Source organism: Terrimonas sp. (assembly GCF_003075435.1).
In the GTDB taxonomy this organism is placed as follows: Bacteria; Bacteroidota; Bacteroidia; order Chitinophagales; family Chitinophagaceae; genus Agriterribacter.
In genome coordinates this window covers 1-57,671 of sequence record NZ_QCZJ01000001.1, presented here as the reverse complement: position 1 = coordinate 57,671, position 57,671 = coordinate 1, and the positions used below count along the sequence as shown (strand labels likewise).

Annotated in this window: 43 protein-coding genes and 1 tRNA gene (1 of these 44 running past the window's edge); 21 read left to right on the top strand and 23 right to left on the bottom strand. The window is 39.5% G+C overall.

Features of this window, described 5'->3' with window-relative positions; all coding sequences use genetic code 11:
• The 3 genes from DC498_RS00220 to DC498_RS00210 all read left to right on the top strand — a co-directional run.
• A protein-coding gene (locus tag DC498_RS00220; protein WP_116872110.1) for a PVC-type heme-binding CxxCH protein crosses the window boundary here: on the top strand, window positions 1–3,285 show its 3' portion. It extends 510 nt beyond the left edge of the window; the window shows 3,285 of its 3,795 coding nt (coding positions 511–3,795); its start codon lies off the left edge, out of view; the stop codon is at window positions 3,283–3,285.
• Between the two features lie 348 nt (window positions 3,286–3,633).
• Entirely contained in the window at window positions 3,634–5,343 is a 1,710-nt protein-coding gene (locus DC498_RS00215) for a hypothetical protein (protein WP_240627796.1), read from the top strand.
• A 121-nt stretch (window positions 5,344–5,464) separates the two neighbouring features.
• Window positions 5,465–7,312 carry a sensor histidine kinase gene (locus DC498_RS00210; RefSeq protein WP_116872109.1) on the top strand — a complete coding sequence of 616 codons (1,848 nt, stop codon included), beginning with the start codon at window positions 5,465–5,467 and terminating at the stop codon, window positions 7,310–7,312.
• On the opposite strand, the gene DC498_RS00205 is transcribed toward DC498_RS00210, so the two are convergent.
• A complete protein-coding gene (locus tag DC498_RS00205; RefSeq protein ID WP_116872108.1) occupies window positions 7,309–7,944 on the bottom strand; it encodes a response regulator transcription factor in 636 nt (211 codons plus the stop codon). The two genes, DC498_RS00210 and DC498_RS00205, sit on opposite strands and share 4 nt — an antisense overlap.
• An 807-nt stretch (window positions 7,945–8,751) precedes the next feature.
• Between DC498_RS00205 and DC498_RS00200 the strand changes: the two genes are divergently transcribed.
• The 3 genes from DC498_RS00200 to DC498_RS00190 all read left to right on the top strand — a co-directional run bounded on the left by DC498_RS00200 (window position 8,752) and on the right by DC498_RS00190 (window position 11,863).
• Window positions 8,752–9,930, top strand: coding sequence for a hypothetical protein (locus tag DC498_RS00200; RefSeq protein WP_116872107.1), 1,179 nt, complete (start codon window positions 8,752–8,754; stop codon window positions 9,928–9,930).
• Between the two features lie 56 nt (window positions 9,931–9,986).
• The gene (locus DC498_RS00195; protein ID WP_116872106.1) at window positions 9,987–10,880 is read left to right on the top strand and encodes a Ca2+-dependent phosphoinositide-specific phospholipase C; all 894 of its coding nucleotides are present in this window, start codon (window positions 9,987–9,989) and stop codon (window positions 10,878–10,880) included.
• Between the two features lie 587 nt (window positions 10,881–11,467).
• On the top strand, window positions 11,468–11,863 hold the full coding sequence (locus tag DC498_RS00190; protein WP_116872105.1) for a GreA/GreB family elongation factor: 396 nt from the start codon (window positions 11,468–11,470) through the stop codon (window positions 11,861–11,863).
• Between the two features lie 148 nt (window positions 11,864–12,011).
• Here the strand turns inward: DC498_RS00190 and DC498_RS00185 are convergent, their stop codons facing one another.
• Together DC498_RS00185 and serA are read right to left on the bottom strand one after the other, a co-directional pair.
• Complete coding sequence (locus DC498_RS00185) at window positions 12,012–12,740, bottom strand: cellulase (protein WP_206197488.1); 729 nt, start codon at window positions 12,738–12,740, stop codon at window positions 12,012–12,014.
• A 95-nt stretch (window positions 12,741–12,835) separates the two neighbouring features.
• A complete protein-coding gene (gene serA, locus DC498_RS00180; protein ID WP_116872103.1) occupies window positions 12,836–14,074 on the bottom strand; it encodes a phosphoglycerate dehydrogenase in 1,239 nt (412 codons plus the stop codon).
• A gap of 68 nt (window positions 14,075–14,142) precedes the next feature.
• Between serA and DC498_RS00175 the strand changes: the two genes are divergently transcribed.
• The 3 genes from DC498_RS00175 (at window position 14,143) to DC498_RS00165 (ending at window position 18,735) form a co-directional block, all read left to right on the top strand.
• Window positions 14,143–15,318: a serine hydrolase domain-containing protein gene (locus tag DC498_RS00175; RefSeq protein WP_116872102.1), complete on the top strand. Its 1,176-nt coding sequence runs from the start codon at window positions 14,143–14,145 to the stop codon at window positions 15,316–15,318.
• Window positions 15,319–15,573: 255 nt separating this feature from the next.
• Window positions 15,574–16,563, top strand: a complete 990-nt coding sequence (locus tag DC498_RS00170) for a pyruvate dehydrogenase complex E1 component subunit beta (RefSeq protein ID WP_116872101.1) — start codon at window positions 15,574–15,576, stop codon at window positions 16,561–16,563.
• 96 nt (window positions 16,564–16,659) lie between these two features.
• Window positions 16,660–18,735, top strand: coding sequence for a TonB-dependent receptor (locus tag DC498_RS00165; protein WP_133176718.1), 2,076 nt, complete (start codon window positions 16,660–16,662; stop codon window positions 18,733–18,735).
• 3 nt (window positions 18,736–18,738) lie between these two features.
• Here DC498_RS00165 and DC498_RS26030 read toward each other — a convergent pair whose 3' ends face one another.
• The 3 genes from DC498_RS26030 to DC498_RS00155 all read right to left on the bottom strand — a co-directional run bounded on the left by DC498_RS26030 (window position 18,739) and on the right by DC498_RS00155 (window position 21,525).
• Window positions 18,739–18,885 (bottom strand): hypothetical protein, encoded by a 147-nt coding sequence (locus DC498_RS26030; protein WP_165813701.1) that lies wholly within the window; start codon window positions 18,883–18,885, stop codon window positions 18,739–18,741.
• A gap of 250 nt (window positions 18,886–19,135) precedes the next feature.
• Window positions 19,136–21,262: a carboxy terminal-processing peptidase gene (locus DC498_RS00160; RefSeq protein ID WP_116872552.1), complete on the bottom strand. Its 2,127-nt coding sequence runs from the start codon at window positions 21,260–21,262 to the stop codon at window positions 19,136–19,138.
• Window positions 21,263–21,451: 189 nt separating this feature from the next.
• Window positions 21,452–21,525, bottom strand: a tRNA-His gene (locus DC498_RS00155).
• Between the two features lie 218 nt (window positions 21,526–21,743).
• On the opposite strand from DC498_RS00155, the gene DC498_RS00150 reads away from it, so the two are divergent.
• Window positions 21,744–24,359 (top strand): TonB-dependent receptor domain-containing protein, encoded by a 2,616-nt coding sequence (locus DC498_RS00150; protein ID WP_116872099.1) that lies wholly within the window; start codon window positions 21,744–21,746, stop codon window positions 24,357–24,359.
• A gap of 186 nt (window positions 24,360–24,545) precedes the next feature.
• Here DC498_RS00150 and ygiD read toward each other — a convergent pair whose 3' ends face one another.
• The 6 genes from ygiD to DC498_RS00120 form a co-directional block, all read right to left on the bottom strand.
• Window positions 24,546–25,433, bottom strand: coding sequence for a 4,5-DOPA dioxygenase extradiol (gene ygiD, locus DC498_RS00145; RefSeq protein WP_240627795.1), 888 nt, complete (start codon window positions 25,431–25,433; stop codon window positions 24,546–24,548).
• 21 nt (window positions 25,434–25,454) lie between these two features.
• Complete coding sequence (locus DC498_RS00140) at window positions 25,455–26,105, bottom strand: NAD(P)-dependent oxidoreductase (RefSeq protein WP_116872098.1); 651 nt, start codon at window positions 26,103–26,105, stop codon at window positions 25,455–25,457.
• A 23-nt stretch (window positions 26,106–26,128) separates the two neighbouring features.
• Window positions 26,129–26,701 (bottom strand): YceI family protein, encoded by a 573-nt coding sequence (locus DC498_RS00135; protein WP_116872097.1) that lies wholly within the window; start codon window positions 26,699–26,701, stop codon window positions 26,129–26,131.
• 44 nt (window positions 26,702–26,745) lie between these two features.
• Entirely contained in the window at window positions 26,746–27,408 is a 663-nt protein-coding gene (locus DC498_RS00130; protein WP_116872096.1) for an NADPH-dependent F420 reductase, read from the bottom strand.
• Window positions 27,409–27,513: 105 nt separating this feature from the next.
• Complete coding sequence (locus DC498_RS00125; protein ID WP_116872095.1) at window positions 27,514–28,095, bottom strand: Crp/Fnr family transcriptional regulator; 582 nt, start codon at window positions 28,093–28,095, stop codon at window positions 27,514–27,516.
• Between the two features lie 68 nt (window positions 28,096–28,163).
• Window positions 28,164–28,823, bottom strand: a complete 660-nt coding sequence (locus DC498_RS00120) for a protein-L-isoaspartate(D-aspartate) O-methyltransferase (protein ID WP_116872094.1) — start codon at window positions 28,821–28,823, stop codon at window positions 28,164–28,166.
• A 79-nt stretch (window positions 28,824–28,902) separates the two neighbouring features.
• On the opposite strand from DC498_RS00120, the gene DC498_RS00115 reads away from it, so the two are divergent.
• A complete protein-coding gene (locus tag DC498_RS00115; protein ID WP_116872093.1) occupies window positions 28,903–29,925 on the top strand; it encodes a WD40/YVTN/BNR-like repeat-containing protein in 1,023 nt (340 codons plus the stop codon).
• A gap of 152 nt (window positions 29,926–30,077) precedes the next feature.
• A complete protein-coding gene (locus tag DC498_RS00110; RefSeq protein WP_116872092.1) occupies window positions 30,078–31,322 on the top strand; it encodes an MFS transporter in 1,245 nt (414 codons plus the stop codon).
• Window positions 31,323–31,364: 42 nt separating this feature from the next.
• On the opposite strand, the gene DC498_RS00105 is transcribed toward DC498_RS00110, so the two are convergent.
• From DC498_RS00105 to DC498_RS00095, 3 genes are read right to left on the bottom strand one after another with little or no spacing between them, the layout of a single operon-like run.
• Window positions 31,365–32,801 carry a TolC family protein gene (locus DC498_RS00105; RefSeq protein ID WP_116872091.1) on the bottom strand — a complete coding sequence of 479 codons (1,437 nt, stop codon included), beginning with the start codon at window positions 32,799–32,801 and terminating at the stop codon, window positions 31,365–31,367.
• Window positions 32,801–35,962: an efflux RND transporter permease subunit gene (locus DC498_RS00100; RefSeq protein ID WP_116872090.1), complete on the bottom strand. Its 3,162-nt coding sequence runs from the start codon at window positions 35,960–35,962 to the stop codon at window positions 32,801–32,803. Before DC498_RS00100 ends, DC498_RS00105 begins: the two co-directional genes overlap by 1 nt.
• A gap of 27 nt (window positions 35,963–35,989) precedes the next feature.
• On the bottom strand, window positions 35,990–37,072 hold the full coding sequence (locus DC498_RS00095) for an efflux RND transporter periplasmic adaptor subunit (protein WP_116872089.1): 1,083 nt from the start codon (window positions 37,070–37,072) through the stop codon (window positions 35,990–35,992).
• A gap of 925 nt (window positions 37,073–37,997) precedes the next feature.
• On the opposite strand from DC498_RS00095, the gene arr reads away from it, so the two are divergent.
• Window positions 37,998–38,390, top strand: coding sequence for an NAD(+)--rifampin ADP-ribosyltransferase (gene arr / locus DC498_RS26695; protein WP_370443889.1), 393 nt, complete (start codon window positions 37,998–38,000; stop codon window positions 38,388–38,390).
• Window positions 38,391–38,643: 253 nt separating this feature from the next.
• Window positions 38,644–39,102, top strand: coding sequence for a hypothetical protein (locus tag DC498_RS00080; protein ID WP_133176717.1), 459 nt, complete (start codon window positions 38,644–38,646; stop codon window positions 39,100–39,102).
• Window positions 39,103–39,231: 129 nt separating this feature from the next.
• On the opposite strand, the gene DC498_RS00075 is transcribed toward DC498_RS00080, so the two are convergent.
• Window positions 39,232–40,386 (bottom strand): MFS transporter, encoded by a 1,155-nt coding sequence (locus DC498_RS00075; RefSeq protein ID WP_116872085.1) that lies wholly within the window; start codon window positions 40,384–40,386, stop codon window positions 39,232–39,234.
• Between the two features lie 139 nt (window positions 40,387–40,525).
• On the opposite strand from DC498_RS00075, the gene DC498_RS00070 reads away from it, so the two are divergent.
• The 3 genes from DC498_RS00070 to DC498_RS00060 all read left to right on the top strand — a co-directional run bounded on the left by DC498_RS00070 (window position 40,526) and on the right by DC498_RS00060 (window position 44,467).
• Window positions 40,526–41,995: an NAD(P)(+) transhydrogenase (Re/Si-specific) subunit beta gene (locus DC498_RS00070; protein WP_116872084.1), complete on the top strand. Its 1,470-nt coding sequence runs from the start codon at window positions 40,526–40,528 to the stop codon at window positions 41,993–41,995.
• A gap of 32 nt (window positions 41,996–42,027) precedes the next feature.
• Window positions 42,028–43,416, top strand: coding sequence for a methyltransferase RsmF C-terminal domain-like protein (locus DC498_RS00065; RefSeq protein ID WP_116872083.1), 1,389 nt, complete (start codon window positions 42,028–42,030; stop codon window positions 43,414–43,416).
• A 70-nt stretch (window positions 43,417–43,486) separates the two neighbouring features.
• Complete coding sequence (locus DC498_RS00060) at window positions 43,487–44,467, top strand: LysM peptidoglycan-binding domain-containing protein (RefSeq protein WP_116872082.1); 981 nt, start codon at window positions 43,487–43,489, stop codon at window positions 44,465–44,467.
• A gap of 17 nt (window positions 44,468–44,484) precedes the next feature.
• Here the strand turns inward: DC498_RS00060 and DC498_RS00055 are convergent, their stop codons facing one another.
• Complete coding sequence (locus DC498_RS00055; RefSeq protein WP_116872081.1) at window positions 44,485–46,377, bottom strand: hypothetical protein; 1,893 nt, start codon at window positions 46,375–46,377, stop codon at window positions 44,485–44,487.
• A gap of 130 nt (window positions 46,378–46,507) precedes the next feature.
• Here DC498_RS00055 and DC498_RS00050 point away from each other — a divergent pair, with 130 nt between their 5' ends.
• Window positions 46,508–47,152 carry a YceI family protein gene (locus DC498_RS00050; RefSeq protein WP_116872080.1) on the top strand — a complete coding sequence of 215 codons (645 nt, stop codon included), beginning with the start codon at window positions 46,508–46,510 and terminating at the stop codon, window positions 47,150–47,152.
• A gap of 56 nt (window positions 47,153–47,208) precedes the next feature.
• Here DC498_RS00050 and DC498_RS00045 read toward each other — a convergent pair whose 3' ends face one another.
• Both DC498_RS00045 and DC498_RS00040 read right to left on the bottom strand, forming a co-directional pair.
• Complete coding sequence (locus tag DC498_RS00045; protein ID WP_116872079.1) at window positions 47,209–48,195, bottom strand: Gfo/Idh/MocA family protein; 987 nt, start codon at window positions 48,193–48,195, stop codon at window positions 47,209–47,211.
• A complete protein-coding gene (locus DC498_RS00040; protein WP_116872078.1) occupies window positions 48,192–48,869 on the bottom strand; it encodes an NAD(P)H-binding protein in 678 nt (225 codons plus the stop codon). The genes DC498_RS00045 and DC498_RS00040 overlap by 4 nt, the downstream gene beginning before the upstream one ends.
• 32 nt (window positions 48,870–48,901) lie before the next feature.
• On the opposite strand from DC498_RS00040, the gene murB reads away from it, so the two are divergent.
• A complete protein-coding gene (gene murB / locus DC498_RS00035; protein ID WP_116872077.1) occupies window positions 48,902–49,930 on the top strand; it encodes a UDP-N-acetylmuramate dehydrogenase in 1,029 nt (342 codons plus the stop codon).
• Window positions 49,931–50,031: 101 nt separating this feature from the next.
• The gene (locus tag DC498_RS00030; RefSeq protein ID WP_116872076.1) at window positions 50,032–50,292 is read left to right on the top strand and encodes a hypothetical protein; all 261 of its coding nucleotides are present in this window, start codon (window positions 50,032–50,034) and stop codon (window positions 50,290–50,292) included.
• Window positions 50,293–50,567: 275 nt separating this feature from the next.
• On the opposite strand, the gene DC498_RS00025 is transcribed toward DC498_RS00030, so the two are convergent.
• From DC498_RS00025 to DC498_RS00015, 3 genes are all read right to left on the bottom strand, one after another.
• Window positions 50,568–52,118 (bottom strand): magnesium chelatase, encoded by a 1,551-nt coding sequence (locus tag DC498_RS00025; protein ID WP_116872075.1) that lies wholly within the window; start codon window positions 52,116–52,118, stop codon window positions 50,568–50,570.
• Between the two features lie 111 nt (window positions 52,119–52,229).
• Complete coding sequence (locus DC498_RS00020) at window positions 52,230–53,327, bottom strand: vWA domain-containing protein (protein WP_116872074.1); 1,098 nt, start codon at window positions 53,325–53,327, stop codon at window positions 52,230–52,232.
• A 130-nt stretch (window positions 53,328–53,457) separates the two neighbouring features.
• Entirely contained in the window at window positions 53,458–54,108 is a 651-nt protein-coding gene (locus DC498_RS00015) for a metal-dependent transcriptional regulator (RefSeq protein WP_116872073.1), read from the bottom strand.
• A gap of 409 nt (window positions 54,109–54,517) precedes the next feature.
• Here DC498_RS00015 and DC498_RS00010 point away from each other — a divergent pair, with 409 nt between their 5' ends.
• Window positions 54,518–56,773, top strand: coding sequence for a TonB-dependent receptor (locus DC498_RS00010; protein WP_116872072.1), 2,256 nt, complete (start codon window positions 54,518–54,520; stop codon window positions 56,771–56,773).
• Window positions 56,774–57,279: 506 nt separating this feature from the next.
• Here DC498_RS00010 and DC498_RS00005 read toward each other — a convergent pair.
• Window positions 57,280–57,459, bottom strand: coding sequence for a hypothetical protein (locus tag DC498_RS00005; RefSeq protein ID WP_116872071.1), 180 nt, complete (start codon window positions 57,457–57,459; stop codon window positions 57,280–57,282).
• Between the last annotated feature and the right edge of the window lie 212 nt (window positions 57,460–57,671).

The following is a 57,671-nucleotide window of genomic DNA, read 5'->3' as shown; positions in this document are numbered from 1 at the left end:
ACCGATGTTACCATTGGCAAATATGATTATGGCGGATTGTTTTTACGCATGCCCTGGACAGAAGGTATGAAAGCGGAAGTAATTAACGCCGCCAGGCAAAAAAATGAAAAAGCTGAAGGACAACGCGCCATGTGGGTTGATGTAGGAATGCAGGTTGAAGGCAGAAATGATTTTGCTCATACTGCTATATTCGATCACCCGGATAACAGGGGCTACCCGCAACACTGGCGTGTAGACGGGCAGTTTGGTGTTGGACCTGCTACTGCAAGAGACAGCAGTATTATTATTAAAAATGGCGAAACTGAAACCTATAAGCATCGCCTGATGATATATACCGGGTCGTTTAACGACAGGGATGTATCGGATGCATGGGGAAAATATACCGGTAAAACTTCTTTATATTCTACCACAGAATTATGGCAGATGGCGCAGCAGGAAGCGCTGAGCGCAAAATTCTTAACGCCTGATGAAGCGGTGGAAGCTATGACATTGAATGACGGTAATAAAGTAAACATATGGGCCGCAGAACCGATGATGACGCAGCCGATGGCGTTTTGCTGGGATGATCGCGGACGGTTATGGATAGCTGAAAACAAAGATTATGAATCAAGAGGCTCAGGGTTTTCAAATGCCGGTGATAGCAGGATCATTATCCTGGAAGATACCAATCATGACGGGAAAGCAGATACACGGAAAGTTTTTATGGAAGGCATTGCCTTTCCTTCTGCTTTAGCCGTTGGCTTTGATGGTGTGTTTGTCGGCGCTCCGCCAAACCTGCTTTTTATTCCGGACAAAAACCATGATGATGTGGCTGATAAAGATATTGAAGTGAGACTAACGGGATGGGGTATACGCGACCGGCATGAAACATTGAACAGCTTTCACTGGGGCCCTGACGGCTGGCTGTATGGCTGCCAGGGATTTGCAACACCATCTAAAGTAAGAAAACCAAAAGGAAAAGGGAAAATATACAGGCATAAAGATCCATTTCCTGAAAATATACTGGAAGGCGATGGTGTAGATATCAATGGCGGTGTATGGCGCTATCATCCTACAAAAGATAAATTTGAAGTGGTGGCACATGGTTTCAGTAATCCCTGGGGAATTGATTATGATGCAAAAGGACAGTTGTTTATCAGTGCCTGTGTAATTCCACACATGTGGCATGTAATACCAGGCGGTATATATCACCGCCAGGGCGGACAGCATTTTAATCCTTTCGTATATGACGACATAAAAACCATCACCGATCATAGTCACCGTTCTGCACATGGCGGAGCGAGAATATACCAGTCTGATGCATTTCCGGCGGTTGACAAAGGGCGGATATTTATGTGTAATATTCATGAACATGCGGTATTGTCTGATATATTGGAAAGAAAAGGATCAGGATTTGTGGCCCATCATGGCGAAGATTTTATGATGGCTAATAATGGACAATGGGTGGGCTTTAGTATGGAGGTTGGGCCAGATGGCGGTATATATGCACTGGACTGGCATGATGCTGATATATGCGGGCAAACAGTGAAGAATTCAGAAACAGGAAGGATATTCAGGATAATGCCTGCAAAATCAGCAGCAGAAAACTGGAATGGGAGATACAGTGATCTTTCAAGGCTAACAGATGTGCAGTTAGCGCAATTGCAAACAAGCATGAGCGACTGGCATGCACGCAGAGCCCGTGTTATTCTGCAGGGAAGAGCGGTGAACAAAGCATTGGAAAGAACGGCTTATGATAAATTGGCTGAACTGTATACTTCGTCATCAAATGCAGATCATCGCCTGCGCGCCATGTGGGCACTCTATGTTACCAAAAGTTTAACCGCCGATATGCTGGTAAAGGCATTGGACGATAAAGATGAATATATCAGGGCCTGGGCGATACAGATATTGTATGAAGATGCAGATGTGCCTGCATCAGCATCTGCAAAGATGATCGCGATGGCACAAAAAGATGCATCACCTATTGTGCGTTTATATCTTGCTTCGGCAATACAGCGTGTTGATATAGAAACAGGCTGGAAACTTGCAGAAGCGCTAACAAAACATGCGGAAGACCAGGCAGATCACAATCTTCCTAAAATGATATGGTTTGGTTTTGAAAAGATAGTGAAAGAAGACACAAAGCGGGCGCTGAATATTGCCGTTAATTCAAATATTCCGCTGATCACCACTTTTACCGCACGCAGAATTGTAGACGCGAATGCGATTGAGGATTTGGTAACGGCGATAAATACACAACCTGCTTCGGTTAATTATTTGCTGGAAGGCATGCTTGCCGGCATGGAAGGGCGCGTTGATTTAAAATCACCTTCTAACTGGAAAAATGCATATACCACTCTAAAAGGTAAAAACAATAAATCATCGCAGCTTGCAGATGATATAAACGCGTTATTTGGAGATGCTGAAGCCGCCAAGATTTCGCTTGCAGTTTTAAGTGATAAAAAGAATGCCGCTGAACAACGCATTAAAGCTTTAAAGGCTTTATCTGCCCAGCAGAGAAAAGAGCTGATACCATTGCTGGAAGGATTACTGAATGAACCACAGATGAAAACAGAGGCGATACGTGCAATAGCAGCGTTTAATAATACCGGGCTTGGCAATATGCTCTTGTCAAAATACCATAATTTGAATGAAGAAGAAAAAGCGCAGGCGGTGAATACGCTTTCATCGCGTCCTGCCTATGGATGGATATTGGCACAGGCGATTAAAAAGAATACGATACCACGCAAAGACATTTCGGCAAATGTTGCGAGACAGTTGCGCAGGGTGGTTGGCAGCGGCTTTGTGGAAATATGGGGACCGATTGATGATAAGCCTGCCAACAGCAAAGAATATGAAAAATATAAATCACTGGTAACAGGTCAGCATGCAAAAAAGCCTGATGTCAATAATGGGCAAGTAGTATTTTCAAAAACCTGCGCTACCTGTCATACCCTTTTTGGAAACGGAGGAAAGATTGGTCCTGATCTGACAGGCAGCAACCGCTCTAATATTGATTACCTGCTTGCCAATATATTAGACCCCAGCGGCGATATACAGGATGCCTATAAAATGCTTGTGATAACTACAAGAGATGGCAGAACATTTTCCGGGAATCTTGTTTCAGAAAACGACAGGCAGATTACCATGCGTGTGGTTGGACAGGATGATGTAGTATTAAACAAATCAGCTATTCAGTCCAGGGAAGTAATGAATACATCTATGATGCCGCAGGGGTTACTGAATAATTTAAGTGATCAGGAAGTGGCTGACTTACTGGGGTATTTGATGAAGGGAAAATAATAAAATAACCTTATCTGCAAGGTATCAGATATGGATGGAAAAGTGATTTCCGGCGATATATACCGGTGATTATTCCCGGAAAAGAGTAATCTGTCGGCTAAACAAGTCTATCCGTCGAAAAACAGTAAATCGCTATTGCAATACCACGGGATATTAATATCTTCGCCCCGGTTTTTCATAGGATATTGGATTTAAAACGGGGCGGATTTCTATCCACCCTTTTTGTTTTTAGGCTATCTGAAGTTGTAAAATCGCTTAAATAACACATATTTGTAATAAGGGCTCTATTTTAGATATACTATTTATATTTACTCGTGCACACTTACCTTTGATTACATTGATCTCCATATGCTGAAAAAACACATCTTTTCTTTACAACATATTTTGTTTGCGGCTTTCTTATTGTGGAATTATGATGCATTCAGCCAGTCAGACCGGATTCCGCTTGGGAATAAACAATACCAGTTGTTAGACAGGCTTGATATCAAGTTGCAAAATGATTCTGTGCTTTCTTTTTCTGCTATAAAGCCTTATAGCAGAAAGCTGTATACTGAAAGAGCAGAATATATTGATTCACTAGACAAAGCAGGTGTAATATCGGATCAGTTGTCTGATGTTGACCGTTACAATATCAGGAGTGTGCTGATGAACAATGCGGAATGGACAAAAGCTTTTGGCGATTCTTTCAGCGTGCGTAAGCCTATCCTTAATACATTCTTTAAAACTCCTGCCCATTTATACGAAACCTATAGCAAGGATTTTATACTGATCATTGACCCGGTTTTAAACCTGCAGATGGGTAAATCATCAGAGTTTGATAAAACATTGTTTACAAATACGAGAGGTATAACCCTGCGCGGTAATATTGGAAAAAAACTGGGTTTCTACACTTATATAACAGAAAACCAGGAAAGAGATCCCCTGTATGTACAACAATATGTAAATAAACATCTGGGAGTACCTAACGCGGGTTATTTTAAATTTCTATCCGGTGGTGGTTACGATTATTTTGATGCAAGAGGAGGTATAGATTTCGCGGCGTCCAAATTCATTAATCTTCGTTTTGGATATGATAAGCTTTTTTTAGGTAACGGATACCGGAGTTTAATGTTGAGCGATTTTAGTAACAATTACCTGTTCCTGCAAATGGACGTGCAGTTACGCAAGTTTGCATACAAGAGTGTATATGCTGAATTGATTGCACCATTTAGTCCTATTCCCAACAGGGATACCGTTAGATACAAAAATTATATGGCATTTCACCATCTTAGCCTGCAGTTGGCAAAATGGTTAAATGTTGGTGTATACGAAAATGTGATATATAACGGAAGAAACGGTATAGAGCTGAGTTATTTAAATCCTATCATGTTTTACAGGGCTATGGAAATGCAGTTGGGAAGCGGCAATTCAAAGGCAACCATTGGTATTGATGTTAAGTCAAACCTGCTCAAAACACTTCAGTTGTATGGTAATCTTGTTATAGGAGAGTTTGTGTTTAAGGATCTTAAAAATTACGGCAGTGGTAGTTGGTTAAATAAACAGGCGTTGCAGGTTGGCGGCAAGTATATTGATGTACTTGGCGTTAAAAATCTTGATCTGCAGGCTGAGGTTAATATAATCAGGCCGTTTATGTATGCGCATAAAGACAGCAGTACCGCATTTACACATTATAACACTGAATTGGCCCATCCTTTAGGAGCAAACTTCAGGGAATATATTGCTGTTTTAAAATACCAGCCATTCAACAAATTATACCTTACCGGTAAATTAATGTACAACTATAAAGGGCTTGATTCAGCCGGTGTAAATATGGGCGGCGATATTTTCCGGAGTTATGATACCCGTCCGCGTGATTACGGTTTTTTTATTGGTACAGGAGTTCCTGTAAAATCCCTGCTTGCATCTTTTTCAGCTTCATATGAATTGTTACAAAATTTATTTATAGATGTGAGTGTTGCCAATCGCAGCTATAACGTACAGGAACAACCGAAGCAGAGCGAATTCTTTTTTTCTACCGGGCTAAGATGGAATATCGGGAAGCGGGAGTTTGAGTTTTAGGTAGTAACAGGATATGTTATTTTACATCAGGTGATACCAATATTTATGTGAACCTGGATATTAATCCGTGTTTAAAATTGCTGTGGCAATCAGTTAATTGTAATGCAGAAATAATACGGGTATGGGTATTTCCAAAGCTTCCATTCTTATTGCATTGTTATATTGTACTGTAACTGTTTCTTTTGCACAGCAGCAAAACTTATTCAATGATAGTATCTATAGCTTTTCCTCCGATTTACCACCTGCGGCTATTCATATAATTCCTGATCAGTATCATTATACTTCTTATGACGGGCGAAAAATAAATTTTGGGCTTGTTACCCGCAACAAGTGGTGTTATGTTGTAATCAAGATAGCAGGGATTTCCCAAAGAGAGCAATATGTATTGTCTGTAGACAATACCAGCATTGATACCGTATTATTTTTTCAACTCACTAAAACCGGCCTAAAAGAAGAGAAATACAGCGGCGGTAACCTGACGCCTTATAATACTGCAAGAAAATATGTATGGCATACCATGCCCGTTAATATAGGCGACGTTGCAACTTATTACCTGGCAGTTTTCCAGGATCAGGGGAAAAATATAAATGTCGGTTATAAAATAATGACTGTGGATGAGCTCGATAAGCGCTATTCCGGTTTTGACAGGTTAATATGGTTTTACCTGGGTGTTGTTTTTCTTATTATAGTGGCAGTAATGTATGGATGGTTCATCTTCCGGAATAAAGCACTGGGGTATTATGTGCTGTATATTATCTGTATTACAGCATGGATATTATCGCATTACGGGTATTTATATCCTATGCTTTATCATAACCTGCCTGTGCTTAATGGTATAATAAAACCATTATCCATATGCTGGGGATTGCTTTCTTTCTGCTATCTTTTGCGTGCATTGTTTAAACGGGATATAAAGAGCGATAAGTTTGGCGGAAGCATTCTGAAATATATTACCCGGCCTGGTGTACTATTAACTGCAACCTTTGCTATTTATATTTTTATACCAAAGTGGGGGTATGCCCCGGCAATATTCAACCTGGTGTGGCATACTTATTTTATCATATCTTTTTTGGGTATATTGCTTGTATTGAAACGGCTGCTTGAAAAAAGCGCTGCAGCACGGTTATTTGCGCTGGCAATGGGTATAATGGTGCTGATGTCTGTTCAGCAGGTATTGTCTAACTCCGGGGTTTTCCATAATACTTTTTTAAACGATCACGGCATGCTGCTTGCAAGCATGGCCGAAATGATGGTACTTACCTGCGCTACCTTTTTGAATATCTGGGAAGACAGGAGGCGTACAGCCCGGCATATTGTACAACTGGAAGAAGAACACTCCAAAACGCTGGAGCAATTAGTGACCGTACAGGATAATGAACGGCGCAGGATTGCCGGAGAATTGCATGACAGCATAGGCCCAATGCTGGCAGCGCTAAAAATAAATTTTCGATTGATAACATCAAAAGCAAATAACGGATTACCGGCACAACTGGTGGATAGAACCGAAGATATCCTGGATGGTTCTATGGCAGAGATAAGAAATATTTCGCACCAATTGATGCCAAAGGGATTATCCTCTGAAGGGCTGATCGTTTCTCTTTCCAGGTATTTCAGCGACCTTCAGGAGGTGTATAAAATACCTGTTCAATTCCATCACAGCATTACAACTTCTGTGCATAAGGATGTGCAGTTAAATGTATACAGGATCATGTGCGAGCTGGTATTAAACGCGGCCAAGCATAGTAAGGCTTCCTGTATTTCCGCTGCCATTGAAACAACGGGCGGAGCGGTAATGGTAACGGTAAAAGATGATGGCAGAGGGTTTGATCCATCAGGTATAAAAGAAGAAACACTGGGCTTAAGCAATATTGGAAGCCGCGTGAATTATTTAAAAGGTAACCTTAACATTGAATCCGCTGCCGGTAAAGGAGCGTGTATTACAATAGCAATTCCTAAGAAAAATGATTAGAGTTTTATCAGCCCCATGCTGTTGGCTTTTAATAACAAGCCGATACGGTTTTTTACATTGAATTTTTCAAACAGCCTGGCGCGGTAGGAGTCTACAGTTGATTCGCTTAAAAACATTTTTTCCGCTATTTCCATGTAGCTTAGATCGGTGCACATGTATTGCAGCAGTTCCTTTTCCCTGTCTTTCAAAACAGGAACAGGCTCGCTGTTTTTATGAGCTATAAAATTACCGATTTGCTTGGTAACATGCGGTGTATAATAGTAGCCGTATTTCACAATGCTTTGCAGGGCGTTTTGCAATTCTTCCGCGCTTACGTTTTTCAACAAATAGCCTTTAACGCCGTATTGCAGCATTTTAATAACGCTGTTATCATCATTTTCCATGGTTAGAGCTAAAACATGTACGGGTAAATTTTGTTGAAATATCCATTCCGCTACCTCAATGCCGTTTTTGCCGGGCATATTAATATCAAGCAATAATATATCTGGCAGGTCATTTTCCTGCAACATTTTTATAGCCTGATCTCCATTCTGCACCGTCCATATAACCTTACACGCATCAAAAGCATTGATGAGCGATTCCAGCGAATCGCAGAATATTTTATGGTCATCTGCAATGGCTACGGTAGTCATTTATTTCTGTAGTAAATGTTAAAGGTACTGAAGATTGCCAAGGGGAAAGCATGAAAGGTTTCATGGTTTTTCCTGATGGAATTTGAGGATTATTCCTGCAAGGAGATTTGAAGCAGGTGAGTAGTTTTGAAATAACAAAGCAATGATATAAAAATTGAAGGAGTTCAATGGACACTCCTTTCAAAAAACAATATCTTATAAAATTCCTCCCGCCGTAGCCGCAACGTAGCTGTTAAAAGCAGGAAGATTCCTGAAGTTATTACGTAACAGTCCCTTTTATTCACCCGATTGAACCCAAAGGCATAAGTATGAAATAGCCAATAACAAAGATTATGTGTTTAGGCTTGACAATAGTAGCAATTTGACAAAAAAAATGGGAACCAATATAGGCGTAACGTAGCGTTATGGTTTCTTTGGCTTGGCTGTTGACTAGTTAAACGCTAAAATTTCTACTGCCTATTATCTGTTGGGAAATTTCCAGTGGGAGGGAATAACAGGTTCCAAAAAAATGCTGTATAAGTATTTTCGGTGAAGGGAGTACGTTGTAGGTGGCAATGTAGTGATTAAAAAGTTATAGAATGAGCTGGGCTGTTAAAAAATAAGACCGAGATAAAGATTAGTTTGATAAACATCTCTGGAATCAGGCGCTGTTAAATAATTACAATCGACTATAGTTGTTTAAACTCGGATAAATAACGTAAATCGGAGAGTTGCCTGCTATGTTGTAGGAAACACCCCTCCCTATTTAGGGTTAAAACACCTCTTTCACGAAATGCTTTTTATTAACTTCAAAATGAATATTAAACAATGAAAAAAATAATTTTAATTGTTCTTGTAATTTCAACAAATTACACTTTCGCACAAAATTGCGAACTCATTGCCAAATATGGTGTATATGATACTCGGACAACAAATTCATCCAGAGAAAGAGCCATTTCCTATTTGAAGCTGTTCAAAAGAGATGTAAATATGACATATCAAGAAGCAAAGGATTATAGTGCTTCAATAGGGATACCAATTGAAGGAGTTCTAGTTGAACTAGGGCTTGATGCCAGTGAGTCATCTTACAAGAAATTTGTTGAATCTGTTCTTAATATGACTACCTACGATGAATTCTTTATAGAGAAAATACAAATTGTAAGCAAAACAGTTAATAAGGATATTATTCAGATACTTGCCGAATGTTACAGGCAAGATGGCATACATGCGAGGATAGAAAATACAGATGATGATAATATTTCGTATCTGATAGTTTATTACAAAAAAACCGGCAATAGCCCTGGCGCAAAACTAAGATTATCATGGAACGCTAAAAGAGAAGACATGACATTGAATGGCAGTCAGTACAATAAAAGATATGATTTTATTATCAAAACAGATGAAGTTATTCGTTTTGCAATTAGTAGGAATAAAAACATTTCAATACCTTTTGTTTTAAATCTAAATGGTGGAGAAACTGTTACTATTCATACTGGTAATTTAGCAATTTATAAAACAAAGCCACAGGTTACAACCCCAACTTCAACTTTGAAATTTCATGAACTAAAGCGTCAAAACCTAGAGAGGACACCCCAAGCAACTAAAGTAGGTGATGGAGATGAAGAACTTAAGAGATTCTCTTCGACTCATCTTTTTGGCAGCTTTTCTTTAGGACTTGAAAGCGAATCATCACTTGTTGGGGTGCTTTCTGCAACTATTAAGGAAGAACAAGGAGACTGGACAGAATTTAGATTAAGTAAAACATACAAAATCTTTACAGCACCAGAAGAATATAGAATTATTGGATTCAAAATAAAAGATGAATCTAGTTTTACCTCATCCTTTGACAAATATCAATCGAACTGGACAATGACCGAACATGTAGCCAGCGGCCCATTAGATGCCTTAGATTGGTCTGGTGATACCGGTAGAAATCAAGATCAAATAGAAGGATGTTGGATTATTCCACATTTAAAGAGTATAATAATAATAATGGAAAAAAAATAGAAATAAAAACTACAGATTGGGAATGACCACATTCCCAATCATTTTAAATTGGTTTTATGAGTAAATATTTCATCATACTTTCTATTTTTATTTCTTCTTTTAGGGCAAGTTCGCAGCAAATAGAATACAACAAAAACTATTCTTTAGCTTGTCATAATTGTTATCTTCCTAACCTAGCAAATAAAATAGAAGATGTTTTTTCATATACTACTTCAATTGAGATAGATATTTGGGATAACGAAGTTGCCTCTGGTTTGTTGGGCACAATTTTAGGGAGTAATAAAATGAATAAAGATTGGTATGTAAAACACGAACCCCATAAAAAAGGCAATTTAAACTGTTGTGGCGGCACTTTTCAAAGTTGTTTAAGTAGGATTAAACTTTGGAGCGATGAAAATCCAAATCATAATGTGATTACAATATTTATTGATAAAAAAGAAAACTGGAGCGATAATAATGAGACTAGGAAACCCAGTGATTTGGATGACTTAATTTTGAGAACCTTTACCAAAGAAAAAATATTTACCCCTTTTATGCTGTTAAAAGAAAAAACGAACTTAAAAGAAGCTTTATTAGTTAGTAAATGGCCAACCCTAGATTCACTAAAAGGTAAATTTATTTTCGTTATAACAAATGGCACAGAGATAACGTCAAGAAATCCTTTGGATGAGTATCTTTCTTCTCAAAAACAAAACTCTATCTGCTTTGTTGCACCTGAAATTCATACTGAAAACGAAATTGCAAATCCTCTTAATATTTCTCAAACAAACTCATCAAATGTTATATTCTATAACTTGAAGTATAATTCCAAACTATTGGCAAATAAGTTGAACTCATTAAATTATTTAAGTAGGGTTTATGGCTCACCCGAGACAATAGACACATATAATGAGTTGGTTAAAGGGAAAGTAAATTTTATTGCAATTGACAATTATAAACTTGCCAAATAGAAACACAGCAGGCAACATTGGTATCCTATGTACCAATAAACCATTGAGAAGTGATATGTAAAGTTATTAATTATTTTTCCATATTAATTATTTCTCCCCGGTGGATTTTAGCGGTGTGTGTAAAATAATGCGTTGCTCAGCGACAATATACTATCAAGAGGTTTTTAACGCATTATTTTATGCACATCATAAACTAAATGCATTTGATCATTTATAGTGAAATGTTAATCTCAAAAATTAAAGGTCTTATCTACTTTTGCCCAGCACCTCAAAATTATTAATTAGCCCTTAATGCACGTCCTGCCTGCACACCCCATAATATTTCGTATCTTTGCTCCAATGTACAGGTATAGATTTAATCATATCACTTATCATTCTGATTCTTCACTTTCGTTAAACCGCATTGTTCCTTTTGCGGGTAAGCGCCTGTATGCTTTTTCAAATCCCAAAGACTTTAATAAGTAAGCCCCGGCAACTGCCTTAAGTTCCGGGGGATATAAATGTATGCTTTGCCTGGCGGCAAAGTGGATTGGTATGTTGTTAGCACATGCCGTAATTATTTTTATTGATATTAATTAAAGTTCATAATGGAAAACAAATTTATATTATTACACGAAGACAAGGAATTACTTACAAAAGCGTTGGAAACTGACAGGCAGTTCACTCTATTGAGCGATGCAGAAAAAACCGGCATCAAAAACAGGCTTGCCAATGCAGAACTGGTAACAACAGCAGACTTTCCCAATAATGTTTCCCGGCTGTATGATGTTATAACGCTCCGGAATGTTCATTTGCGACAGAACATCCAGTACAAGATCGTTCCACCTGATGAAAGAGATGACTGGAAGGGCAAAATATCGGCGATCTCCCCGTTTGGTATCCTGCTGATGGGTGTTACTAAGGGACAGGCTATCGTATTGCAAACCAGCAAAAAGAAAAAGCATTACGTAGTAATGGAAGTCCGCAACGCGATGTATATATAAAGTCCGCCACGGATGCACGAATGTATGGTCAATTAAAAGGCCTCATTCGTGTATTTGGTGGCTTTGTTGTATGCAAAAATCATTCTGTCGCGTAGGTCAGGGAACCTGTGCCCAATCATTACCTATTTAAAAAACACCAGTAGCTCGCCTATTCCAGATGCCTCTTTGCCCACATTTCAATCAATTCATTGTGATCAGAATGCCATGCTTTTTTATATAGCTCACGAACTACGTTCAGCCATTGTTGTTTACGGTCATCTTTGCTGCCAATATCTTCTGTGCCTCCATTAGCTTTATAATCTTCACGGGTGGTACTGCTGATGCGTGCATACTGACCGGTTTGTGGTTTTATATCTTCATTGGTACTGCGCAAATAAAAATCGAGCTGCTCCGGGGTACAGGTTTTATCCTTTGGCCACATCGTACTGTCTTTAATATACACCGTTACGCCGTCTTTAAAAACATAAGGCTCCTGGAAATCTTTGGTGTACTGATCTTCATATACTACACCCTTTACCGGGAACTGTGCGTTGGACTGCCCGTCAATCCATTTCAACAACCGGTAGGTATAAGCCGTATCCAGACTGTGTTTTGCAACCCAGCAGGCATTGGCTACCCAAATAGCCAGCTTTTCAGGAGAAGGATTTAAGAGATATACTTTTCCTGTTTTGGGCTTGCCGGTATAAAGGTCATTACCCGTTTGATATGTATATAATTTCACCGGGAAGCCTTCCCAGCCGGGGATAGTATCTGTTTCAAGCACAAACTGCTGAACCATGTACGCATGGCTCAGCACGATCTTTGCTTTTTGCACCAAAGCGTCAAAACTATCCCTGAAATAAGCATCAGGGATAGTTGGTGTTTGTGCTTTCAGCATGACTGAGCATGTTACCATCAATAACAAAACGGGAATATTTCGCATAAGCCTGGAGGGTTCAAAGAGGCAGCTGTTTCTGGTATAACTGCGACAGCTTAATACAACATCCTCACCTTAATCGTTTCCTTAATATCCTTCAGCAATTCCATTGCTTCTTTTGAAAGATGCTTATCAACATCAAGCACAACATAACCTATTTCATCATTGGTTTTAAGGTATTGTCCCAAAATGTTGATGTGGTGAGATGATAATTGCGTATTGATCTGCGAAAGTACACCCGGCACGTTTTTGTGAATATGTAAGATGCGGTGCGCACCTTCCTGCAGTGGCAAAGCCAGTTCAGGCACGGTGTGTGAGCCTGTTGTAATACCTGTTTCAAGAAAATTGATCAGCTTCATACTTACATCTTCGCCAATATTAGCCTGGGCTTCTTCTGTTGAACCTCCGATATGTGGCGTTAATATAACATTCGGGAGATTTTGAAGAGGTGTTGTAAATGTATCGCCATTTTTTTCTGGCTCAACAGGGTATACATCAATAGCTGCGCCGGAAAGCTGACTACTTTTTAAAGCAGCGCTTAATGCATTCAGGTCAACCACTTCGCCCCTCGCATAATTAATAAGTATACTTCCTTGTTTAAAATGTTTTATAACAGCTGCAGAGATGAGGTTTTTGGTTTGTGCTGTTTCTGGCACGTGAAGGGTTATGATATCCGCTTCAGACACTACTTCTTTAATACTTTTTCTTGCTTGGGCATTACCAAGCGGTAATCTTGTAACAACATCATAAAAGATCACTTTCATGCCAAAAGCTTCAGCCAGCACACTTACCTGTGCACCTATATTGCCATATCCTATAATGCCCAGTGTTTTGCCGCGAAGCTCATAGCTGCCTTTTGCGTCTTTCATCCATTTGCCTTCGTGGGCAGCTTTGTTCTTATCCGGAATACGGCGTATGAGCATAACCGATAGTCCTATTACCAATTCAGCAACTGATCTTGTATTTGAATAAGGAGCATTAAAAACGGAAATCCCTTGTTCGGTTGCTTTATTTAAATTTACCTGGTTTACACCTATACAGAAACAGCCTATAGCCTGTAATTTGGAAGCAGCACTGAGAACAGCCGGCGTTATTTGCGATTTGGAACGAATACCCAGCATATGTACATCCTTCACGGCTTTGATCAATTCTTCTTCGGGTAATGCACCTGTTATTTTTTTGATGGAAGTGTATCCGGCTTGTTTAAAATTCTGAACGGCAAGGTCGCTTATGTTTTCGAGCAGTAAAATGTTAATTTTTTCTTTTGGATAACTGGTCCGCTTTTTGTCAGTCATATTTTTATTTAAAATTGGCGCAAAAATACTAACTTATTGCCTTTTTACGTTTTTTTGACATAAATCCAATGAGAAGCTGTTCATTTATCCATATTATTATTTTTTCTTTCCTTATATCCGGGTGCTATTATACTACTATTGATAAGAAAAAGCCGGTAACGGCGGAGCCACCAGCCGACGCTTTAAATATTTCGGTTGATTCCAGTATTTCTAAAGCGGAATTGGCAAGATATTATAGTGCTGCCCAGGAGTTTTATGAAAATACGCTCGAAAAAAGCCACTTCAACGGAGAGTTCCTGGTAGCTAAAAAAGGTGAAATCATTTTTGAAAAATATAGCGGCTATGGTCATTCAGACCAAAAAGACCCGCTTACGGAAAATAGTGCGCTTCATCTTGCATCTGTATCCAAAACCTTTACGGCAATGGCTACTCTAAAGTTGTGGGAAGAAGGGAAACTCCAGATTAATGATGAGGTGTCTGCTTATCTCACCGGTTTTCCTTACAAAGGTGTAACAATAAAAACCTTGCTTAATCATAGAAGCGGTTTGCCAAATTACGTGCATGTGATGGAGCAACTGGGCTGGAATAAAAAGAAAATTGTAACCAACCAGGATGTCCTGCAATTTTTGATTGAAAAGAAGAAAAACCTGCAGGTTGGTGCGCCGGATCGTTCATTCCATTATTGTAATACCAACTATGCACTGCTCGCATTGATCATTGAAAAGGTAAGTGGTGTACTTTATCCTCAATTCATTTACGAAAACTTTTTTGCCCCGCTTGGCATGACGAACAGTTATGTATTTACCATGTCTGATTCTGCCAGGTCTTTACCATCTTATAACTATAAAAATAAGCAGGAAGCATTTACCTTTTTAGATGCAGTATATGGGGATAAGAATATATATAGTACTGTTCGCGACCTGCTGAAATGGGAAACAGCACTTAGCTATGGCAATATGTTTAAGCAGGCTACACTCGATTCAGCTTATAAAGGGTATAGTTACGAAAAGAAGGGCATTAAAAATTATGGATTAGGCTGGCGTATGCTGGAATATCCCAATAACGACAAAATCATCTTTCATAATGGATGGTGGCATGGCAATAACACTGTATTTGCCCGCCTGATCAAAGATTCAGCTACCATAATTATTCTTGGTAATAAATACAATCGCAATATTTACCAGGCTAAAAAGCTTTTTACAGCTTTTGGTGATTACGAAACCGAGGAGGAAACAGAAGAGTAAGCTCACCCTTTTATCCCTCTCCATACGATGGCGAGGGATGATGCTGAAGGGCAAATCCATTCTTTAGATTCTTCCACATCATCAATATTAATCAACCGGACTAAATGTTTTCCGATTACTATATTACTGTGTTTTCACATTTCTACATTTCCACACTTCCACATTCTCACATTTCCAGATTTTCCACATTTCTCTTGTTTTTGGTTATCTGCCACAGTTCCAATATTTTTGCTCTCCTCAAACCAGAAATACAGCATGGCAAATCGTGTAATACAATTTCGTGAAGCGCTTCGTGAAGCAATGAGTGAAGAAATGCGTCGTGATGAACGTGTTTACCTGATGGGAGAAGAAGTGGCAGAATATAATGGCGCTTATAAAGTGAGCCAGGGAATGTTAGATGAATTTGGACCCAAAAGAGTTATTGATACACCCATTTCAGAATTAGGCTTTACGGCAGTAGCTGTAGGATCTGCTCAAAATGGTCTGCGCCCTATAGTGGAGTATATGACATGGAACTTTGCGGTGCTGCCACTCGACCAAATTCTCAATACCGCTTCTAAAATGCTGGCAATGAGCGGGGGACAGGTTGGTTGCCCTATTGTATTCCGTGGGCCAAACGGCTCTGCGGGTCAGCTAGGCGCTCAGCACTCTACTGCTTTTGAAAGCTTATATGCTAATATACCTGGTCTTAAAGTGATTTCCGTTTCTAATCCATACGATGCAAAAGGGCTTTTAAAAAGCGCTATCCGCGATGATGACCCGGTTATTTTTATGGAAAGTGAGGTGATGTATGGTGATAAAGGTGAGGTTCCTGAAGAAGAATATCTTATCCCGATAGGTAAGGCCGATATCAAACGGGCCGGCAGCGATGTGACCATTGTATCGTTCAATAAAATGATGAAGGTGGCTTTGGGTGCTGCTGAAGAACTGGCAAAAGAAAATATCAATGCTGAAGTTATTGATTTGCGTACTATCCGCCCGCTCGACTGGCATACTGTACTGGAATCTGTAAAGAAAACCAACAGGCTGGTAATTGTAGAAGAACAATGGCCGTTCGCCTCTGTTTCTTCTGAGCTGGCTTACACGATCCAGAAAGAAGGGTTTGATTACCTTGATGCGCCTGTGCGCAGAATTACCAGTGCGGATGCGCCAATGCACTATGCGCCAAACCTTGTGGCAGCATATTTGCCCGATGTGCCGAGAACCGTAAAGCTGGTAAAGGAAGTGATGTATTTGAAAAAATAAAAATTCATTATCAGGTACCGCCTGATTGCTAAAATATTGTTTCTTCCCGGAGTAAAACACTTCGGGATTTTTTTTGAATATCTTTATTCCTCATTAATGAAGACTAATCTCTTTATATTATTCCTGCTGGTTTCTTCAAATGCATTTGCGCAAAGCGCAGTATCAGATACCATTCCTGCCCTTTCAGAAATAGTGATACAGGGGTTTGAAACAAACCGCAAACTCCTTGAAACACCTGTATCGGCAGGCGTTATTACTTCAAGGGATCTGCAGAAATTTTCAACCGTTTCTATGCTGCCTGCCATTAATATGACGCCAGGGGTAAGAATGGAAGAGCGCTCCCCGGGCAGTTACCGCCTGAGCATACGCGGCAGCCTGTTGCGTTCTCCTTTTGGGGTGCGTAATATTAAGGTGTACTGGAATGATATTCCTTTTACTGATGCCGGAGGCAATACTTATTTCAATCTTATTGATCAGAATACGATTGGTCAAATTGAGATTTTGAAAGGACCGGGCAGCAGCATGTATGGCGCAAATACCGGTGGTGTAATCATCTTACATAGTAACGAAAATCAGTTTGATGCAGATAAACATGATGCTGATTCTCATCAATTGCAAGCCCAGGTGAGCGGAGGTTCTTATGGTTTGTTTGGAGAAAATCTGCAATGGAAATATACCGGTAAAAAAATCAGCTCCTCATTTACACAGAGCCATATACAGGCAGACGGATACCGGGAGAACAGCCGGTTAAGAAGAGACGTAGTGCAATGGAATGGAGCAGCACAATTATCCGGAAAAGATAAATTATCCTGGATATTGATGTATGCAGACATGTATTACCAAACTCCTGGCGGATTAACGCTTCAGCAAATGAATGATAACCCCAGGCAGGCAAGACCATCAACGCCTGTGATTGCCGGAGCCAAAGAGCAAAAAGCAGCTATTTATAATAAAACACCATTTACAGGATTAAGTAATCAGCATGTTTTTAATGAACATTGGAGTAATACCACATCAGTTACCTTTTCCTATACTGATTTCAAAAACCCGTTTATCCTGAATTATGAAAAACGGTATGAAACCAATGTGGGTGTCCGTACAAAGTTTAGCTATCATAAGGTGTTGGGTATTCATGATATTAAAATAACTACCGGTGCAGAGTGGCAGTATAATTATTCTGTGATCAATAATTATGACAATAAAGGGGGAGTGGCAGATGCCGTGCAGTATAAAGATAAGATAGGCGCCAGACAGGTTTATCCTTTTATACAAGGCGGGTGGCAGATAGGAGAGAAGGTTCAGTTGCAGGCAGGCGCAAGTACCAATTTCTTTACTTATCATTATCAGCGCCTGACGGATGTGGATGATGCAAAAAAGAAAAAAGTATTGAATGAACAATTATTGCCACGGTTTGCGGCATTATACCGCATCACCAAAAATCTTTCGCTGTATTCTTCTGTAAGCAAAGGTTTTTCTCCGCCTTCAATTGCAGAAGTAAGACCTTCTGAAGGAAGTATCTATACCAATCTTAAACCTGAATATGGCTGGAATTATGAGCTTGGTTTCAGAGGAAAAACGGCTGACAGCAGGTTGCAGTTTGATATAGTGGCTTACCAGTTTAAGCTGCAGGATGCTTTAGTGCGCAGAACGGATAATAACGGCGCGGAGTATTTTGTAAATGCCGGGGGAACGGATCAAAAAGGATTGGAATTTTCTGCCGGTTATACGGTTATTCAGCGCAATGAAGGATTTGTACGTTCCCTGCAACTATCGGGCAGTGCAACACTGAATGATTTCAGGTTTACCCATTACCAGGTAAATGGTAAAGATTATTCCGGCAATGCTTTAACCGGGGTGGCAAAGCATATATATAGTGGTGGTATAGATATGAGAACAGCGCCGGGCTTGTATCTGTTTTCTTCTTTTGTGTATACATCAAAACTACCCCTGCTGGATGATAATACTGTTTTTGCTTCGCCTTACAGATTGCTTTCAGCAAGATTGGGTTGGCTTAAAAAGATTAATGCATTGTCTTTTAACCTTTTTGCAGGTATAGACAATGCATTAAATCAGTTGTATAGCCTCGGAAACGATATAAATGCTGCAGGAAACAGATTTTACAACCCTGCTCCCGGGCGTAATTATTACGGAGGTATAGCAATTAACTTTTAACCTTTAGAACATTGTTGCCAGGGAAGATACACCTATTGCAAAAGCATAGCATATTCCCATACAAAATGCTGCCAGCAAGCCTAATTTGGCTACTAATTTCCAGGTAGGGATTTCAACTGTCTGATGAGCTCTTAAAGCTTGAGTTTTCATGGATTAAAATTTTAGTATTTACAAGGATATTATTACAACGTAAAATTAAACAGCATTGGTATATTATGCAACTCGTTGAAAGTAAAAAAGCAGGCGCTTACCCTAATTTAGCATTTGCTAAAGTATTTTTTTTGAAAAAATCAGAATAATATCACCGCAAACAGGGCCGTGGCGAATATTTATAAGCTATAAATTATAAAAGCTGCTTTTTAAGGCAGCTTTTATACGGAGAATATTTGGAATCTATTGATTACTTCGACTTTGCAATAGCATTCTGGCTTATAATATTATTCATGATATTTACTGTTTCATTCAGGTAGATATCAGTTTTAAGTCCTTTAAGCCATAATTTCTGACGTTCCAGCTTAGCCGTATCAGAACCAACCTTTGCAACATCCTGTTCTATCAGTTCCACAGGATTTTCTTTTTCTGTTTTCATGAGAGATTCAATTTGTTTGGCAATGGTCTTGATCTCTTTCTGCTCTTCCTGGTATTTTTTAAGGTTAAGGGTATATACACCATCGTTCAATTTTGACAGTAGCTCCGTGTTCTTTTTTATTTCATTAAACACATTGTTGTTGCTTATTCTTTCTTCTTCAACTTTGCTGATAGATTGCACTGATGAGCTTGTGCTCCAGGGCGTATATTTAGCTTTTGTGATTTCATCCCATTTCAATGCATCCGGGTTATCCTTTTCGCGCAGTTTAAAATACTCATACTGGTCCGGAATTACAATATCAGGCGTTACTCCTTTTAATTGTGTGGATCCGCCATTGATCCTGTAAAACTTCTGTAGTGTAAGTTTTACTGTTCCCAGGTTTGCATCATCTCCTGCCCCGGGCAGTAAACTTCTTCCGCCATCCAAACCTATATTTCTTTGCACGGTGCCTTTTCCGTAGGTAGAAGTGCTGCCTATTATGATCCCCCTGTGATAATCCTGGATGGCAGCCGCGAAGATCTCAGAAGCCGAAGCGCTGAATTCATTTACCATCACCGCCAACGGACCTTCATACAACACTCCTTTATCCTTATCTTTTAAAACAGATGGATTGCCATCCCTGTCTTTTACCTGAACAATAGGACCTTCATCAATAAACAATCCTACCATTTGTACCACATCAAATAATGAACCGCCTCCATTATTACGCAGATCCATGATAATACCGTCAATATTTTCAGCTTTCAGCTTTTTAATTTCATTGGCTACATCCTCCGCACATCTTGCACCATTAGGTTGCTCCCAGTCTGCATAAAATTCGGGAAGATATATATACCCGATCTTACGGCTTCCTTCATTAACGATAGCACTTCTGGCAAATGTTTCTTCAAGCTTTATTTCATCCCTTACAAGCGTAACCACCTTTGTGCTGCCATCAGATTTTTTAAGGGTGAGCTTTACTACAGTGCCTTTTTTACCGCGAATTATTTTTACCGCATCTTCTGTATCGTAACCGGTCATATCCTGTGGTTCTTCATCTGCCTGTCCTACTTTGCTAATAATATCTCCCACCTGAACTTCTCCTGATTTCCATGCAGGGCTGCCGGTAACCAATGTCATGATTTTAATATTCCCGTCTTCCTGACGCAGGGAAGCACCTATACCATAAAACCTGCCGCTCATTTGTTCATCAAAAGATCTTTTTTCTAGCGGTGGAAAAAATGTGGTATGCGGATCCATACAGGAAGTAATGGTATTGGCCAGATAGTTAAACCTGTCTTCCTCCGTAAACCTGGTCTTTAAGCGTTCCGCTATCCGGTCTGTAGCCTGAAGTACTTTTTCTCTCGCTTCTTTTTCCATATCGGCATCTGTCCGTACCTTTTCTTTAGATGCTTTATTTTTTTCATTAGTGGCAATAAGATCAGCATAACGAACCAGTGCCTGGTATTTTAATCTTTTACGCCAGATTTCATTACGTTCTTTCTCGTTAGCAGGGAAACTTGACTTCTCTTTATCATCTACTAAAGTTTCATTAGCAGTAAAATCAAATGGCTTTGTAAGCATCTCTTTATAAGAAGAGAGATATTCCTGGAGGCGTTTTTTGTATACCTCCTCTATCGCGTAAAACGATTGAAGAGGCGCTCCATGAATTTCATCGTCAATTTTATCTTCATATTTTTTTAGCTGGTCAATATCTGACTGAAGAAATAATTGTTTTTCCGGATCAATGGCTTCGAGGTATTTTTTAAATACTTCTTTTGAGAAACCATCATCGATCTTTTTAGGGCTGTAATGTCCCTGTTCAAGCATCATTCCAACCTGTCTGAGTATCTTTTCATATTTCGTAGGCGGATTACCAAGTCCATTTGTTTGAAACGCTACGAAGACTCCTGCTATAACAATCACCAGCAGGAAAGGCAAAGTTTTTTTATTAAACATAAGCTTCAACACTTTTTGCATACTCAAAAATAACGGAAATAATACGGTATTGTTGCCGGAAATGCAAATCCCTTAGCTAAGGATTTGTAAATATTCACGAACGGCAATATCATGAATACTAATTCCCTGTAACAATATATGAATGGAAGAGGGAAATAAAAAAGCGGTATAAAATACCGCTTTAAGCCGGGTGGCTAACCGGGCTCGAACCGGCGACCCTCAGAACCACAATCTGATGCTCTAACCAACTGAGCTACAGCCACCATTATGAGGCTGCAAAAATAGATGAAAAACTGATTGAGGCAAAATTTCAATAAAGCTTTATTTATCCTTTTATATTCATTCACCAGGAACACATAAAGCGGGGTTAAACCGCTATTTTACCTGAATGAAAATAATGTTGTATAAATGCCTGAATACCTTTAACGTTCATTAACTTAAATAGCTTTGAAACCTCCATTTGTATTTGCAATTTTGCAGGATGAAAAAATATTTACTACTTTCTTTTTTTGTGCTGAGTGCTTTTGCCGTATTATCTCAAAACAGGCCAATGGGAGCCAGACAGGGGGGCGGAGGAATGAACGCAGGAAGGTTTTATGGTAAGATTGTGGATGTAGCGAATAATAAGGGTATTGATGCGGCGTCAGTTCAGTTGATGCAATCAAGGAGGGATTCTGCTACCGGCAAACAAAGAGATGTGTCTGTAGCCGGTCAGTTAACTACTTCAAAAGGAAATTTTAGTCTTGAAAACTTACCTGTAAGAGGAACATTCAGGCTTTTGATCACGGCAATAGGATATACACCCATAGATACAACTGTAGGATTTAGTCTCCAGGGAGGAGCCAGCTCCGCAGATGCACTTGATAAAGATCTGGGTAATATTAAAATGACCGCTGATGTACAGCAGTTAAGCGAAGTAAAAGTTGTTGCTTCCAAACCCATGTTCCAGATGGGAGTAGACAGGAAAATATTTAATGTAGATAAGAATATTGTAACTACGGGGCAAACCGCTACGGAAATAATGAAGAACGTGCCCGGCGTAAATGTTGATATTGACGGAAATGTAACGTTGAGAAATGCGTCTCCAACCATTTTTGTAGATGGCAGACCAACTACCATGACGCTTGATCAGCTTCCCGCCGATGCTATTGAAAGCGTGGAGATCATAACAAATCCTTCTGCCAGGTTTGATGCTTCCGGCGGTACTGCGGGCATTCTTAATGTTATACTGAAAAAAAATCGCAAAGCAGGCTATAATGGTAATATAAGAGCAGGTATAGATTCCCGCGCAAGGGTAAATCTTGGCGGAGATATCAACATTAAACAAGGCAAGGTGAATTTTTTTGCAGGGCTTAATTTTAACCAACGTAAAAGTATAAGCGAAGGCAATACCTATCGTGAAAATATATATGCTGATAAATCAGAAAATACTATTCTTAATCAGTCGAGCAACAGCACTAATAAAGGTCAGTTTATATTTGGCCGGGTTGGGTTTGATTACTTCATGGATAACCGCAATACGCTGACGGTATCCTTTACTTCACCACATGGGCAATTCAATTCAGCCCAGGATGATAATATTCATATAGATACGCTTTCCACTCCTGTGAAAACTCAAAATGCCATCAGGCAGACCAATACGAAAAGAAAGTTCGACAGCTACGAACCTGCTATCGGGTTTAAACATTTATTTCCAAAATCAGGAAGGGAACTAACGGCGGATATTAATTTTAATGCGAATAAAAATTCTAATACAGGCAGCTACATAACCACTTATTATGACGATAATGGAGCTAAGCTGCCGAATCCCGGGCTACAATTACTGAATGGTTCAGGCACCAGCAAAAACTGGACAGTACAAACAGATTTTGTAACGCCTGTTTCAAAAGGTAAGCTGGAAACAGGTATGCGTGCCGCCATCAGAAATACAAAAACTATTTCTGAAAACTCATCTTACGATTATAATATCGGGCAATATATTGTAATTCCGTCTGCCAGCACAAACTATAAGTATAACGACCAGGTATATGCGGCATATTCAACCTATTCCAATAAAATGGGCGAATCATTTACTTACCAGTTGGGTTTGCGCGTAGAAAGCTCAAATTATAAAGGAACATTAATAAGTACTGGAGAACAGTTTTCAAACAAATACCCGTTGCAATTTTTCCCAAGTTTATTTCTTACCAAAAGCTTTAAGCCAGGTCAGGATCTGCAACTCAATTATTCCCGCAGAATCAACCGTCCTAACTTTTGGCAATTAATTCCTTTTTACGACGTGTCTGACCTGTTGAATATAAGTGTAGGCAACCCGGGGTTAAAACCAGAGTTCACCAATTCTTTTGAACTTAACTATACACAATCGCTGGGTGGAGGTCATAGCCTGCTTACTTCTGCTTACTTTAAACAAACCAACAACCTTATTACACAATATCAAAGCCGCCAGTATAATGTGCCGTTGCCCGATGGAAAACTTGATTCGGCTATGGTAATATCTTATATCAATGCTAACTCCAGTCGCTCTTACGGGCTTGAGCTTACGTCTAAAAACCCGCTTGCCAAATGGGCGGATGTTACTACCAACCTTAATTTTTATAATGCAAGAATTGATAACAGTGGTTTAGATTCTGCATTGGGAGTAAACGACAGGTGGGCTTTTTTTGGAAAGATGAATTTCAATTTTAAGCTGCCCGCTAACTTTACTATTCAGCTTTCCGGCGATTATCAATCAAAAACCCTGGTGCCACAAGGTGGTGGTGGCGGAAGGCGCGGTGGTGGTGGTGGTTTCTTTGGCGGAGCGAGTGGCGCTTCACAAGGATATATCAATCCTAATTATGGTATAGACCTGGCTGTTCGTAAGGAATTTATGAAAGATAAAAGAGCGGCGATCACCCTGAGTGTAAATGATCTTTTCAAAACCCGTAAATATTCTGCCCATTCTGAAAACAGTTATTTTATTCAGGATATGTGGAGAAGAAGAGACTGGCAGATTGTACGTTTAAACTTCTCCTATCGCTTCGGTAAGTTTGATGTATCGCTGTTCAAAAGAAAAAATAACAGAAATATCGGAGACGGTAATGATGATATGAACCAGTAGTATTATTAAACTGGTGTAAAAAATATTAAAAAGCCATTGATAAAATTTCAATGGCTTTTTCTTTTATGCCAGGTAAAGAAGTTATAACCCTAAAATAAAACAAGAGCTACAGAAGTAACTCTTGTTTTGCATTCAGCTTATGCCGAGGTGCAGATATTTTCTCATGTTAAACACAATTAATATTCCTTAGTTAGCAAATTTTACCGACGTCATAGTAAGAGAGCCTGCCACTGCTTTATCATTAAAAAAAGATACACTGTCTTTACTGCCTTTTAAACCCAGCGTATACAACAATGGCAGGTAATGCTCTGGTGTAGGTATAGCAAGCTTTGCTGCTGTTCCTAAAGTTTCATATTTAATAAGTTGTTGATGATCTCCGGCAGTAATGAGGTTTTTGAATGTATCATTCATCTGCAATGCCCAGTCGTATCCAAAACCGGGAGTTTCCAATTTATCCCAGGCAATCATGCGCAGGTTATGTACCATATTACCACTACCAATAATTAAAACGCCCTTCTTACGCAGTGCGTATAATTCCCGGGCAAGTTCATAATGGTATTGGGGTGCTTTCGTATAGTCAATACTCAATTGCAGCACCGGTATATTGGCTTCCGGGTACATGTGCCTGATCACGGTCCATGCGCCATGATCCAATCCCCAGTCGTGATTCAGTTCAACATGTGCGGAATGCAGCAACTCAGCGGTTTCTTTTGCCAGTTCGGGACTGCCCGGCGCATTGTACTGCACATCAAAAAGTGGCTGTGGAAATCCTCCAAAATCATGTATGGTCGCAGGGAAATCCATCGCGGTAATTTTTGTGCCGTTGGTAAACCAATGGGCAGACACTACAAGCACTGCAGAAGGCGTTGGAATATCTTTTGCCATCGCTCTCCATCTTGCTGAAAATTCATTATCCTCAATACCATTCATAGGAGAGCCATGCCCGATAAATAATACGGGCATCAGCTGCTCCTGTTCTTTCAGTCCGGATGTGAACCGGTTAAAAGCTGATAATGTTGTCATACCTGCTACTCCTGCAATAATTGTTTTTATAAAATGCTTTCGGTACATCATAAAAATCCGCTGATCGTTGTTTTAATACGCGATAGTGAATCTTTGTTTGATGTGCTTTGGATGTTCAAGTTCATCTGCTATAGCAACGGCTGTGTCTTCTACAGAAATAATGCTTTTACCATTTTCATCAAATACCGGCTCATCTTTGCCTGTTCTGTAGTGACCCTTTCTTACACCGGATGTTCCCTGGTGCATTTCAATAGCAGGGCTTAAAAATGTCCAGTCTAAGGTTTGTTCATTCTGTATATAAGTAAGATAATCTCTTGCTGCAAGCGCTCCTGGTTTCCATTCTGCCGGAAACTGGGGCGTATCAATCAACTGCACTCCCGGTGCTATAAATAAGCTTCCCGCGCCGCCTACTACAATAAACCTTTTTACGCCTGATGCTTTTACGGCTTCCTGTATTGCCTTTGCGCCTTTCAAAAAAGCATTATACAAATCCGGATTTGTCCAGCCTGCATTATATGTGCTTATTACAGCGTCATGCCTTTTCAGTATCTCTTCCAGTTCTTTTACATCCAGTACATCTGCTTTTACCGCAGTTACACCCGCTTCCTTACTTACTTTTTCTGGGTTACGCGCAATAGCGGTTACAATATGTCCTCTTTGGACCAGTTCATGCAATACTGCAGTGCCTACAAATCCTGAAGCGCCTATTAATGCTACTTTCATATTTTAAATTTTAGATGAATACTTTATTGTATAAACTCCCCGTCTGCTTTAATGCGCACTTCGTCGCTTACCATTGGTGCCGGGAATTTATCGCCAACATGAAAATCTGAACGCTTAATGGTGCCTGTTAACTGGAAGCCTGCTGTTGGTTTTTTGCTCATCGGGTTTTCAATAGTGCCCCTGTATAATAAATCCATGGTTACTTTTTGGGTAATACCGTGAATGGTTAAATCTCCCGTTAATTTAAAGTTGTTTTTACCGGCAGGCTTAATACTGGTACTTTTAAATGTGATGTCCGGGTATTGAGCCACATCAAAAAAATCAGGGCTTTTAAGGTGGTCATTCCGCTGCTGCACCCGCGTATCGATAGACGCTGTTTTAGCGGTTAATTCAAAAACAGCATCACTGAAATCAGGTTTGGCTGATTGTACGGTTACCTCAAAATCATTAAAAGTGCCGGACACATCTGAAACGCCAAGATGCGTAACGGTAAATGCCAGTTGTGAATGCGGAGGATCATTTTTCCATATCCCGCTTAAAGTTGTAAAAGCTGTTAACGCGAGAAAAGCCGTTGCGATAAGAACAAATTTTTTCATGATTTGTGTTTTAGTAAATGTTTGAATAAATAATTATTGAAATATTAATTGTGCAAAATTTTCCAGCCTGCATGCCAGTTGTAATTGTATTTTAAACCAAGCTGAATAAGCAGTAACTGCATGTTTTCAAGTGTTCTGCTTACGGAAAGATCTCCGGCTATAACCGGGTTAAAACCTATTGTGTTTACCAATGCTGCAACGGTTTCCAGGGCTTCTTCATCATTGCCTGCAATGAAAGCATCCACTTTTTTTCCATCAATAACAGGTGAAGCAAAATCCTGGGCGAAAGTGGTATTAAAAGCCTTTATCACTTTTGCATGAGGCAGCAGTTGCTGAAGTTCTTCGGCTGCACTGGTATCAGGCGTAGTAACCAGTCCGTTAAATGTATTGTTTAAAGGATTGGCAATGCTTATAACAATTTTCTGATTAGCAACTTCTTTTATCTTCTCCGCAATATTTTTTTCAGCATTATACGGAACGGCAACAATAATAATATCAGCCTCCCAGGAGGCGTGCATTGAACATGGCATAGCCTCCACATCCGCGGAAGGATTTACTGCGTGAATTTCTTTAATGACAGGCTGTACCTTGTCGGTGTTTTCGGTATATAACAGTAACCGGTAATTGCCTTTTGACAGGCTTTTGGCAATAGCTGAACCCATATTACCTGAGGCACCGATTATTGCTATGGTTTGCTTTGTCTTCATTTTCTTTCTTTTTAGACAAGGCAAAATTAGTATGCTGCAATGCGTTCATCCATTGCTTAAAAACAAGAAAAAGCATTGATTTTGATCAAGAGATTCGGGGGCGTACTACTTGTTTGTGGCTATTCTTTTCCGTACGCGGCTTAATGTTTCAGGGGTAAGACCTATATAAGAAGCGATCATATGCTGCGGCACACGTTGGGCTATTTCAGGATATTGTTTCATAAAAGTTTCATAGCGTTCCTCCAGGGTAAAACTCATTAATGAATTGATCCTTTTCTGCAGTGCTATATAAGCACCCGTGATTAATATTCTTGAAAATTTTTCGTACTTGGCGCATTTTGTCAGCAGCTCATCATATGCCGATTTACTGATCATTACCAGCTCTGAATCTTCTACGGCTTCTATATTATAGGTAGCAGGCTCTCCTGTAAGAAAGCTGTACAGGTCGGAAATGAACCAGCCTTCCACGGCAAACTGCATAATATGCTCTCCGCCATTTTCATCTACAGTGTATGATCTTAATAAACCCTTCTCTACAAAAGCAATGGTTTTGCATATATCTCCCTCCTGCAGCAGGTATTGTTTTTTGCGTATCTTTTTTACTGCCAGGCGGCTTTTAATAAGCGATTGCTCCGCTTCTGTAAGCGGAACTTTTTTATTAAAATGTTCAAAATACACTTCGTACATAAGGTGTCGCTTGAGTTGGTGACTTTGTAAAGATGAGCGCAAAAAACGAATTACAAAAACAGTGTTGATCAGTGCATTTCTTTTCCGTGTTCCATACGAACAAACGTAAAGAGATCAAATTTTTCTTCAGCCATTGTTCCATCCTGCTTTTTTATTATCCGGCTCATACGCTGCGATTTTCCTTCATCAACCGGAACTACCATCATGCCGCCGGGTTTAAGCTGCTCAACTAACTTAGGCGGTATTGTTTTGGCGGCAGCAGTAATAATAATTTTATCAAACGGGGCAAATGTTGGCAAACCTTCAAAACCATCACCATAAAAAAATTTGATTGATGGGAATTTCTTTGCGTACTCAAAATTTTTATTGAGGTCGAAAATGATTTTCTGTCTTTCAATAGTGAATACCTGTGCGCCCAATTGTGCCAGCACGCAAGCCTGGTAAGTACTTCCTGTGCCTATTTCGAGTATCTTTTCAAATGGTTTTACTTCAAGTAGCTGAGTTTGGTAAGCAACAGTATATGGTTGAGAAATGGTTTGCTCTTTTGCAATGGGAAATGCGCGGTCTTCGTAAGCGATCCGGTCTAAAGCAAGATCCATAAAAAAATGCCGGGGTGTATTGTTCATAGCCTGCAAAACCTTTTCATCTGTAATTCCTTTGGTGCGCAGTGAATCTATTAATTGTTTACGTAACCCCTTGTGTCGGTATTCATCTACATATTTTCGCATAAGCGCTGCAAGATAAAAAATTATATGCTGTCAGTAAATTAAAGGAAATTGTTACATTCAAAAAATTAAAAGAAATAATATGATAAGAAAAACCTGCATCCTGTGCCTTTTCTCTTTTTATATAATTATTGCAAATGCCCAGCAAATAACAATACTTACCTCCAGGCAATCCATCTCAATAAGAGGATTGAGTGTAGTAAATGATAAAGTAATATGGGCAAGCGGCAGTAATGGAACGGTAGCGCGATCAATAGATAGCGGCAAAACATGGCAATGGATGCGGGTACCGGAATTTGAAAAAGCTGATTTCAGAGATATTGAAGCTTTTGATGCAGAAACGGCTATTATAATGGCTATAGCAGAGCCTGCATATATACTGAAAACACATGACGGTGGCAATAACTGGCAAAAGGTTTTTATTGATGAGCGTAAAGGAATGTTTCTTGATGCGATGGAATTCTGGAATGAAAGAAGTGGTATTGTTATTGGTGACCCGGTAAACGGAAAGATATTTGTGGCAAGAACATTTGATAGTGGTGACAGCTGGCAGGCATTACCGGGAAGTAATCTACCGGTTGGAGAAACCGGTGAAGCTATGTTTGCATCAAGCGGAACAAATATCCGTGCCATCTCTTTATCTGAAGCAGCTTTTGTAAGCGGCGGTACTAAAGCGAGATTTTTTTTGCGTGAAAAGAAGATTGATTTGCCTCTTATGCAGGGCATGGAAACTACCGGGGCAAATTCACTGGCAGTATATAATAATAAAAAAAGGAAACCTGCAAAACATATGGTTGCAGTTGGAGGTGATTTCAGAGCTGATACCGTTGCAGTACATAATTGCGCTGTTACAGAGGACGGAGGTTTAACCTGGAAAAATCCTCAAACACCACCTCACGGATACAGAAGCTGTGTGGAGTATATTTCAGATAAAAAATTAATTACCTGTGGTACTTCCGGTGTAGATATTTCAGGCGATGGGGGAATGAACTGGCAACTGATCAGCAGGGAAAGCTTCCACGTTTGCCGCAAAGCTAAAAAAGGTAAAAATGTTTTCCTGGCAGGGAAGGACGGCAGGATTGCAAAATTGGTTTTTGATATGTAGCATATTTATATTTCTAACCATTGTTATCTGAACAATAACCCGGTTTGAGCGCTTGACAACCTGGAATGGGTTAAAAATTAATGGCTGTTTATGTAGTATCAATTGCCATATATTTTATCTATTCTTATACAAACCTGAATAAATAAGCCGGTATGAAGCAAAGAAACTATGCTGCCGTATTCTTAGTATTGATCACATTTTTTGTAATTTCTTTTATGACAAATATTATCGGGCCCCTTACGCCTGATATTATTAAGAGTTTCAACCTGAACCTGTTTTTGGTTGCCCTGCTACCTTTTGCCTTTTTTATTGCCTATGGATTGTTCTCCCTGCCTACCGGGATACTTATGGAAAAATACAATACTAAATTGATAATGGTCATTGCTTTTGTACTGGCTTTATGCGGGTCTTTGTTATTGGCTTTTTTCCCGAATTACCTGTCTGCAATTTTATCACTGTTTCTTATAGGTGCAGGCATGGCTATGCTCCAGGTTATCATCAATCCGTTGCTGCGGGTTGCAGGCGGTGAAGAGCATTATGCTTTTAACTCTGTACTTGCACAGTTAATATTCGGGCTTGCGTCTTTTGTAAGCCCTTTAGTGTATTCTTACCTGGTGCAGAACATAGGCAACAACAATTCCATGGCCTCAAAAATATTCTCCATAACACCTCCGGATCTTCCCTGGATATCATTATACTTTTTGTTTGCCATTGTTTGTGTATTGATGATTTTGGTAACTATAAGTTTCAATATTCCCAAGATGGAGCTGACAAATGACGAAAAGGCAGGTAACGCTAAAGCCTACCTGCAGTTAATAAAACAGCCAATGGTGCTGGCATTTTTCTTTGGTATTTTTTGCTACGTAGGCACAGAGCAGGTTATTGCCAACTGGATGTCGCAATATCTGAATGTATACTACGGATACGATCCTCAAACAACCGGTGCCCGGGCTGTGGCTTATTTCTGGGGATTAATGACTGCAGGCGGAGTGCTCGGCTTATTGATGGTAAAAATTATGGACAGCCGTAAAGTGCTGATATCATTTACATTCCTTGCGATGCTTTCACTTACAGCAGCATTATTGTTTTCAGGTGAGGTTGCATTGGTTGCATTGCCGCTTACAGGATTTTTCGCATCTGTTATGTATCCTGTAATTTTCTCGCTCGCTTTAAATTCTGTTACTCAAAACCATGGTGTGTTTGCCGGCATATTATTAACGGGAATTACAGGAGGTGCAATATTGCCATTGATAACAGGATGGATAGGAGACCATTGGGGGCTGAAAGCAGGCTATTGTTTTCTTTATATTACAATGAGCTATATTATCAGTATCGGTTTCTGGGCTAAACCTCTTATTACCAATAAAACCATTCAGTTGTTTAAAAAAGAGGGTTAAAGTATTCAATGGTTTTAATTGTCTTTACAATTATTTTCTGCTTTAATTCCACCCTCCGCCAAGCGACCTGTATATATTGGTAACTGCATTAAACTGGCGAAGCTTTGTTTCAATCAGTTCCATTTTCGATTCCAATGCATCGCGTTGTGACAACAGCACTTCGAGATAGTCCGCTCTTGCAGCTTTAAATAAAGCATTCGAAATATTTATGGTGGCAGTAAGCGTATCTACCTGTTTTGCTTTCAATTCGAATATCTGTTGCTGGTTTTTAATATTGGATAGTTCGGTAGATACTTCTATATAGGCATTGAGTATGGTACGTTCGTAATTATATACTGCCTGTATTTGTCTTGCATTGGCGCTATAGTATTCTGCCTTGATAGCACTTTTATTGATCAACGGTCCGGCAAGATCACCTGCTAAGGAAAACAATAAAGATTCAGGAAATTTTATGAGATAAGAAGGGTTAAATGCCTGGAAGCCCAAACCTGCAACAATATTAAATGATGGATAAAATTCCGACTTTGCCACTTTTACATCCAGTTTTGCAGCCTCAAGATCCAACGCCGCTTGTTTGATATCCGGCCTGTTTTGTAATAACTGCGAAGGAATGCCGGCAGCAACCTGTGAGGGCGTGATATTTAATATGCCGGTAGTATCCCTGTCAATATGCTGCGGATAACGACCAAGCAAATAGTTAAGCTTGTTTTCTTTTTCCTGGATTTTTTGCAGAACATCGTATTCCAGACTTTGTGAGCCAAGTACCTCTCCTTCAAACTTCTTAACCGCCAGTTCAGTGGCTGCTGCTGCCTGTTTTTGTAGGCGTACAATATTAAGCGCGTTCTGCTGTAACTGTATGGTTTGTCTTACTATTTGTAATTGATTGTCCAGTGCAAGCAGTTCATAATAGGAATTAGCTATTTCTGCAATAAGGTTGGTAATTACAAAATTCTTTCCTTCAATAGTGGAGAGATAACGGGTGAAAGCAGCTTTTTTTGCAGTGCGTAATTTTTTCCAGATATCCGCTTCCCATGATGCGGTTATGCCAAACCGGTAGTCGGGCAACCAGTCAGGCACCTGTTTACCCGGTGTAATATCTGTCGATGCATCACCCGCGCCCTGGCTGGTATACCGCCCTGTTTTATCAATGCCTGCGCCTACACCTCCTTCAATAAAAGGCAGTAATCTTCCTTGCTTTGCACGCATTTCATTACGGGCAATATCTATTTCCTGTAATGTGATGGCAAGCTCCTGGCTGTTCTTTAACGCGGTATCAATCAGGCTTACTAGATGGCTGTCTGAGAAAAATGTTTTCCATTTTATTACGCCGCTGTTGTTAACCGAATCAGGAGCATTGCTGAAATTTGCGGGTGGTGTTTTTGCTTCGGGCGCCTGCACCAATGCGGGTGTTTTGCAACCTGCATATAATATGCATGTACATGCAATACCTGCCATTAATATAAATTTCACTGGTTTCATTATGCGTTATCTATGTCTTCAGTTAAAGGGTTTTCTTCTTCACCTTCTACCATAATATGTTTCTCCGATATTTTGGCAAAAATGTAATAGATACCCGGGATGATCAGTACCCCGAATATTGTACCGAATATCATACCTCCTGCGGCGGCTGTACCAATAGTTCTGTTGCCCACTGCGCCAGGGCCTGTGGCAAATACTAAGGGTATCAGTCCTGCTATAAATGCAAAGGATGTCATTACGATCGGACGTAACCTTGCTCCAGCGCCATCAATAGCTGCTTGTAGTGGAGAGCTTCCTGCACGGTGTCGTTGTACGGCAAATTCCACAATGAGTACCGCATTTTTACCGAGAATACCAATCAACATTACCATTGCTATCTGCGCGTATATATTATTTTCAAGCCCCATTACTTTTAATAAAAAGAATGTTCCGAAAATACCTACAGGTAAGGAGAGCAGTATTGGTAAAGGCAATACAAAGCTTTCGTATTGCGCGGATAATACAAGATATACGAATGCCAGTGAGATGATGAATATATACAAGGCTTCGTTTCCTCTTCTTACTTCATCCAGCGAAATACCAGACCATTCAATACCAAATCCTCTTGGTAATTTTTTTTCAGCTACTTCCTGCACGGCCGCAATAGCTGCGCCGCTGCTGTAGCCGGGTGCAGGGCCGCCGCTAACTTCGGAAGAATTGTACATATTGTGCCTGGTTATTTCAGACAAGCCATAAGTTTTTTCAATTTTCATAAATGCGGAATAAGGTACCATTTCGCCTTTATCATTCTTTACATAAAACTTCAGGATATCTTCGGGCAGGGCACGATATTGCGGTAATGCCTGCACCATTACTTTATACGGCCTGTCGTATTTAATAAAACCTGTTTCGTAGTTACTGCCTATCAGCGTTGAAAGATTATCCATCGCGTTTTCAATAGTAATGCCTTTTTGTTGCGCTTTATCATTATCTATCGACAGCATATACTGTGGAAAGCTGGCACTATAAAACGTAAACGCAGAAGTTATTTCGGGACGTTTGCTCAATTCTTTCACAAAGTCTTTGCTTACTGCTTCCATTTTTTTGTAATCGCCGCTTCCGGCTTTATCCATCAGGCGTAATTCAAAACCACCGGCTGCGCCATAGCCGGGTAATGCAGGTGGTGGAAAGAATTCAATACTTGCACCTTTAATATTTTTCGACTTTTCTTCCAGTTCATCCATAATTTCCTGGAGTGAATGTTTTCTTTCACTCCAGTCTTTAAGATTAATCAAACAACTGCCGGAGTTAGCACCTGTTCCTTCAGATAAAATTTCATATCCTGCCATGGAAGAAACGGATTTCACATCTTCCATTTTTGCTGCTATCTTTTGCAGATCAAGCGCAACCTGGTTTGTTCTTTCAAGGGTTGAGCCTGGAGGCGTAAGTATAATGGCATAAAACACGCCCTGGTCTTCGTTGGGTATCAATCCTGAAGGAATAGAAGAACTTATAAACCATGTTCCGGCACAAAAAGCGAGCAATACGAGAAAAGTTACTACTCTTCTGTTAGCAATCTTAGCAACAATGTTTTTGTATTTGCCCAACAGCTTATTAAATCCATTATTAAATGAATCTAAAAACCGGGACAGTATATTTTTCTTTTTCTTGCCATGTGTATTTTTAAGAATGATGGCACAGAGTGCAGGCGTAAACGTTAGTGCCACAATGCCTGATAAAATAATGGAAGTGGCCATCGTAACAGAGAATTGCCGATAGAAAACACCTACAGGACCAGACATAAACGAAACCGGGACAAATACCGCCGCCATTACCAGCGTAATGGCAATGATAGCGCCGCCAATCTCTTTCATGGCTGCTTTGGTTGCAGCAAGCGGGTTCAGGTTTTCCTTTTCCATTTTTGCGTGTACGGCTTCTACTACCACAATCGCATCGTCTACCACAATACCAATAGCGAGCACTAATGCAAACAATGTAATCATGTTAACCGTAATGCCGAATAATTGCATAAAGAAAAATGCGCCAATCAATGAAACCGGTACTGCCAGCGCTGGAATGAGTGTTGAGCGCCAATCGCCCAAAAACAGGAAGACCACAAAGCTTACAAGAAGGAATGCCTCTACCAGTGTATGAACAACTTTTTCTATAGAAGCATCGAGGAATTTTGAAACATCGTAGCTCAATTCGTAATGTATGCTTTTGGGGAAACTGCCTGCCTGTATTTCCTCCATCTTCTTTTTTATATTCTTAATAACTTCCCTTGCATTACTACCATAAGACTGCTTTACAACTATGGCGGCAGATGGTTTTCCGTTAAGCGTTGAATACAGGTCATAGAATGTACTTCCAAATTCAACATCAGCCACGTCTTTTAAATGCAACAATTCTCCGTCAGAAGAAGCTCTTAATACAATGTTTTCATACTCTTCTTTTGTAGTATATCTTCCTGCATATTTTAATACATACTCAAATGCCTGCGATTGTTTTCCCGAACTTTCTCCTAACCGGCCGGGCGATGCTTCAAGGCTTTGTTCATCCAGTGCTTTCATTACATCATCAGATGAAATTTTATAAGCCAGCATTCTGTCAGGCTTCAACCATACCCTCATTGAATACTCCCTGTCGCCGAGCACATCGGCAAAGCCAACGCCATCTACTCTTTTTAATTCTGAAAGAATATTTAAATCAGCAAAATTGAAAAGAAAGTTTTGCTCTAAAGTGGAATCGTCACTATACAGGTTGATGTACATCAACATGTTCGATTCCTCCCTGGTTATTTTTACGCCTTCTCTTACCACCAGTGGTGGTAATTTGTTAATAACCGAAGCGATACGGTTTTGAACGCTTACCGCGGCGATATTGGGATCGGTACCCAATTCAAATACTACCTGTATACTTGCTTCGCCATCATTACCCGCATCCGCATCCATATACTTCATGCCCGGCACACCATTAATAGCGCGTTCAAGCGGAATAATAACTGCTTTTGTCATCAGCTCTCCATTGGCACCGGGATATTCAGCCGTAACATTTACCTTAGGAGGAGAGATAGATGGAAATTGTGTTACCGGTAATTTTAACAGAGATAGTATTCCGAGAAAAACAATGATGAGAGATATTACTATGGAAAGGACAGGCCTTTGTATGAATTTATTGAACATGGCTTTTTCTTGCAGGATTAGTAATAGCTATTGTTTGATCAGTTGAAGGCTGGACAGTACATTCCGCGGATCCTTATAATCGAATTCAATTTTTTCATCTTCTTTTACACTTTGCAAACCTTCCAGTAATATTTTGTCGCCTTCGGATATGCCGGAATCAATAACATAAATATCAGGTAACCTGCTTTTTATGGTAATGTTTCTTGATCTTACGATGTTATCCTTATCAACTACGTATACATAAATTTTGTCCTGTAATTCATAAGTGGCTTTTTGAGGGATAACAAGTGAATTCTTCATCGGAATATTCATTTGTACCTTACCTGTTTCACCATGCTTCAGCAACAGGTCGGGGTTAGGAAATTTTGCCCTGAAGGCAATATTGCCTGTTTCATTGTCAAACTGTCCTTCGATTGTTTCAACAATACCTCTGTACCTGTGCAATTGATTATTTGCCAGCACCAGCGCTACATGATGCAGGTTTTCAGTATCACCCTGTGCTTTATAGTCCAGGTATTCTCTTTCAGGCACATTATAATAGGCGTATATTGATTTGTTATCGGAAAGAGTAGTAAGCAATGCGCCTTCATCAATTAGACTGCCCAGTTTTAAAGGAATTCTGTCAATAACGCCATCGAAGGGCGCTTTGATTTCCGTCATGGAGAGATGAAGTTTTGCCAATGCCATATCAGCCCTTGCTTCATCTAATTTTGCCTGTGCAATAGCAGATTCCGATTTGGACACAATATTGGAATCCGCGAGTGTTTTTGCATTCAGCATTTCAAGTTCTGCTTCTTTAACTGCTGCCTGTGCTTTCAGGTATTCTGCTTCATATAAAGTAGGCACTACTTTAAATAATACCTGCCCGGCTTTTACGTATCGCCCTTCATCCACATTAATGCTTTGCAGGTAGCCTTTCTCCATCGCCCTTATTTTTATATTCCGTACCGATTGAATCTGTGCTACATACTCTTTCGAGAAGGAGGTGTCAACTTTCAGCGGGCTTGTTACGGAATATTTTACTTTTTCTTCTGTTTCCGTTTTTTTGTTTTTGCAACCTGAGCTGATAATGAGGGCGCATAAGCTCACCAGCAATGAGATCCTGTTCATTGAATTTTTATGATTTTAAAATAGCGATCAGTAAGGTTAAAGGCTAAAGGTTTGACAAGAAGGTTTTTTCATTAATTGAATATTCTAAATGATATACAAATCTTGCTTAACCAGGGCTGTTAATTTTTTTATGGATGCAAACATAATACCACGGAAAAATATTAAAGCATTTGTGAGAGGCGTTAACAACAGATTTACAATAGCTGAACAGGAAAATATTTTGCTTTGGCTAATAACAAAATTTATATACCCTTGCGAAGGATATGCGGATCATCGCGCCAATAAAGAATACAAATAATAACATTTTCGATTTTTCGAAAAAAGATTGTCTTTAAAAAAGCTGATATAGCATGTTGTTGATATGACTCATAGCGTCTGGTATTCACTCCTTTTTGCTAACAGATCACTTTGGACAAAGTGATTATCTTTGTAAGTGTAATTTGATTGATGCTGTGGTTTCCCGCCGAATTTTATAAAATGCAGTTCAGCCGCATGCTCTGTTCATTGGCGGCCATTGCCGGAAAACTTCAGAAAACTATCAGGCTGTTAAATATTAACTCCAAAATAATTAGAAATGGAATTCAGCCCATTCAATAATGTTGTTAAACACTGCATCCGGGGTATGGACTTTGAAGAAAAAGGTGAATCTGAAGAAGCAGGCAGAGTATTCCTGCAAGCCTGGAGCGAAGCAACAAACGATTTTGAAAAATTTCTTGCTGCTTATTATGTGGCGCGTCATCAAATAAATGTTACAGATAAATTAAGCTGGTATCAGGAGGCTTTACAATTTGCATCAGCGCTAAATGACGATTCAGTTAAAAGTGCCTATGCTTCCCTGTATATTAATATTGCCCAATGCTACGAGCGTTTAAACGAAGTAGACAAGGCAAAAGAAAACTATGAATTAGCCAATTCATTCACAGGTATATTACCTGATAACGGGCCATTTTATCATGGTACAAAGGCAGATATGAAGACCGGAAATATGCTTGTCGCAGGATATGGCTCTAACTACAATCCCTCACTTATAATGAATCATATTTATTTCACCGCCCTCCTCAGCGGAGCCGGGCTTGCTGCAGCGTTAGCAAAAGGTGATGCAAAAGAGCATGTGTATATTGTTGAACCTACAGGACCATTCGAAAATGATCCGAACGTTACGGATAAAAAATTTCCGGGTAATCTTACACGTTCATATCGTACGCAGGCTCCCCTGAAAATTGTTGGCGAAATACAGGATTGGATTAAACAAATGCCGGAAGATATCCGGAAATTCAGGGAAAAGCTAGCGAATAATAAAGGAGAAATCATTAACTAAATAGTAAGGGCAAGAAAAATATAACGTGAATTTTCTGCTAACTATGCAGAAAAATAAACCTTAAGGTTTTGTTTGGCAAAATCCTGGATAAAATATTTTAACTACAGTTTTTAAGGCTTATGTAATATTATTGCTCTGATACAGGTGCACATCTATAATCCCTGCTGTTGATCTATTATTTTCCTTCTCCTGCCTCCATCCATATACCTTACAGTTGTAAACAAAAATCACTTCATTTTAAAATTACAACTGTATGAAACAGATCAATTGTATTCAGCCTTTTTTACGCATATGTATGGTAATGGCATTATCCTTGGCCGGATTAAGCTTCACTACAAATTTCGGGTTAGATAGATATGAGATTTACCTGAATAATAAAATCGTTCTTAAACAAGACGTGAACCAGCCTGTAAGTTTAAGAGTATTGCAATTAAAGGAAGCCAATAAAAATGATCAGCTTAAAATCATTTACACCCATTGTTCCAATAAAGGAGCAGGCACCAACAGAAATATTACCCTTAAAGATGAAAAAGGAAATATCTTAAAGAAGTGGTCTTTTGCTAATAGTACAGGTGCTGATTTAAGTATGTCGGTAGCGGTAAGCGAAATATGGAGCATAGAAAAAGTAAATGCATCACAGGAGCTTAGTCTTTATTATTCCGCAAGGGAATTACCCTCGGGTGAAATGCTTTCTATGCTGAATTTTAAATGAACAGCAGCAGGTTACAATAGGTATTCCTGCTCTGTGGTCAGATTTGTATATCTCAGAGATATTATTTTTAGCCGCACTATCTCCGGTAAGATAATATAGTCAATTCCCGGGACTGTTGCGGCTTTATTACTATTTCAGCCTTCCTGCCATTATTGTGGTGCCTAAGCCCAGTATAGCAACAAGTGTAAAAGAAACTCTTAAGTTGCTTAGTTCAGATATAAAACCAATGATAGGAGGGCCAATAAGAAATCCCAGGAAGCCAATAGAGGAAACAGCTGCCAATGCAACGCTTGGTACCATGGTTTTTGATTTTCCTGCAAGGCTGTAAGCCATGGGCACAACAGATGAGGTACCAATACCTACCAATAAAAATCCTGCGGTAGCGGTTCCTACATAAGGAAATAAAATGGCGAGCATCATACCGGTAATAATAAATATACCGCTTGATTGCAGAACACGGTGTACGCCAAATCTTGTAACCAGCCAGTCTGCTGTAAATCTTCCGGCGGTCATGGTAAACATAAAAGCCACATAACCTAAACGGGTAAGATCTTTGGGTGCATTTACAACTTTCTCAAAATAAATACCACTCCAGTCAAACATTGTTCCTTCACATATCATACATGCAAAAGCAATAATGCCCAATGTTATAATATACCTGTCGGGTTTTACAAATATTTTTTGTTTTTGCGATGCCTGCTGGTAATGTGCATCACGCGGCAGCATAAATTTTCTCGCAGCCAGCATCAGTATAAAACCCAGCGCATATACGATGCAGAAATGAGTAAATACGGGAATATTGTCTGCCACCATATAAGCGCTTATCAAACCACCGGCAAATCCGGCCATGCTCCATACTCCGTGAAAAGAGGCCATGATGCTTCTCCTGTATAAACGTTCTACACCTACGCCCTGTGTATTTAAGGAGATGTTGGAAAGGTTTCCGCAAATGCCAAAGAAAAACAAAGCACCAACCAATTGCCATAAGGATGTTACGCTGCCCAGCAACAATAAAACGGCAGGGTAGAGGCAGGCAGCAATGCTTAATATTTTTTTACTGCCGAAACGGCTTACCAGGTAGCCTGATAAAGCCATAGCGGTAATTTGACCGACAGGCAATGCAAATAATACAGAACCCAGTAAGCCATCACTAAGGTTCAGCGCTTTTTGTATGTCAGGAATACGGCTTGCCCATGTGGCAAACGTAATGCCCTGTATAAAATAAAACGTGCTTACACCAATGCGGTAATAACGTTGAGTGGAGAAGGAAAGTGTGAGATTCATGTGCACTTTGCTTTATCATTACAAATAATGACAGCAATCATTTACATAAAGTAAAACGCAAAGGTAAATAATTTCAGGCAACGTAAAATTTGAAATTAACCTGATTTAATGGAATTTTAATAGTAGCTTAAGTTTTATTATGCAAAACAGTATACTCACCATCTGCTATATCATTGCTTCTGTTACGTTTATACTGGGTTTAAAAATGTTGTCGCATCCTGCCACTGCCCGCAGAGGTAATCTGATCGCAGCGGGGGGAATGTTGCTTGCTGTGCTTGGTACTATCTTTTTATATCACGATGAAGCAGGCAATGCATTGCATAATTACGGGTGGATTTTTGGTGGAATATTAATTGGCGCTGTGGTTGGCGTGTTGGCTGCAAAGAAAGTAAAAATGACAGCGATGCCTGAAATGGTAAGCCTGTTTAATGGAATGGGTGGCGCCTGTGCCATGCTGATTTCTATTGTGGAGTTTAATCATTTAATGCATGCTGTTCCCGAAAAATGGACAATTTATCCTCCACTAAGTGCATTGGGAAAATCCGGAGCGCCATTCCATATTCCAATCGGAGAGTTGCTGATTATTGTTTTGGGATTGATTATCGGAACAATTTCTTTTACCGGAAGTATCATTGCCTGGGGAAAATTAAATGGCAGGATAAAAGATTTTTCATTTAGAGGGCAGCATATTTTTAATATACTGTTATTGTTAATTATTGTTGGGTTGAGTGTATGGCTTGTATGTTCATCTGCCGAACCAGTCAGGTTTCTTTTGACTGTTATTTTTTACTCAATACTGCTGCTTTCTGTTGTCTACGGAATATTTTTCGTTTTGCCAATCGGGGGAGCGGATATGCCTGTTGTAATATCTCTCTTGAATTCCTTTACCGGCGTAGCTGCTGCCTGTGGCGGCTTTTTGTATAACAATAAAGCAATGCTTACAGGCGGTATATTAGTTGGTGCGGCAGGTACTTTACTTACTATACTCATGTGTAAAGCCATGAACCGTTCCCTGCTGAATGTATTGATAGGTTCTTTTGGTGGAAGTGCACAAAGCGGCACTGCTGCAACGCAGGGTGCATATAAAGAAATCTCCATTAGCGATGCCGCGGTGGTAATGAATTATGCTAACAAGGTATTTATTGTTCCGGGATACGGGCTTGCTGTAGCGCAGGCACAACATGCCTGTCATGAACTGGAAAAAATATTGACAGACAAAGGTGTTGATGTTAAATATGCTATTCATCCTGTAGCTGGCCGTATGCCGGGGCACATGAACGTTTTGCTCGCAGAGGCAGATGTGCCTTATGAGCAGTTATTAGAAATGGAACAGGCAAATGAAGAATTCAGTACAACTGATGTGGTTTTGGTTTTGGGCGCGAATGATGTGGTGAATCCGGCCGCTAAAACTGATCCGTCGTCTCCGATATATGGTATGCCCATATTGGATGTGCAGCTTGCTAAAACGGTGATCGTGAACAAGCGCAGCATGAAGCCCGGATATGCAGGTATTGAAAATGATCTTTTCTTTCAACCCAAAACATCCATGCTTTTTGGAGATGCAAAAAAAGTATTACAGGAACTTATTGCCGAAATAAAGATGCTGTAGATTATTTTTGCTGTTTTCAAACCAGGAAACCATTGCAACTTCCGGAAACATTCATTGAATCATTATTAAACGCGCCGGGCTTCGATAAGGAAGCATTCGAAACTATACATCAGTCAGGTGAGCAGGTTACATCTGTTAGAATTAACGCGGCAAAATACCGGTATGTACATAAACTTTCTGCTGATGTGAATAATCTTTTTTTTGAATCTGCTACTCCTGTGCCCTGGAGCAGCAAGGGGTATTACCTGTCCGAAAGACCATCTTTTACACTGGATCCTTTATTTCATGCGGGTGCATATTATGTACAGGAAGCCTCTTCTATGTTTCTTGAGCAAATTGTAAAAGCAGTTTTCCCGGATCATTCAGCTAAGCCTTACCGCGTGCTTGATCTTTGTGCAGCGCCCGGAGGTAAATCAACACATTTGTCTGATCTTTTTAATGAAGGATTGATTGTTGCCAATGAAGTAATTAAAACACGTTCAGGCATACTGGCAGAGAATGCTATTAAATGGGGTAATGATAACCTGGTAGTTACCAATAATGATCCTAAAGATTTTCGACGGCTGCAGGGATATTTTGATATGATAGTGATAGATGCCCCTTGCAGTGGCAGTGGCATGTTCAGGAAAGACGGGGAAGCTGTTGAAGAATGGTCGCTGCAAAATGTGGAGTATTGCAGCAAAAGACAACAACGTATTCTTGAAGATGTTTGGCCGGCACTTAAAGAAGATGGGATACTGGTTTATTCCACCTGTTCTTATTCTGCCGCAGAAGATGAAGAAATTGCTGACTGGATAGTTGAAAAATTTTCGGCGGAACATATTGCTGTTCCTGTGCAGGATGATTGGGGAATAGTTGAAAGCGTTTCATCAGGAAGAAAATTAACGTGCTACCGGTTTTACCCGGATAAAGTTAAAGGGGAAGGTTTTTTTATAACCTGTGTTCGGAAAAAAAGCAGTGAAACAATGACAGATCTGAACGCGAAAAAGTTTTCTTTGCTCCCCAATAAAAGCAGAGGTATATTAAATAATTTTATCGCCGATAATAACGCGCTTGATTTTATTTTGAAAGCAGAAGAAACCATTGCGGTAAAAAAGAAATGGCTGGAAGATTTAAGTTGGCTTTTTTCCTGCCTGTATATAAAAAAGATGGGTATAAATATTGGCAAAATTTTAAGAGATGAACTGATCCCTTCGCATGAATTAGCGCTGTCTATGTTAATGGTTTCAGATTTTAATTATATTGAATTAAATAAGGAACAGGCTTTGCAATATTTGCGGCGTAATGATATTAGTATTCAGGATGCGAAAAAGGGGTGGGGGATAATGGTATATAAGGGGTATAACCTGGGTTGGGTTAAAGTATTGACAAACAGGATAAATAACTATTACCCGCAATCGTTTCGCATATTAAAGCAATGAAAATGCCGTTATATAGCCAATCCGTATTTTTTACTTATTTTCGTATGTTGCTGAAAATAAATAATATCTGATGAAGAAACTGTTGTTTACGATATTTTCATTTGTTATTGCAGTCACGCTTGCCGCTCAATCGTCTGACCTCGTTATTCAATCTGAAGCAGGTAAGCTATATCTTAATCATACTGTTACAGCTAAAGAAAATTTATATAGTGTAGGCAGGTTGTATAATATCAGTCCAAAAGAAATAGCTCCTTTTAACGGGTTAACGCTTACCAGCGGACTGGAGCTTGGGCAACCGCTGAAAATTCCTTTATCTGCCTCCAATTTTGCACAGCAGGGTACAGCAAGTGCTGATGAAGCTTTTGTGCCATTGTATCATATTGTTGAAGAAAAGGAAGGTTTGTTCAGGATTGGTCAGAACTTTAATAAAGTGAGCGTAAATGATCTGAAGAAATGGAATAGCCTTTCAGGTGAAGGCCTTGAAAAAGGTCAGCCTCTGGTAGTTGGATTTCTGAAAGTAAAGAAATCACAATCAGCTTTGGCCGTAAATGGATTAAAAAAGATAGGCGATGCGGTTAAAGCTACTCCACCTGTGGTGAATACAACTCCGGTTACAAGTAATTCAACCACCGCACCAACTACTGTTGTTTCAGCACCTGTTCAAACTACTGTTACACCGCAAAATACAGTTATAACTACATCTGCTCAAACAGATGGCAGCGGCTTTTTTAAAGAGTTGTATCGCCAGCAGTCGAGTATCAATGATGGATTCAGAAGCACTACCGGTTCCGGCGCTATTTTTAAAAGTACCAGCGGTTGGCAGGATGCCAAGTATTATGCCCTGATGAATAACATTACGCCCGGCACTATTGTTCGTGTTACCAACCCCTTAAACAGCAGAACCATTTTTGCAAAAGTACTGGGCGAATTGCCTCCGGGTAAGGAAAATGAAGGTTTACTGATCAGGATAAGCAATGCAGGCGCTGCGGAGTTGAAAGTAAATGAGAAGGAATCCAAGTTTTCTGCAGAGGTTTCTTATGCCAAGAGCTGAGCACAATTAAGGCGTGGTTATTTATTTGTTTTGGTTTGCCATTTTTTGCCATCAAATATTTCTGTTTTTTTGCTGTCAGTATTATAATATTCCAGCCCGCTAAATGCAGATTTTATTAAGGGCCTGTTATTGGCTGACCCGTAATTGATACTTTGTGGCCCCTCATTTTTATATATACTTACTTTACCAGACAAACTATCTAAACTACGATTGTTTATCAGCGCCCGGACCTGTGTAGCTTTGTTAAATGCAATTACGCCATTATGTATATTCGAAAACTCATAAGCAAAGTATGATTGAACATTAGTGGCCTTATTATTTACGATGCGAATATTATTATTCCAGGTATCAGGCCATTTATTGGAAACAGGGTGAACAACAATAGCACTGTTCAATGAGTTTTTGATTTCATTATTTTCTATAATACTGCTGTCGCTACTGCAATCAAACCATATCCCTTTTCTCACATTTTGAATGCTGTTATTGGTGATATGGAGATTCCTGTGCTGCTTTCCAAAAACTCTTATGCCATCGTTGCTGCCACCGGTATGAGCGGATAAATTAAGTTGATTATTATCTATAATTATATTGTTGTTGGTGCTATTAATTACGCCTATTTCTATGCATTTCTCAAATACACCTTCCTGCACAATGTTGCTGTCTATTGTAATAAAGTTGTTATATGCGGAAATAGCGGAATAAGAAATGCTATTTGATTTGTATAATACACTCCGGAACTCATTTTTATAACTATGTATTCCTGGTGATTGTAATTTTTGCCCCCGTTTTGAAATGTTATTGTGTTTATTGCCACGTATAATTATGCCTGCTGAATCTGTATAATCCTGGATAACAATCTGGTCAGCATCCCAGGTTGCGGCACCGGCACTGGTGATCCCATCAAAAATATTGTTTTCGATAATCACTTTTTTAGGGCTTATTCTGCCACTGCCAATAATCCCCCTTGCTATTCCCGTAACTGAAGCATTAATGTTTGTAAACCTGCAATGGTGGATATACAATCCATCCATGCCTTCTCTGAACCTGATACCAGCGGCGTATACTTTAGTATCAGCCGATTGTTCGGCGCCCTGTATAAAGCAATCCGCAATTTCTATATTTCGGTTGTTGTTTAATATTTCAATAATCCAGGCTGCTTTTTGTCCGCCGTTAAAATGCAGGTTTTTTACAAATATGTTGTCAGACGCCACCTGTATCATCACATCATTGGGTAATAAAGAAGCCGGGTAATATTTAAGTACTGATTGATCTTCTCCCTGAACTGATTTTGTAATGCGCAAAGTTTTTGATATGATAAAAGTGCCACCAGGAATCCATATCGCTTTATCTGCCGGTGCATAAGCAAAAGTCATTTCCAGCACCTTGTTGTTAACAGTAGTGCCCGTATCATCTAACCCAAACCATTTTGCCGAAAAAAACTCACCATTCACAGCCGTATTATATAAGCTCACTGTGGTGTCAAATAGCTGGATATCAGTAGGAGCTTTTAGCTTACCTCCCGTTATTTTGCAGTTGCTGAGGATAACCGTTCCGTTAAATTGTAAAATTGTTGTACCTGCATACAATTCTCCATTTAAATCAATAGTTCTGTTCGATGTATCACCAAATAAAACCTTTTTTATAAATGCTTTGCTTAAAATATAATTCAGGTTATCAGCTGTTTCATCTTTATGAGCATGCCTGAGTTGTTTAATGTCAAAGTTGCCGTCATAATAACTCCGGGAGACATAAAACTTTCCCGATTTGATCATGCCAAACAAACCATCATCAGTAATAGCCTCCGGGAAAATGCTTACCTGTCTCCATCCCGGCAAATCAGTGTCTTTATGTTGGGCAGGCAAGGAAATACTCCAAAAAATATTTATTATAAAGAGCGAGATATGTTTCATAACCTAAAGCAATGTTAAGGGAAGATGTTGTAATCGGCTTCAATTTTCATTAACAGAATTGTAAAGTTTTAATTTAATGTTTAAACATTTACTGTTTATATTACTTTTGTGAAAAATTTTAAAATATACCATGAAAAAATCTCTTTTATCTATCAGTGTTATGGCTATAGCGGCTGTATCCTGCCAGCAAGCGCCTGAAGCTGCAAAAGCAGAAACTACTGAAAAGCAGGAGGCTGCATCTGTTGCCGGTGCAACCGAATATACAATTGATATTACAAACAGCACGGTAGGCTGGATTGGTACAAAGCCGGTTGGTAAACACAATGGAGATTTTAAATTGTCAGGTGGTAGTATTTCCGTTGATGGTGGTGCTGTTAAAGGCGGGAATTTTGTGATTGATATAAATTCTATAAAAGATCACGATCTTACTGATGCAGAAAGCAATGGTAAGCTTGTAGGACATTTAAAAAGCCCTGATTTTTTTGATGCCGCCCAATTTCCTACTGCAAAATTTGAAATTACTGCTGTAGAAGCATTACAGAATGATACTACCGGCACACACAAAATAAGCGGTAACCTTACTTTGAAAGACAGTACAAAAAACGTGACTTTTCCTGCAAAAATTACCGTTACGGATAATGACGTAAAAGCGGTAGCTAATTTTAATATCGACAGAACACATTGGGGATTAAAATATCGTAATGATCAGTCTTTAGGCGATAAGTTCATCCATCCTGAAGTTAATATCAGCCTTAATATAGAAGCAAAGAAATAAGCATATCTTATATGCAGTAAGTTTGTGGTTTGTTTGCGAACGACAAACCATAAACTTCAAACCCTGACTCCTGAACCTTTTGCTTTGATTTCATCCAGTGTTTGCATTAAAAGCATAGTATCCGCATGAGACATTACCGGGCTTTCGGTTAGCCCCTGCCGTAAACATTCGCCAACATGGGAGGCTTCGTAATGATATCCGAATCCTTCTGTTTTATCAAGCGGAATTATTTGTTTGCTATCGGCCCGGTCAGGATAAAACTCCAATGCCGCACCTGGTGTATAAAAGCGGTGCGTTAATCTTACTCTTCCCTGGTCGCCATTAAAATCAGCTTCTGTAGCAAGATAAGAGGTATAGGATGAAAAAAGTTGCGCAAGCGCCCCGTTATTGTATTTAAAAAGAATAGCACATTGCTCATCCACGCCGGTTGATGCAGGCGTCATACTCGCTTCAATACTATCGGGTTTTCCTAAAACAGATAGCGCATAAAACACATTGTACAAGCCAATATCAAGTAATGTACCACCGCCCAAAGCAGGGTCATAAATTCTTTTTGCAACAGGCGGTTGAGGAATAAACCCAAAATTTATTAAAACGCTATTAATATTTCCCAAAGCACCTTCTTCCTTCAGCAGCATTAATTTTTTGTAAGAGGGAATGAATTTTGACCAGAGCGCTTCCATCAGAAAGATATTTTTCTTTCTTGCTTTATCAATCATTGCTTTTGCCTGCACCGCGTTCAAAGCAAATGCTTTTTCACACAAAACGGCTTTGCCATATTCCAAACAAAGCATTACGTGCTCATAATGTAATCCATGAGGTGTTGCAATATATACTATATCAATATCAGCAGATTCCAGCATGGAAGTATAATTGCCATAGCTTTTTGCCGCATTAAATTCTTTTGCAAATGCAGTTGCATTTGTTTCATCACGCGACGCCACGGCCGATAGCGTTGCATCTTTCACAAATACCAGGTCTGCTGCAAATTTTCTCGCTATTTTACCACATCCTAAAATGCCCCAGCGTATTGTTTTATTCATTGCTGTTGGTTGGCTAAGTTGATAATATCTTTATATTGTTCAATATGCACTCCTGTTTCATTTATAAAAGGAGCATTACGCATGGCTTTTGCCAATATGTCAATATGTATGGGTTTATACTTCTGCAAACCGCCTATCATTAAGATAGCAAATAACGGCATAATGGCCTGGAAGATTTTTTCGGCAATCCGCTTTTCCTTTCTGTCGCCCATTAAAAGTGATGGTTGGAAAATATGTATTGCTTTATAAGGAAATGATCGTACAGCGTTTTCAACTTCTCCTTTTAGCCGCACATAAAAATTGGATGACGAAGGATTGGAGCCGATTGCAGAGATAAGAAGGTACTGACTAAATCCGTTTTCTGCTCCGTACTTTGCAGCATCTGCGGCAATATCATAATCTATCTGCCGGTATAAGGCTTTATCACCCTTTACGTTTTTCATGGTAGTGCCAACACAGCTGAATATAATATCACCTGATCCTATAGCTTCTCTGAAAGCTGCTGCGTTTTTAAAATCGATTACTTTTACTTCCAGCTTCGGATGCGTTTGTTGCAATGGCTTGCGTACAACAGCCCTCACTTTTTCATAACGATCATCTGCTAAAAGCAGTTGCAGAAGATAGCCTCCTGTTAAACCTGTTGCGCCCAGTAATACAGCTGTTTTTGCTTGCATGATTTTCACTATTTTGCATACAAGAGATAATCATGCAAATTCAGGAAAATATTTCGCTTCGGCAATATAATACTTTCGGTATAGGGGCATATGCACAATACTTTTCAAATTTCACCTCTGTTGATGAACTTTTATATATTACAAGCAGTAAAAAATATAACCCTGCATTGATATTGGGTGGTGGCAGCAATATACTGCTTACAAAAGATGTTGAAGGACTTGTTTTAAAGAATGGTGTTAAAGGAATTGAAAAGATCAGTGAAGATGAAAGCTTTATATATGTAAGAGCGGGAGCAGGGGAGAACTGGCATCGGTTTGTACAATATTGCATTGCGCAAAATTGGGCCGGACTGGAAAATCTTTCATTAATTCCCGGCAATGTTGGCGCCTCGCCTATGCAGAATATCGGCGCGTATGGTGTAGAGATAAAAGATGTATTTCATGAACTTACTGCTGTTCACCTGCTTGATAAAGCCATAAAAACATTTACGGCATCCGATTGTGCCTTTGGTTACAGGGAAAGTGTATTTAAAAGAAAATATAAAGGACAATTTGTAATTACTGATGTTACATACAAATTGCGCAAACAACCGGTGTTTAACACAGCATACGGCGCCATACAGCAGGAGCTTGAGAAAATGAAGGTAAAAGAGCTGAGTATACAGGCAATATCGCAGGCTGTTATCAATATCCGTTCATCAAAATTACCAGACCCCGCTGTAATAGGAAATGCAGGCAGCTTCTTTAAAAACCCTTCTATTGATAAGCTTCACTATACGGTATTGAAAGAAAAATTTCCTGCTATGGTTGCTTATGAAAATGAAGATGGCACCATGAAGTTAGCTGCAGGCTGGCTGATTGAACATTCAGGGCCGGGTACCGGTAAAAGTTGGAAAGGCTATCGGGCAGGAGATGCGGGCTGTCATGCAAAGCAGGCGCTTGTATTGGTGAATTATGGCAATGCTACGGGAAAAGAAATATATGATTTGAGTGAGATGATTTTGCAGAGCGTGGAAGAGAAATTCGGAGTGTTGCTGGAAAGGGAAGTGAATATTATTTAGGAGCTGTTGCCTGAGGCAACAAGAAAACCGTTCGTGGCGAGGACGCCACGAACAGCAACTAAAACTTTTAAGACAAACAAACCTTAAACTGAAAAATCAATATGAAATGCAAACTGACCTTCAATGCTATTTCCGGTTATTTTGCAATTTTTGTTTTTACTTTCCTGGTTACATTGGGTATTTCTTTTTTCAGCGATTGGAAGGTATCGTATATTTCATTAATTGTTTTATTGGCATTGCTGGGTATTATTTATTGTGCGCTGCTTATATCTGATAAATCTTACTGGCTTGTAATTGATGAAACCGGCATTACTTTTAAATGTATGCTATGGCTTATTGCTAAACCAAAATTTGTTGAGTGAGCTTCTGTTGTGGCTTACTATAATTATACTTATCCTTTTGATCACGAAGTGTAGCCTGAATATTTAATGCTTGTTTATACAAACGGAAAGAAAGCAAAAATTACCATATCAGGGTTAGATCATGGTAAAGATGAAATTCCGGGTGCAGTAAAAAAATACTATTCCTCAGCCCATAATGCAGAAGCTAAAGTATAACCTGCTTATACTTTAGCTCTCAGTGATAGCGCATAGCTGACCGCCTATAGCTCATAGCCGATAGCCCATAGCTCACCGCGTTAATACCCCTCCTGGTCAAATCCCTCTTCTTCATCAAAGGATGAGCTTTCTCTCCCGATATTCCCCATGTTCAGCATGGAGCCCATCAGGTCTTTAAATTCAATTTTGCCATCCAATACTTTTTTACTGATCAAAGAATAAGATGACAAACCATGTAATATCAATTCCATCAGCAAGGCATTCTCTTTTTCATTGGCATGAGGAAAAGTTTTTTTAACCAGCCCATATAAACCATCAACCTGGTAAAGCAGTTGCACTTTTTCTTTGTCTTTTACATTAAACAAAATGTCTAACGAATTGCCTTGATCAAACCAATTGATAATAGGGCGATACGGGTTATTATGCTCTTCTTCCTTTTCCTTTTTTTGTGGTCGCCTTTTTTTAAGCGAATCCGGGTTGGGAAAGTATTGTATAAATAAAGTGCGTATAGATTTATTCAGCAGATTAAACGCTACCTGGTAAGGTCCTTCCTGTTCCCCCTCATATACCAGCTCCACCTTTCCGGTCACTGAAGGAATAATACCTGTTAGATCAGATATCCAAACCTGTGTTTCTTTTTCTTTATTGATGATAGCTCTTCTCTCTGCTGCGCTCACCGCGTTTTCATAAGCCGCTATAGGCAAACGTGCGGAAACGCCACTTTTCTGGTCAACCAGCTCGCTGGCTCTTGCTTCAAATGCAACCTGCTCAATCATGCGTTTCACCAGGTCACTGATCTTTACTTTTGCTGTCTGTTCCTCAATAATATCGGCTTCCTGCTCTGTTATAGAAAGTGAGTCTTCTATATTCTTAGGATAATGTGTGAGTATCTGGCTTTCTATACGGTCTTTCAGAGGTGTTACTATTGAACCCCTGTTCGTGTAGTCTTCTGGGTTAGCGGTAAATACAAACAATATATCAAGTGCAAGGCGTAATTTAAACCCGCGTATCTGTATATCTCCTTCCTGCAAAATATTGAATAATGCCACCTGTATCCTTGCCTGCAGATCGGGTAATTCATTAATCACAAAAATGCCGCGGTTGCTTCTTGGAATAATGCCATAATGAATTACTCTTTCATCAGCAAAATTGAGCCTGAGATTTGCAGCCTTGATCGGATCAATATCACCAATCAGATCCGCAACACTAACATCAGGCGTTGCAAGTTTTTCGCCATAGCGTGCGCTGCGGTGTAACCATTCAACCGGCGTATTATCTCCTTTTTCTGCTATCAGGTCTATAGATGATTTAGATAAAGGATTTAAGGGGTTATCATTGATCTCACTTCCTGCTATAACAGGTATATACTCATCCAGCAGATCAACCATCTGCCGCGCCATACGTGTTTTAGCCTGGCCTCGTAGCCCAAGAAACAAAATATTATGTCTTGACAATAATGCTCTTTCCGTATCAGGAATCACACTGTCTTCATAACCCACAATTCCGGGGAAAGTCGTTTCACCCTGTTGCAGTTTTTTTACAAGGTTATCTCTTATTTCTTCTTTAACTGATTTGCTTTTATATCCCGATGCTTTTAACTCGCCTAATGTGTTTATATTTTTAATATTCATTTGCTGTTTTCTTTGTGCTGCTGTTCAATTGTTTTATATTCCTTTTTATCTGAAATTCACAAGGTACGCCTTGTTTCTACCCTCTACCTTAAGCCTTCCACCTTTTGCTTTTTAATAAACTGTTTTTCGTTTGCCTGATTCAAAATCCTTAAAAATAAATGCTCCCAAATTATCCAGCGAAGCAAAATATGCTTTGCCATGATTGGTTTCCGTAAACTCCTGTACAAATTTCTGCAGGTAAGGGTCGGTAGCAATCATAAATGTGGTAATTGGGATTTTGAGTTTTTTACACTGCGCCGCAAGGTTAATGCAACGGTTGATAACTTTTCTATCCAACCCAAAACTGTTCTTATAATATTTCTTACCTATTTTCAGGCAGGTGGGTTTGCCATCAGTGATCATAAATATCTGTTTGTTCGGATTTTTTCTTCTCCGTAAAATATCCATTGCCAACTCCAGCCCTGCTACGGTGTTGGTATGGTATGGCCCCACCTGCAGGTAAGCAATGTCTTTTATTTCAATCGTCCATGCATCATTGCCAAACACCACTATATCCAGTGTGTCTTTAGGGTATTTTGTAGTGATGAGCTCACTCAAAGCCATTGCCACTTTTTTTGCAGGTGTAATGCGGTCTTCCCCGTATAAAATCATGGAGTGCGAAATGTCAATCATCAATACCGTAGATGTCTGCGATTTAAAATCCGTTTCTCGTATTTCAAGATCATCTTCGTGCATCTGCAAGCCATCAACCCCATGATTGATTTGCGCATTCCTGATGGAGCTCACAAAATCTATCTGCTCAAGCATATCACCAAATTGATACGGGCGTGTTTCAGGGTTTATCTCATCACCTTGTCCTGGTTTATAGGTACGGTGCTCACCCTGTTTTGTTTTCTTCAGCTTGCCAAAAATCTCTTCAAGACTTCTTTTGCGGATGCTTTTTTCTGTTTTGGGTGTAATGTGGATTTCGCCATTCTGTTTATTCTCGTCTATATATCCTTTTTCTTTTAATTCGTCAATAAAATCGCCCAACCCATATTCATCGTTTGTAAGCCCGTATTGTTTGTCTAATTGTGTTAACCAGTTTAATGCTTCGCTTACATCGCCGCTGGTGTAAGTAAGCAGTTGCATAAACAAGTCGAGCAATTGCTCAAACTTTGTTTTGCCTCCCTCATTGGGATCATATAGTGAAAAATGATATCCTAACATATTAACTCCTTCTTTACATTAATAACTACAGGAGGTAAATCATTGAAGTGAAAATGGCAGGTAATCAAACAACCGTGAAGCAGATCAATAGCACTTTCCTCCCTTACATCTGTATGCAATTTAAGTATTTTTACATAACCAAAAGGTTGCGGCTAATGGTATTGCTGAAGATGGTTTTAGTCTTATTGTTCAGTTTTACGCTCATTGATTTGTCAAATTCCAGTATTTCTTTTATTTCAATGCCTGATCCCAGTGCAAGCCCCAACGAATCCAGGAATTGTAGAAAAGACCCGTCATGATTGGCGACTCCCGTAAGCCTGTATGTTTTATTGATCTGCCCTTCTGACAACGGGAAAGATTTGTATGCGGGCAATTTCCCGGTTGCATCCGGAATTGGTTCTCCATGAGGGTCAAACTGCGGATAACCAAGCATTTCATCAATACGGTTAAAAAAACGAACAGATTGGATATGCTCAATCTGTTCGGCAATATCATGTACTTCTTCCCAGCCCATGCCCATCACCTGCGATAAAAATAATTCTGTAAGCCTGTGTTTGCGTAAAATATGCAGCGCCTGTTTTCTTCCCCTTTCAGTAAGTTCTATGGCTTTGTATTTTTCGTACCTGATGAATTTTTTCTCCGCGAGCTTTTTCATCATGCTGTTAACGGTTGGCATTTTAATGCCAAGTGTTTCGGCAATATCCTTAACCACAATCGCCGATTTTTCCTCGGACAGCCTGTACAATGCTTTAAGGTAATTTTCTTCTGTAAGCGAGATCATTGTTAAAGGTAAACGTTTTTAGGTATTCGGAGTGGTGAGGTATTCATAATCCTGCAAAATGTGCGATGTATTAAGGAGTTGTGTTTGATCAACTGCCTTTATTAATACAGATGCATGTTCCTTGTTTATCCTGGTTGGTATTAAGGTAATCCCTGCTTTTGAACTTTTTCACAGTACCAGGCATGCCTAATATAACCGATGTCTCACGGGTTACCAGGCAATTATAATATAACATGCTCACCGCGTCCCCAGTGCGTTGTGGGTTGGATTAAACGCACATTGCGACAGAAAATCAATCTCAATTGTTGGTTTCACGATCTTTCAGAGAATACTGATCTTCCTTAAAAGTGAGCCCCTAAAAATAAATTTGTTAGATTGATCTAACTTATTAATTTTGCTTATGACAATTATGAAGATCCTCACAACTATATTTTTATTTTGTTTAATCCAGGTTGCTGCATACGCCCAGCCTGTACTTAAAGGGAATATTGTATCCGGCGGAAAGCCTGTACCCTTTGCATCTGTAAGCATCGCCGGGAAAGGAGTAGTAACTGATAGTGCAGGTAAGTTTAAAACAGAGATTGTTCAATTCGGGCATTATGGTATAAAGGTTTCTGCTGCCGGGTATGTGTCTTCTATTCATCACGTAACTGTAGTAGATGCTGTAACGATCATAACTATTGAATTACAACCCCTGCAAAATAATCTTTCTGAAATTGTAATTACAGGAACCATGAAAGAGGTGAGCAGAGCAGAAAGCCCTGTGCCTGTTGAAGTTATTACGCCAAAACTTTTTCAAAAGAACCCTGTTCCAAATCTGTTCGAAGCCATGAGCATGGTAAATGGTGTGAAACCGCAGTTGAATTGCAATATCTGTAACACAGGCGATATTCATATTAACGGTATGGAAGGCCCTTATACTATGATATTGATTGACGGTATGCCGATAGTAAGCGCCTTATCAACAGTATATGGACTTAGCGGTATTCCAAATAGTATTGTAGAAAGAATAGAGGTTGTAAAAGGCCCTGGTTCTTCCCTGTATGGTTCTGAAGCAATGGGGGGGATTATTAATGTTATTACAAAAAACCCGATCAAAGCACCGTTGGTAAGCGCTGATGTATTTACCACTTCATGGAAAGAATACAGTGTAGACGCCGCTACAAAATTTAAAATTGGTTCAGCAACCAGTTTATTCGGCATTAATTATTTCAACTACAATAACCCGGTTGATAATAATAAGGATGGGTTTACAGATGTTACCCTGCAGAACAGGATTTCAGTTTTTAATAAATGGAGTATCGAAAGAAAAGAAAACAGGCTGGCGAGTGTTGCTGCAAGGTATGTATATGAAGACAGGTGGGGAGGGGAGATGCGATGGAACAAGGCATTTCGTGGAAGTGATAGTATTTATGGAGAAAGCATTTATACAAAGCGCTGGGAACTGATAGGTATGTATCAGCTGCCGGTCAGGGAGAAAATACTTGCACAATTTTCGTTTAACCGGCATGAGCAAAATTCATGGTACGGAACAACACCATATATGGCTGATCAACAGGTTTTATTTGCGCAGTTGTATTGGGATAAACAGTTTGGCGAACAGCATAATTTTTTATTGGGTGGCTCTTACCGGTACACTTTGTATGATGACAATACACCCGGAACCGCCTCCGCAGATGGAATTAAGAATGCTCCTTCTTATACTCCGCTGCCTGGCATTTTTGTGCAGGATGAGTGGAAGCTGAGTAACCGGCACAAACTATTAATGGGCTACAGGTATGATTATGACCGTCATCACGGTAATGTGCATTCGCCGAGAATTGCCTATAAATGGACGCCGGGTAAAAGCAATACTATAAGAGCAAGTTTTGGAACAGGTTATCGTGTAGTAAATCTTTTTACAGAAGATCATGCCGCGCTTACGGGAGCACGTGAGGTAGTGATTGCCGAATCGTTAAATCCGGAACGGTCGTATAACGGTAACCTCAACTATACATTAAAGATACCGATGCGCGATGCTTTTATCGGGTTGGATATAACCGGCTTTTATTCTTATTTCACCAATAAAATTGTAGGAGATTTTGATGCTGATCCAAATAAAATTATTTATGATAACCTGAAAGGCCATGCTATTTCAAAAGGAGTTGCTTTAAACGCTGATATAAATTTTTCATTTCCGCTTAAAATACTGGCAGGTGTTACTTATATGAAAGTATACCAGGTGGAAAGTAATTCCGGCACCATTGAAAAAACAACTCAGCTACATGCGCCAGAATGGTCTGGTAATTTAACCGCTACCTATTCATTTCCATTACAATTTATACTTGATATAACAGGCAGGTGGGATGGACCAATGCGTTTGCCGGTATTACCTCATGATTACCGCCCGGAATATTCGCCCTGGTTTTGCATTGCCAATGTGCAGCTTACCAAAAAGTTCACAGGAGGGTTTGAATTGTATGGAGGCGTTAAAAATATATTCAATTTTGTTCCTCATAATCCTATTATGCGGCCGTTTGATCCTTTTGATAAAATGGTAAATGACCCTGTTAATAATCCTTACGGGTATACTTTTGATCCTTCATATAACTATGCGCCATTGCAGGGAGTGAGGGGGTTTATTGGGATGAGGTATCAATTGGGGAGGAAAAGCGGTCAGCATTAAGTGAGAAGCTATGTATTTTCCAACTGCACCCATATGCATCACGAATGTCAATACCATTCAATACCTTTTGGGAATGTAAATAGTCATCAACACCCATCAGGCGCCTGGTACCCGAGTATTTTTTAACAGGCTTTATTGCATTAGTGCATATGCTTGCGCTATATGGTGATTTCCTGAGAGAATGTTTGCAGTGAAATGGAAAAAAGAATCGGGATTAATATTTTGTAAATCATAGTTTTTATTTTATGGGTAAAGTAAAGTCCAATTGTAATGTTGAAGAGAGTCCATATCAAGAAACCAGGATTTAAGTACATCATCCGTAGGATGTGGCCACGGGTTGACTGATCCGGCATATTTTACAATCGAGTCTTTATTGACAACAAAAACGGGTATCTTTTTTATAGAATACGCTTGAATATAGTCCTCCCAAATGACAGACGTGCTATATGGTATGGACGAGTTAGAGGACAAGACCTTCATTTCACTTACGAGTTTCTGATAATTTTCTATACTTCCCGGCCACGTGGAGTCAAACGCCGTAGATTGATAAAAAACAACTGTTTGATTGCTTTTATTAGCCAATTGTATTTACGAGGATCTGTTTTATCCAGAATTTTATTGCAGGAAGCTTTTATGGAAAGAAAGCCAATTGCAATGCCCCAAATAAGTATCAATTTCTTTTTCATATAAAACCTTGCTTTTATCGAGGTCTATTAAATCTTATTACGGCTAATGGATCAATGACATAAACGAATGGTTCCCCCGATGCAAGCGCAAGCGTCTCGTGGCTGTTGCACAACCTTGATTTAAAAAATGCAAGTCTATTTTTGGATACCTATACAACTTTTAAAAAAATACCACCTGATTTTAGCAATAAAAACCTTAGCTAAAATTAGAA

What these genes read in the sequence shown, in the direction of transcription:
- DC498_RS00120 (WP_116872094.1), bottom strand. Translation starts at nt 28,823, where the DNA reads ATGCGAAAATATGTAGATGAATACCGACACAAGGGGTTACGTAAACAA.
- DC498_RS00160 (WP_116872552.1), bottom strand. Translation starts at nt 21,262, where the DNA reads ATGTTTAATAAAAAAACTTTGCCTTTCCTGCTGGTGATTGTTATAGCA.
- DC498_RS00175 (WP_116872102.1), top strand. Translation starts at nt 14,143, where the DNA reads ATGAGAAGCTGTTCATTTATCCATATTATTATTTTTTCTTTCCTTATA.
- DC498_RS00130 (WP_116872096.1), bottom strand. Translation starts at nt 27,408, where the DNA reads ATGAAGACAAAGCAAACCATAGCAATAATCGGTGCCTCAGGTAATATG.
- DC498_RS00040 (WP_116872078.1), bottom strand. Translation starts at nt 48,869, where the DNA reads ATGCAAGCAAAAACAGCTGTATTACTGGGCGCAACAGGTTTAACAGGA.
- DC498_RS00055 (WP_116872081.1), bottom strand. Translation starts at nt 46,377, where the DNA reads ATGAAACATATCTCGCTCTTTATAATAAATATTTTTTGGAGTATTTCC.
- DC498_RS00060 (WP_116872082.1), top strand. Translation starts at nt 43,487, where the DNA reads ATGAAGAAACTGTTGTTTACGATATTTTCATTTGTTATTGCAGTCACG.
- DC498_RS00105 (WP_116872091.1), bottom strand. Translation starts at nt 32,801, where the DNA reads ATGAAACCAGTGAAATTTATATTAATGGCAGGTATTGCATGTACATGC.
- DC498_RS00045 (WP_116872079.1), bottom strand. Translation starts at nt 48,195, where the DNA reads ATGAATAAAACAATACGCTGGGGCATTTTAGGATGTGGTAAAATAGCG.
- DC498_RS00095 (WP_116872089.1), bottom strand. Translation starts at nt 37,072, where the DNA reads ATGAACAGGATCTCATTGCTGGTGAGCTTATGCGCCCTCATTATCAGC.
- serA (WP_116872103.1), bottom strand. Translation starts at nt 14,074, where the DNA reads ATGACTGACAAAAAGCGGACCAGTTATCCAAAAGAAAAAATTAACATT.
- DC498_RS00075 (WP_116872085.1), bottom strand. Translation starts at nt 40,386, where the DNA reads ATGAATCTCACACTTTCCTTCTCCACTCAACGTTATTACCGCATTGGT.
- DC498_RS00005 (WP_116872071.1), bottom strand. Translation starts at nt 57,459, where the DNA reads ATGAAAAAGAAATTGATACTTATTTGGGGCATTGCAATTGGCTTTCTT.
- DC498_RS00025 (WP_116872075.1), bottom strand. Translation starts at nt 52,118, where the DNA reads ATGAATATTAAAAATATAAACACATTAGGCGAGTTAAAAGCATCGGGA.
- DC498_RS00200 (WP_116872107.1), top strand. Translation starts at nt 8,752, where the DNA reads ATGAAAAAAATAATTTTAATTGTTCTTGTAATTTCAACAAATTACACT.
- DC498_RS00020 (WP_116872074.1), bottom strand. Translation starts at nt 53,327, where the DNA reads ATGTTAGGATATCATTTTTCACTATATGATCCCAATGAGGGAGGCAAA.
- DC498_RS00215 (WP_240627796.1), top strand. Translation starts at nt 3,634, where the DNA reads ATGCTGAAAAAACACATCTTTTCTTTACAACATATTTTGTTTGCGGCT.
- DC498_RS00015 (WP_116872073.1), bottom strand. Translation starts at nt 54,108, where the DNA reads ATGATCTCGCTTACAGAAGAAAATTACCTTAAAGCATTGTACAGGCTG.
- DC498_RS00010 (WP_116872072.1), top strand. Translation starts at nt 54,518, where the DNA reads ATGAAGATCCTCACAACTATATTTTTATTTTGTTTAATCCAGGTTGCT.
- DC498_RS00210 (WP_116872109.1), top strand. Translation starts at nt 5,465, where the DNA reads ATGGGTATTTCCAAAGCTTCCATTCTTATTGCATTGTTATATTGTACT.
- DC498_RS00125 (WP_116872095.1), bottom strand. Translation starts at nt 28,095, where the DNA reads ATGTACGAAGTGTATTTTGAACATTTTAATAAAAAAGTTCCGCTTACA.
- ygiD (WP_240627795.1), bottom strand. Translation starts at nt 25,433, where the DNA reads ATGATGTACCGAAAGCATTTTATAAAAACAATTATTGCAGGAGTAGCA.
- DC498_RS00190 (WP_116872105.1), top strand. Translation starts at nt 11,468, where the DNA reads ATGGAAAACAAATTTATATTATTACACGAAGACAAGGAATTACTTACA.
- murB (WP_116872077.1), top strand. Translation starts at nt 48,902, where the DNA reads ATGCAAATTCAGGAAAATATTTCGCTTCGGCAATATAATACTTTCGGT.
- DC498_RS00110 (WP_116872092.1), top strand. Translation starts at nt 30,078, where the DNA reads ATGAAGCAAAGAAACTATGCTGCCGTATTCTTAGTATTGATCACATTT.
- DC498_RS26030 (WP_165813701.1), bottom strand. Translation starts at nt 18,885, where the DNA reads ATGAAAACTCAAGCTTTAAGAGCTCATCAGACAGTTGAAATCCCTACC.
- DC498_RS00030 (WP_116872076.1), top strand. Translation starts at nt 50,032, where the DNA reads ATGAAATGCAAACTGACCTTCAATGCTATTTCCGGTTATTTTGCAATT.
- DC498_RS00050 (WP_116872080.1), top strand. Translation starts at nt 46,508, where the DNA reads ATGAAAAAATCTCTTTTATCTATCAGTGTTATGGCTATAGCGGCTGTA.
- DC498_RS00070 (WP_116872084.1), top strand. Translation starts at nt 40,526, where the DNA reads ATGCAAAACAGTATACTCACCATCTGCTATATCATTGCTTCTGTTACG.
- DC498_RS00115 (WP_116872093.1), top strand. Translation starts at nt 28,903, where the DNA reads ATGATAAGAAAAACCTGCATCCTGTGCCTTTTCTCTTTTTATATAATT.
- DC498_RS00140 (WP_116872098.1), bottom strand. Translation starts at nt 26,105, where the DNA reads ATGAAAGTAGCATTAATAGGCGCTTCAGGATTTGTAGGCACTGCAGTA.
- DC498_RS00185 (WP_206197488.1), bottom strand. Translation starts at nt 12,740, where the DNA reads ATGCTGAAAGCACAAACACCAACTATCCCTGATGCTTATTTCAGGGAT.
- DC498_RS00165 (WP_133176718.1), top strand. Translation starts at nt 16,660, where the DNA reads ATGAAGACTAATCTCTTTATATTATTCCTGCTGGTTTCTTCAAATGCA.
- DC498_RS00170 (WP_116872101.1), top strand. Translation starts at nt 15,574, where the DNA reads ATGGCAAATCGTGTAATACAATTTCGTGAAGCGCTTCGTGAAGCAATG.
- DC498_RS00195 (WP_116872106.1), top strand. Translation starts at nt 9,987, where the DNA reads ATGAGTAAATATTTCATCATACTTTCTATTTTTATTTCTTCTTTTAGG.
- DC498_RS00135 (WP_116872097.1), bottom strand. Translation starts at nt 26,701, where the DNA reads ATGAAAAAATTTGTTCTTATCGCAACGGCTTTTCTCGCGTTAACAGCT.
- DC498_RS00080 (WP_133176717.1), top strand. Translation starts at nt 38,644, where the DNA reads ATGAAACAGATCAATTGTATTCAGCCTTTTTTACGCATATGTATGGTA.
- DC498_RS00100 (WP_116872090.1), bottom strand. Translation starts at nt 35,962, where the DNA reads ATGTTCAATAAATTCATACAAAGGCCTGTCCTTTCCATAGTAATATCT.
- DC498_RS00205 (WP_116872108.1), bottom strand. Translation starts at nt 7,944, where the DNA reads ATGACTACCGTAGCCATTGCAGATGACCATAAAATATTCTGCGATTCG.
- DC498_RS00150 (WP_116872099.1), top strand. Translation starts at nt 21,744, where the DNA reads ATGAAAAAATATTTACTACTTTCTTTTTTTGTGCTGAGTGCTTTTGCC.